Raw genomic sequence first — 45439 nt, 5'->3', positions numbered from 1 at the left:
GAGTACCATCCTATTTCAGCATCAGCATTGCCGCCGCGCAGCAAGGATATCAATATTATATCTATCCTGAAATAAAATAATATGAAAATCCCGCTCAGTGCCAGGGGCAAAGATTTATAAAGAACCCGTTTCCAGAAACCGAAATCAAATTCAAATGAAAATACCGAAATTCTGGCGTAAACAAGGTAAATACCTATTATCAATGTTATCAAATAACAGATTGAAATTACCGATACCAGATATACCAGGCCAAATCCCTTGAACAGAACAACCAGCCCAAACACGCTTATTAGCAACTTATTAATAATTTTTATCAATGATTCATATCCCATCTTTTCAAAAGCAATTAACATAGATATAATACAGCCAGAGAATATGTGTATCACTTCAGCCCCGTTTGCTATACTTAGAGCAACAACAAGCATTCTGTCTACCGATGCAAGCGCAATGAAGCAACATCGCAATAGTTTTGATTTTATTCTCAACACTATTCCAGCTGCACACGATCTTGTGCCCTACCTTGATTTACTTACGCTGGATGGCACCATGTGCTTAGTCGGCATTCCTCCACAACCACATCCAGCATTTCATGCTCATAGCTTGATTGCTGGGCGTAAAAGCTTGGCAGGATCATTAATTGGTGGTATTGAACAAACGCAGGAGATGCTTAATTTTTGCGCAGAACATGGCATAACCGCTGATGTAGAAGTGGTGCCCCCACACATGGTGAATGATGCTTTTGAAAAAGTAGTTAATAAAGATGTGCGCTATCGCTTTGTTCTTGATATGAAAAAAATTTAAAGTATTGTGTATCTGATTCAAAACAAACTAAACTCAACAATAAAGAGTTATGTACCAATAATAAATGGAGAAATACTATGCAAAACATAAACCACGTCTCGTTAGCACAATTAAAGAAAAACTGGGCCTGGTATTTTGCACTCGGCGTCACACTCAACATCATAGGAACCTTAGCCATTATTTTTGCGTTTGTGAGTACTATATTTTCGGTAATCTATTTGGGAACCAGTCTTGTAATATTAGGCTTTTTTGAAGGCATTCAATCGGTTAAACTACACCAGCTCAGCAGATTCTTTCTCCATTTAATGTTGAGCATACTCTGCATCACCGTGGGACTGTATGTTATTTTTTACCCGGCTGCCAATGCGATTAGCCTTACCCTATTATTAGCAATATTCTTTATAATCTCTGGAATTTTAAAAATCGTGTTTCCACTCGCAACCAAAGTGCCCCATGCTGGCTGGCTTGCGCTCAACGGTGCTTTTACCTTATTGCTTGGCATATTAATCTTCCAACAATGGCCAGAATCAGGCTTATGGGTACTTGGTATGTTTGTAGGTATTGATATGCTCTTTACTGGATGGAATTGGATTATACTTTCGCTTGCCGCAAAAAACCTAAAAATCGAAAACGTACACTAAACAATCATTGCGGAGAAATAATGAAAACAAAACAGTTCCTTTTTTCATGTGCCATGGGCATAGGTTTGCTCATATCTCAAAACACTCTTGGCACAACTCCCAATACCATAACAGGAATAGTTTCAGATCCTGACAACGTAATAGCAAGTCCCACGGGTCTTGCTATTACGTCAGATGGTTTAACGGCCTATGTAATAAGTTACTGCAGTAGCCGCATTAGCATTATTGATATCTCAACAAATACGGTGACGGGTATTGTTTCAGATCCTGGAACAACATTATCCAGACCGCATGCAATTGCTATAACGCCCAACAATGCAACTGCTTATGTGGTCAATTCAGGAAATAATACCGTGAGCATTCTTGATATTGCAACCAATACCATCACCGGCACTGTTATAGATGGGACGTTTTGTAATCCGATAGATGTAGCAATTACCCCTGATGGCACAACAGCCTATGTCGTTAATAACACCAATAACAGCGTCAGTAAAATTAACGTTGCAACCAATCTCGTTACGCAAACAATAACATCTGAGCATCTTAACCTACCCATCGATGTGGCAATCTCTCCCGATGGCACCTACGCATATATCGCTAATAATGGAAGCTCTACCGTTGCTATTCTTGATATTGCAAGCGATACCATAACAGGACTCATTTCTAATATATATGGATCTGAAATCATTAAGGATGTTATCTTCACGCATAATGGAGCCCAAGCCTACGTCTCTATCAACAGTATCAATAGTGTTTATGTTGTTCTAGAAAACACAGCCGTCACAGGCATGTCTATCACACAGCCTATCGATATGACTCTCACACCAGATAATAGCACCGCATACGTTATACAAAGCGGCAATGTTATCAGTGTTGTTGATGCTACAATAAATGCCGTCACTGGCATTGTTGCTGATCCACTCAACACGCTGAATAGACCTCAGGCTCTTGCTATTACTCCTGATGGTTCGATAGGCTATATCGCCAATGAATGTGGCAACACCGTGAGCATAATGTTTATTAAAGATCCACCAGTTACCATACACCCGCCGATTGCTATCAAAGGCTGCAAAACAAAAAATGTTTTCCTTACTCAAACAGATACTATTAACATGCTGACATGGCGCGCACCAACACAAGGTGCAGCACCAATTGTCTACACTATATATCGCAATGCTGGACTCACCAACTTCGTTGCAAGCGTTCCTGCAACGGGACCCTTGCACTATGCTGATCACAATCGAAACCCTGCCATAACCTACAGTTATTACCTTGTGTCTGTCGATCAACATAACAATGTTTCAAGCCCTAGCAGTGTTACCGTAACCTCATCATGCAAATAAAAAATTGGTTATCGATTTAATTAAAAATCAACTCTCCATGATGACCATACGGTAACGCTACGCTTATTGCCAACAACTTTTGGCCGTGTATCAAAACCGTAAGACAAAGCAGTAGTGATTGAATGAGTCATTTCATTGATGTTAAAACTACATCGATAAAGACCGTAGAAACTGTTGCGGATATAGTTTGCTTTCTCCTTGGCACCAAGAAGAAATGGGCAAACATGCGCATCAAAAAAGAATGAAGGGTTATAACCAACTTCCATGTTATGACGGGTTCGTGTGGCATGAAAAGCAAAAAACAAATCAACCAAATTTCCAAGACCATAGTTAAAACTTTCTAGACAATTGACTGGCGCTTGCCTAGGAAAAAAATGTACACAACGGGCGGCACAACGCACAGTGTTACCTCTATTACTTGAATAAATAAATGAACCATCTATTTGGCCACCCAGTCCATAATGCCCAAACCCAAACTGAACATGTTCTAAACTCGTATCTTTATGTGTCGGAAATCCTACGAGTCCTGAAAACGTAAGGCGCACGTTGTCTGATATCCTTGGACTATAGCCACCAGAAAAAAGAAGATCATCTGTTTGTGTACGACCAAAATGTACGCCAGCATTATTTGAAGCAACACGACCTACTGCTGCATCTACCCGTAGAAAAAAAGTTTCAGGCGCATAAACAAGGGTGAACAAGCCACCGCCAGCCCTATGTTTGTCGCCGTTGTATTTTTCGCGAAATATACCAAATAACGTTGCAGTAGCTAGTGAAGGCTCAGAAATAGTGCCGGCAACAATTCGTCTTGATGTTTGCGCTACACGCAAGTTATAGACAATAGATATGCTGCCGTGTGCGGGTAAAGCTACCAAAAAACCAATAAGATATTTACGCATATTTTTGCCATTCACTTATTATTATTTCTAATTTTTTTATGAAGAGTAATACGTTCCAGAACTTAAAAGCAAGAACTTTAACCTGCTGGTTACAGCTTGATCGTACCAAATTTGCACTCGTATAATTTTTGGATATGCTCTGCAAAGAACATATCCAAAAAATATTAATCTCAGGAAAATTGATGAAGCTGAAAAATCTTACAATCATCGCGTGTATCGTATCATCACTCTTCTTCATAGAAATTTTCCCGACACGCCTACAACGCCACGAACCAAATCAAATTAAAAAGGGACACCTCGCGTTACCAAGTTCACAACAAACAGGCCCTCTCTTTGCCTTTGGCCAAAACATCATTGATAAAGGTGACCTTCAGGGTTTTATATCAGCTAATTCTACAATAGGAAACTCAAAAAATTTCACCACGGTAAGCCCAAGTTTATTGTACGGTATTACCAATCAGTTATCGTTATTATTTGAACTGCCAATAGCTGCCAGATTCAAACTGTGCAATAACAAGTCATCTGGATTAGGCGATATGTTTCTCCAACTAGAATATGCTGTTTACGATGCCGACACCATAACCTACTCAAATCAAATTACTCTTGTTACTGCTATAACATTGCCAACCGGAAAGGCTTTCGCATCACCGCCAACGGGCGTTGGATCGCCAAGTTTTTTTATTGGTGCAACCGCAAGTCATATGGGTACTGATTGGTACGTATTTACTTCCCAGGGTGGCATCATAACCACTGAGCGCAACAACGCGAAGTTTGGCAATTCTTTCCTCTATCAATTTGGTATCTCCAAAACTATTGGCGATAAATCAGGTTGGATTTTTGCAGCAATGTTGGAATGGTTTGGCACGTATTCACAGCGTGCCAAAATTAAAGAGAGAATCGATCGTAATTCAGGTGGCAATATATTTTCTGTGGGCCCATCACTCTGGGCATCATCTGAACGATTTGTTGCGCAAGCAGGTATTGCCTTTGTCTCCACCCAAAATCTATTTGGCCGCCAACCCGCAAACCGCTTGATCCCGGCTATAAACATTGGCTGGAAGTTCTGATTCTAGGAAACCATTATTCAGATTTTTTTTCTTCTAATGCACCAGGCTCATGTTGCGCCGGTGCATACACCGTAAACAATTTGAGTTCGTCAGACCCAACATTTTTAAAATTATGTTCAGCACCTGCAGGAACAAAAACCAAATGCCCTGCGTATACATCAGACGATTCACCGTTAATTATTGATTGCCCATGCCCTTTAATAAATACCAAAGTTTGATCAACCTTATGACGCTCCATCCCAATTTCGCCATCTACAGGAACACTCATGAGAACAACCTGGCTGTGCTTGCCAGTGACAAGCTCTCTTCTAAAAAAAGTATTTTGTTGTGCTAGCTCAAAAATATTTTTATTAAATGTCATCGCACTATCCTCTCCAAAATTTTTATGGGCATCATGACGTAAACGTAGCAGATGCATTCCAATACATATTACTAACCCGCAAGCTAATACCAAACTCAAAATCGTAGTAATTTTCATCGTGGCCTCAAAAGTTATTTTCTGGTAAATATTCCTTATTGTGTATAACGCTATCATAAGGGCTTGGTCAAATTCAACTTTTGTACTTTTTGTGTATTAGCAAGCAGAAGCACCCAGGAATTTTAAGCCCATTATGCCAAGCACTATCAATAAAATAGAAATAATTCTCAGCACACTTACTGGTTCAGAAAAACAAATAACACCAAAAATAACGGTGCCGAGTATGCCAATGCCAGTCCACACTGCATAAGCAGTGCCCAAAGGAATTGTCCTGAGAGCCAAACCTAAAAGCCAAACACTCAATAAAGCGCCGACAATAGTCACGACAGAAGGAACAAGTTTGGTAAAACCTTCGGAATATTTTAATCCAACCGCCCAAACAACTTCCATTATTCCTGCCAAGAGAAGATATAGCCATGCCATGATTAAAGTACTTTCATTATGAGTGCATTAAAAATTTTATAAAAGAGTAACAGAGCAACGTAATCATCTCAACAAAAAAGGGCAAGCCCGTGCTCACCCTTTTTATTTTTTGAATCTGACTTCAGCCTCTTAATAACGAGCTCTGTCAGGCATCTTAGCAAATTCTTTCCAAACCTCTACGGCTTCATCACGCAACGCTTCTGTTGCCTTAATTTTACGTTGTTCAGATGGCAAACTAACTTCTTTGTAGATATCGACATCTTGAAAATCACCGTATTCCAATGCATCCTCAACACGAGCAGCATAAAAAATATGGTCAAGGTGTGCCCAATATGCTGCTGACAAACACATAGGGCATGATTCTGCACTGGTATACAATACATAACCTTTTAAATGAGGCGAACCAACTTTTCTGCATGCTTCTCTTATTGCTTGCATTTCAGCATGCCAGGTAGGATCGTTATTCTTTATAACTTGGTTATATCCTTCGCCGACTATTTCATCATCCTTGGTAACAACTGCTCCAAAAACACCGCCCGTTTTTTTTATAATCGAAGCTTCTTTACTTAACTCAATCGCTCGTCGCATAAACACTGGATTATAAGCATTAAACATTTTAAAATCCTTTCAAATAGTGACACACTTTTTATTAACATATTACACAGATTAGAAGATTACTTTGGGTAGTTATCAACACGTAATGATTGAACTTTAACCATAATCATAGACATACCAATAAACGGTAGTATGTCTTATTTTTAAAAGAATGTCCGGGGTACCTCTTTAGTTCCCCCGGGTTCTATATGCACGGTTTCTTTGTCGGATGTAATTACAATGATGCGGTGATTAATCTTATTAGTTAGATTCTAAAAGCAAAGCTCTAATGGCTGGGTCTTTAGCCACATCGAGCGCTGAATGACCTTCTTTAGTTCTTAAGCTACGGTCAATCCCTGGCTGCTGCAATAAAAGTTCTACAATATCTTTATGCCCATACTCAGCAGCATTAATAAGTGCTGATTCACCATATTTATTGATTGCATTAATATAGGAGCCTGCTTTAAGCAAGGCGCGAACAGCAACGCTATCACCCTTGTATGATGCCTTAATCAACGATGGGCACTGATAGCTATCCACTGCATTAGGATTAGATCCAAGTTCAAGGAGTACCTCAACAACGTTGCCATGAGCATTAAGCACCGCCAACATCATTGGTATACGCTCATGCTCGTCACGCGCATCAACATCAGCCCCCGCTTTAATTGCTGCTTTGACCGCAGCCACATCGCCCTTTGAAGCCGCATCAAAAAGCTGAGCATTAAGAGTTACCTTATCAACCTTAATTACGTGATTTTTTTTCTCACTTTGTACAGAAACTGCATACACAAAAGCTATACTTACTATTGCTACTGAAAATGTTATATAAACAATTTTTTTCATATACACCCTTTCTCAAGATTGCTCTAAAACTCTTCCTGAAAAATTGTATATGACTATGGGTCACCATCGCAATGAAAATGAAATGTCATTAAAAATACTACAATCCCTCAAAGCTTGAGCGAAGTAGAAAATCATGGATTAGCGCAGACTACAAAAAAATAATAACTAAATTACCGTAACACCTTGAGCCGTAATCCTAATACGAGTACCATCTAATTTGGTGAATTCAAACCTAGTAAAGCCACTTTTTTTGCGGGAGCAAAGATTTTGCAAATAACCAATTGCCACTTCCTCACCTAACAAGTTGCCATCATGCCCATCCGCACGATAATGAATACCTGTCCAATTACGGCCGAAGCTAATATTGACAACCAGCTTATCCAACTCCGACCCGATGGTCATATCATCGGCACCTTCGTCTTTGTTTAAGAGCACCAACGCCACTGGGTCTTGAGAGTCAGCCTTAACCGGCTTAATAACAGTATTGATTTTTTTTTGATCATTAAACAGAGCCTTAACTACTGTAGTACATGCTCCCGACACTATCGCATGCCCAGAAGGATATGAAGGATGCGCTGGCGCTCCGCCAGGATATACTTGACCAAGCAAATAGGTTTGCGCTTGTTCTAGCGATAACGAATTTTGCGGTAATGTTGCCTGTAAAGCATTGTGTTCTTTGACCCACTCAAGCAATAATCCATCAAAAAGTAAACCATCTAAGTGGTACGGATTAGTATCAGTAATTTTTGCTTGATGCACTAAGCCAGCCATTGCTTCGGGACGTAAACGCAACTCCTTCCATTTATATATCCATACTGTTTTTTGTGCTTGCATAGCAACTTCATCTATCAAGGATTTCATTGTATCGAACACTTTTTTCTGCCGCTTCATTGATTGAGCTAATGGCGCCTTATGATGCAACAAACACGTCACTGCTTTTTGAAAAAAACCACCTACATCATGCGTACGAACAATAATACCCAGATCTCTACCATTAATAGGATAACGCAGTGTAGTATTATCAACATCATGAGCAGCGTATTGTTGCGGAATTAAACCATTTTGAATAGCCACAAAATCATCCCAGCTTACCCCAAATTCACGAGTGCTTGCAGTAGGAATATGTTGCTTTTTGCCGATCTTATCCTGAGGAGATTCATACGTATCTAACAACAAAAATTGTGAAACATAAGGTCCAACTAAATTACCAGGAAATACATCACGAAATAACACTGATGGTGTCACCTTACCATCATCGCGCGGTCCACGATACGCGTTACCTATATTTTGTAATATGCCTGCAGCTTTTTTGGTAACAGAATTTCCCTTACCATCATCATCAGTTTTTACTCCAGAACCGTAATCATCAAAAGACACATCGCGGCACAATGCCATCAAATACACTTCTATTAATTCTGCTGCTGCTTGAGGACTAGCAATAAGCGGGGATTGCCATAGTCCAAACTTTTTCGTATCAACATCTTGCGCGAATGCCCCTTGTGGATTCATAAAACCATCTTCAACACCCGGTGCATATTCAATAGCTTTCAAAGCTTTCTTGTCACGTTTTTTTAAAGCTTCCAAAAATTTTTGATAAGAATTTCTTCCACGAGGTACCAAAAGTCCGGTACGAACATCATGCCCAAGAGTCTTTGTGAACAAAACGGCATAATCAGGCATACTTTCAACTTGAGACGCATCAACAGGCTCAATTTGCACTACATATAAAACAACTACCAAAAAAATACTTATTTTTTTTAAACTCATCGTAATCTCCATAATTAAACAAACAACTAATCTGTTAAAAAAATCTACATAATATCAACATTCGCCATCAACAATAATTAAATACCCTTAGACTTGAATTGATCAGGCCTATTTAGACAAGATTGCTCGCATTGAAGAAAACAGATACCAAGTACGCGGAGAACATCAATTTAATTTTAGAACTAGAAAAAAAGCCTTTGCACTCTTTGATAAACAAAATTTTGAGGAGCAAAAACGTATAATGGTTAATCTTGTAGTCTCGAACGGCTCATATGAAAATGAAACACTCGATTTACAAGCAAAACTGATATTAAAGGTAAAAAACTAACCTAAAAAATAATATCATTCAGATTAGACGATATACATCATAACGAACTAACCAAGAGTAATACTCAATGAAGCACTTATTTGCCCAAAAAAGTTAATCGTCCTAACTGCGTACGTAGCCGTTTTTTTATTATACGCGCAATCCACATACTTAAGTTTTTCAGATGATGAAACAAACGCTATTTGCTTACCATTACGATACACATAATAACCCGTCACGCACAATCCAGGACTTGCCGTCCATGAGATTTTATGCACATAATTGGTTTGCGTAAGATATTTATCGCACACCAAACAACCAGCAATACTTGCTGGTGGCAATGCCATCGGAGTAAGAACAAAATTTAACGTTGTCGTTTGATTTGATATAACATCAACCGTAGCACTTTGAGTCACAAAGTTCCTCTTAGCCGCCATGACGGTATAAGTACCGGGCGCAAGAGTTGCAACAGTATAAACTCCATTACTATCGGTTACATCAAACCCAACAATAACTTGGCCGTCAAGCACCAATACAAGCGCTCCACTAACAGGATTACCTGCACATGCATCAGTTATTATTCCGGTGACAGTGCCTGGAGAAGAATTAAGAGCAAAATTTGCAGTTGTTTGTTGTTGCATCTGTTACAGTACCAGATAATGATCCTGGATTAGACGCGAGAGCAAAATTGACAACCGTTGTGGTATTAGAATTTACCGTTGCTGTCTTGGTTTGAATCTGATAATTGCTTGCTGTTGCAATGACGGTATAATCTCCTGGCGTGAGATCATCAACCTGGTAATTACCGTTTGCATCGGTGATAACCGACACAAGAAACTCTGGGCCATCAAAAATACCTATCGTTACTCCTGCAATTGGGTCTGTTGTAGTAGCATCTGTTACCGTGCCAGAGATTGAGCCAAAAACACCAGATAGTACAAAATCAACTACAGTACTGTTGTTAGCAGTAACGGTAGCTCCAGTTGATGCAGTGCCAAAATTTGTTGCGCCAGCAACAACAATATAATCACCTGCTGCAAGACCAGTAATTGAATAATTACCATTCTCATCTGTTAAAGCTGATGCAATAAAAGTGTGATTCTGGAAAACTTCAACGACAGATCCGGCAATTCCTGCGCCATTTGCTGCGTTGGTCACCAATCCTGTAATTGAGCCAGGGTTAGAATTTAAAGCAATGTCTACCGTTGTTGTTGCACTCGCTACAACAATTGCTCCTACCGCTTTTGATTGATAATCCGCTGCACTTGCAACCACTGTATAGCTTCCTGGTGCAAGATCAGCAAATGTATAGTTACCACTACCATCAGTATCGGCAAAATTCACAAGAATGGTGCCATCAAAAACTTGGACAACTGCTCCGACTATAGGATTAGTAGATACTGAATCTGTTATAGTACCTGCGATAGATCCTGGTGTTGTTGCTAATGCAAAGTCTACCACCGTGATTGCGCTTACTTGTACATTGGCCCCCTCAACGTGCGACTCAAAGCCTGCAGCCGTAGCGAGCACTACATAATTACCGGGAGCTAAGTTTGGTACTGAATAGCCACCGCTGCCATTTGTGGTTGCTTGTCCAATGAGCGTATTATCCTGAAAAACCTCAATCGTAGCGCCTGCAATAGGCAACGTTGTTATAGCATTTGTCACGGTACCAGAAATTGTACCTCCATTGGGCACTAATGCAATATCAACGATGGTTACTTGACCATTTCTTGGGTTAACCCCTACTGATTGAGTTTGATAGCCTGGCGCACTTATTATTAATGTATAAACGCTTGGCTCTATACCCGATAAAGAGTAAGTCCCATCACCAATTGTTGTAGTGGAATATCGAACTTGATTTCCCCTAAAGGCTTCAACAAGAGCTCCTGAGATTGGCAAACCTGTGACAGAATCTGTGACAGTGCCAGCTATTATTGCTGCAGCACTTGCATAGTGAGGCGCCAAGCAAACACAAAAAAATAACATGATATAATAAAAAATCTTTTTCATATTTTTATCCTAGACAACAGAACCTAAAATGTTACACCTAGTGCACCACCAAGCAAAAAACCACCAGCGCCAACTTTTTGATTATATGTTGAATGTTTTGCTACAAATTTTTGCAACTGATAATCACCAAAAAGTGAAACCCTTAAACATCTATAATGTTTTGATGCGCCAAGCTTAACAACGCCGCCAATATGACTCGTGTTGTTTGACCGATGACAATTGATTGTTTCTTTGAGCCAGGTATAGCATAACCCCGCTCCAGTATATACCTCCCAATCATTGTCTAGATGATAAAGAAACTTTAAACCTATGCTTAAAGGCACGATATCAAGTTTAGCTTTATTTTTTAGAGGAATAGACTTGCCTGATGCATGCACATAAGAAAGATTGGACCATGCCGCAAGACAATCTTTTATAGCGCACGATGCTTCAATTTGACATGATGGGCTTGCTGTACCATAGATCTGACGAAACAACTTGGCGTGAGGAAATAGAGCGGCAGCTCGCACATCAAACTCGACACATTCAATTCTTAAGACACACAATAAAAAAATAAAAATAATACATTTTCTTGTTAACAACAGCTACTCCTTCATTTTTAAATATAGTGACATTCAGATCTCACCATAACTAGATTTGCTGAGTCAAGAAAAATAGTGTCGCACATTTGTGTATAACGTTGCTGCTCTCTTAATCATTGATTCACTACAAAAAGATAATCCTTCTAAAAAAGAGGCTATAGAACCTAAACAAATATCTTTTTATAGACAAGCATTGACCCATAAGCATAAGATAATTTTTGTTGTAATAATTTTTGTGATGATTCCTTTTTAGTGAGGAGAGAGAATGAGTATTGTATCTTTGATGGCCTTGATTTCATGCTGTTGCTGGGCTCAGTTGAGTCTTAGTTTTGAACACATTGAACAAAAAATGGCTACACCTCAAGCGAATAATCAAGAAAATGAAAATAGTATTGATATAACTACATTGATCCCAATTTTTAAAACCATTGTACTCATATCCGATCAAATAGATTTGCAAGAGCATCTTACCGATTTGTGTAAGCGCGCTCAGTCTTCAAATGAAAAAATTTCTTATAATCATCTCGCTGATTGCATTGAGCAAGCATGCATAGCACTTGAAAACAATCGTGAAAAAATAGGCGACACTCAATACGCACATTTATCAGCCGAACTTGAAGACGCTGTAAACGGTCTTTCCATTGACGAACACATGAGAAGTCGTGATACAAAAAAACTGAAAAAACTTATTGTTCAATGCAAGTTAAAGGTTCTGGGTAATGCCACGTTTGCCAAAGATGTAACCATTGATGGAACGTTAACTACCGGTAATGTAACGGTTGGTAATTGCGCTTCAAAAACAGGCGACCTTACCGTTGGTAACAATATCGATGTATGCGGTTGCATCACGAGCAATGCTAACAATAATCTTTGTATTGACGCTAATGAAATAGTGTATGGAGATTTAACCATTACTGGTTCTCTTACGGTAGCTTCTGGTGGCGGCGGCTTTGTAACGAGTAATGCAACATCATGTATTAATCCTGAAGGATATAATGCCTTAGCGCGATTTGATGGAGCATCTACCACGGCTCTTACAAAATCGGCATTGAGAGGAGACAATGTGAGTGGCATTCAATCAACCTCTCCATTACTAGCTCAAGATTGCACTATAACCAATCTTAATTTGGCATTAATACCTAAAGGAACTGGTGCTTTAGTTGCATCGATTCCAGATGGGTCCTCGGGAGGCAATGGTCGAGGCGTTAAATCAGTCGATTTGCAAATGTCTCGCGTTGGAAACGTCGATGTTGCATCTGGCGATTATGCTGTAATAAGCGGCGGCCAAGACAATATGGCCACTGGCACCCAATCAACAGTAAGCGGCGGCTGGTCTAATATAACCTACGGTGATTTATCAGTAATTGGCGGCGGCAAAAGCAATATCGCTGGGCTCGCTGCTCCCTATTTTCATCAAGCTGCGACGGTTAGTGGCGGCGAAGCAAATTTTGCGTCTGGTGATTATTCAACAATTGGTGGTGGAAAAAGTAATAGTGCCGGCGATGCTTATGCAACCGTTGGCGGCGGCGAATCTAATAATGCCCATGTTCACCACGCAACAATTGGAGGTGGCAAATCAAATAATGCTGGCCATTTTTATGCAACGGTTGGTGGCGGCATCTCAAATAGCGCAGTGGACCCTTATGCAACCATAGGTGGCGGTATCTCTAATACAGCTGCCCAAACTGGTGTAACCATTGGTGGTGGCGAGTCAAATTCCGCTAGCGGTGCCGATGCAACGATTGGTGGAGGACATAATAATCAAGCTACTGGAGATTTCTCAACGGTTGCTGGCGGCGGTAGCAGTACACCAGCATTGGGCAATTGGTCTTCAGGCTCACGCGCAGCAATTGGTGGCGGCCAAGGGAATCTTGCATCTGGTGATTCTGCCGTAATAAGTGGCGGAGATTCTAATAATGCTTTGAATGATTATTCGGTAATTGCTGGAGGTCAAAATAATAGAACTACAGCCCACCATTCAACGATTGGGGGCGGTTCGGGAAATATAGCTCAAGGCGTAAATTCAACAGTTGCTGGTGGTGCAAGTAATAACATATCGGGAGTAGGTGAATCTGCCGTGATAAGTGGCGGACTCTCCAATAGCGTTACCGCTACGGTTTCAGTAGTAAGCGGAGGCAGCTCAAATACCATTCATGCTCATCACGCAGCAATAGGTGGCGGAGAACTAAATATCTCTTTTGGCCATTGGTCTACCATACCTGGCGGAATCAACAATAGAGCGGACGGCGATCAAAGTTTTGCAGCTGGTAGTAATGCAGAAGCACGTCATCAAGGTGCATTTGTTTGGGCTGATTCTACAGGAGGCACCCTTACAAGTGATAATGCTGATCAACTTAAGGTTCGCGCTTCAGGCGGCACTATAATATATTCGGACGCTATCCTATCAGCAGGTGTAACATTAGCTGCAGGTGCAAGTGCTTGGGCGGCAGTGAGTGATCGCAACCGTAAAGAAAATTTTGTGGAAGTTGATGGCGTAGATATTTTGAACAAACTTATGACTATTCCTATAGAAAGTTGGAACTATAAAGCACAAGATGCTTCAATCCATCACATAGGACCTATGGCTCAAGATTTTAATCCTACCTTTGGCTTTACTGAAACCCCACTCGCTATTTCTACTCTTGATATGAATGGCGTTGCCCTTGCTGCTATTCAGGGATTATATAAAAAAGTAAGTGAATACGGAGAAAGAATTAATCAACTAGAAGAGATTATTCGAGACCTAAGAGCCAACATGACCGCTACGAACTAAACAAAAAAAATATCATAGTGCAGTGATTCATATTCACTGCACTATGATCTATCGAATCGAAATAACTATTTCAGAACTTCTTCTTTCTAAAATATAAAACTAATTAACGTAACAAGAATATTATTTGCCTAGATTGACTCTATTTTTCTGTTAAAATTATAAAAAATGAAACCAGAATATAGGGATTAACTCACTATGAAATCTCATAACGCTATTCACCCTGACCTTATTGCAGCCCAAGAACTCGTCTACGAGTCATGTGGATTTATTTGTAAGAACATAGTGCAAAAAACAGAAAGCCAAGAGTATGGCGCCTGCACTTTTGAAATGAACAACAACATCATCAAATTCCGTGTGGCAAAAATCACCCCAACAAAAATTGGACAGTTTGTTACCTTGTGGAAGCGCATTGGAACGGGCCCGATCATGCCTTATGATATGGCAGACTCCGTAGACCTATTTGTAGTGAGTGTGCGCAACGCTGAGCATTTTGGTCAATTTGTTTTTCCAAAATCTGTGTTGTGGCAAAAAGGATTTGTATCAAAAGATGAAATAGGTGGCAAACGGGCCATGCGCGTTTATCCGCCATGGGATATAACCGACAGCCCACAAGCTAAAAAGACTCAATCGTGGCAGCTCTTATATTTTGTTGAGATTCAACCAAGCATGGATATAGAAAAAATTAGAAAGCTATTCAGCTAAAGACGGCGAAGCCAGACGTAGCTAGCTCTACGAGTAATACGACCGCGTCCGACATAGCGAGAAAAATCTAGCAAAGACTTGCAAAGCCAGCCGTAGTTTGCCGAGGCTGAAGCCCCGGATAAACGTAGACTGGTGTGCCTTAATGGAATATCAATTCCATTCATGATACTATTAAAATCATACATATTTGCGATTTATAAAGAATAGACTTAACGATAATTATTAGGAGAAATGAAATAATGATTAATTTACCAAAGTGTCCAAAATGTAGTTCAGAGTATACTTATGAAGATGATGAGATGTTGATTTGTCCAGAATGTGCTCATGAGTGGAGCGTAGAAGTAGAAAGTGACAACGCTGAAGATAAAAAGATTGTCAAAGATGCGAATGGAAATATCTTGAATGATGGTGACTCTGTAGCGCTCATCAAAGATCTTAAAATAAAAGGGAGTTCATCGGTCGTAAAAGCTGGTACAAAAGTAAAAAACAAACGGTTGGTCGATGAAGATCATAATATTGATTGCAAAATTGATGGATTTGGGAAGATGGGTTTGAAATCTGAGTTTGTCAAAAAGATATAGTAGAGGGTTGTTTTTTAAAATGAAGAATGTTTTTTAATTGGCCTGCTAGTCCAGCCTACGCTTATCCGTCTTCGCTTTTAGCTACGTCGAAACTCTGGGCTACGACTGACGCAGTCGGAGTATTGGTGCACTTTATGTGCACTATTTTGGTAACTTCTTCATAGAAGATATCAGTTTATTTGCCATCAAACAAATGCTATTTGTTTAAACTACACTAAAAGTGACCCGATGACTATCACTCCAGGCGGGGTTTTTCACACTGAAACAATTAGAAGCATTCTTCAAATTATCAAGCCAAAACTTAAATATCACCCGATTCGCATTAAAATTATCAACTTGTCACTTACTAACAGAGGGCTGTTGCGGAGCAGAAATAAGCCTTTATACTTAGTAGTAGATTTGATTATTTTTATAACTATTTTCATTTTGGAGGTCAAATATGACTATCAAGAAAACAACTCTAGGTTTTATGGCTGCCGCACTTCTTATTGGTGCAAACGTATACCAAGCATCAGACATTACTGTAAGGCCATATAATAAAATAACTGATGAAAAAGCTGTAAGAACCCTTATAGAAAAGAATATTAACATACTCTTGGATAACATATCCAAAACTGCTTCAAATAATGATGTATTAACAGAAATCAATATTATGAAACTAAAAAGTGACATATTCTCTGAACTAAAGAGAGTACTCGCTCAATATCAAATGTATATATATAGCCAGGCCTTAGTACTTGAATCAGACATGGGCATTCAAGGATTTCTAAATCTTTGTACCGTAAAACAATACAGAGACATGACACACCATGAAACATCTCTTTGGCTAATTGCCCTTGAAGGGAAATACATGAATCATGCATCATTTCAAGAGATCTTCGATAAAGTTATGCTATTTAAAAAAGATATGATTGAATTACAGGGTAACGAAAAACTCGTTTTAACCCATATGGCACTGACGCATGAAGAAGAATGTAACGCTATGCTTGAACAGATGAATTTTAACTTTATCTCATCTACGACAAGCACTTATACTGACTTTTTTAGAAACAATCAATATGAGCTCATTTTACAATAATTAAGAAGCAATAATAGAATAGGAAAAAGCGGCTGGAGAAATTCAGCCGCTTTTTTTAATAAAATTTATATAAATAGAATGCATTAAAAGAGATGGCGAAGCCAGACGAAGCTAGCTCTACGAGCAAAGCGAGAAGAACCTAGCGAAGACTGGTGTGCCCTGTCGGACTATTTCGGTAACTTCTGTATAGAGGATATCAGTTTATTTGCCATCAAACAAATGTTCTTTGCTTGCTAATTAACCCATCACTGAACCGGTGCACAATAATACTTTATTTTGGGTTACCATATGCATGCTTATACTTACCATATGCATAGCAGCCGGCCACCAAGACGCTATAAGATGTCGCACTTACAGGGCCAGCAAAATACGCCGAAGAAGTTAATCCTCCCAAAATACCTCCCGCTCGATAGACATAGCCCCTGAAATGGTCAGACTCATCATCATCACCACCAATACTTTTAGCCAAGGGAGCACCAATCAAATCACATGCTAGGTATGTACCTATTGGTCCCATTGTTATCCCTACTACTCCATCAACTAGCTTATTACCGGTAGAGCTGAACGTTGGACGACCATTAAAAGAAAACTTTTTCGTTACAGAAGAATTATTGGCCATATTACGCAATGCGGCCTTGCATTGCAAAGCTGTCTGAGTAAATTTGTTCATTGCTTGAATAGTATGCATGGATCCCAAAAAGACTAGGATTATTAAGAATTGTTTTTTCATAAATTTTCTCTATTGATAATAGCACACTGTTTGCAATAAATAATTTATTGTATGCTTAGGTTTAAAATAGCTATATGATTGAGGGCACGCTTTTTATATCATGTGAATGTAGTCCCATTGGCTTCTTTAATAAATGAAAAAAACGTATGGTTATAATTTCATACGCTTTTTCTTTCGATTTGTATCGCCACTTAAGGATATTCTACAGCTTTGCTTTAAGATTCTTTTGTTCTTCAAGTTCTTTAGCTATAGCTTTTGCCAACGTAGCAGCTTCTTCAATTACTATCTTATCGCATGTTAACGAATCTAAAGAGTTTAGTTTTTTTGCATATTCCTCTTCAGTCACTTTCTGCATTTCATTTGCATAAGATTGCTCAAATGACTGCAAAGACGTTGTATAAGATTTCAAGATGCGTCTTACACGATGAGCCATAAGCTCATTACTAGCATCAACGAATTCCCAATAAAATTTTGCTCCTGTATTTCGATTAACATGATTCATTAAAAAGGGCTTTACCCAAGAAGGATTGAGTTTTTTAAAAGCTTTTGGAATGTCTAAAGTTCCATTCTTCAGTTTTGATTCATTCGAACTCATTTCATCCAAAAATTTTTTATAATCATCAGGCAATCCCTGCTTAAGGCTAAGGGTTGCAATTACAACTTTGTGCGCCTTTACTCTATAAGCCGATGAACTTAACTTACTGTCTTCTTGCTGTTCTTTCACAGAAGGTTGTGCTGCAAAAGAAGCATTTGTAATGAATAGAATTGCCGACAATAAAATCATTTTTTTCATAAATACTCCAATAATTTTAAAAATTGTGAACAGCTAAAATGTATCTTTGGCCTATTTCGGTGAACTTTCAGATTAATAGTAACACTATTTTCGCTCTTAGTCAGCTGGTTTTTGTTTAATTCGAGATAGGTTACGCTAATTAAAACATTAACTCACCAAATTTAGCGCACAAGGTAGCTCCATATGCCAGGCAATCAATTTACGCCCGAAGAAATTAAAAGATTAGCTGATTTTATATTGCTACTTTCTAAAGTTGACAAAAGAAACAAGGAATTGAAAAAATTAAGGATGAAAGTCGTATACCTGCTTCAAAAATTCCTCAAATCACAACCATGCTTTAAATCAATAAACATGCTAAAATAAAGGGAAAAAGTAATTTCTTTTAAAGAAGTGATGAAAAATGAACGACCCACAATTGCTCAGCGAACTATCAAGCATTGTTAACCAAATAAAACGTGAACATGATGAAGCGGCTTTTGAGTTTCAAGTAGATACTTTATTAGAAAAATATGAAATATGCCCTCCTTTACAGCGTGCTTGTCAGTCCCTTGCGCTCACTAAAGATGCTGATAAACGAATGCTCTCTGGCCTTGAGGAAAAAGCACAGAATGAAATTCGCCAGATATACGAATCAATTCTGCATCACTGCAATTACAATGATATACCCTTAAGTAAAAGATTGATAGAAGACTACGAGAGAAAAATAACAGTTAATGGTATTGAGCATGCCTTACCAATCGCGAGAAATCTTACGTTACATTGCTTCCTAAGCGTAAGAGATATAATACAATTTTTACTGCAAAAAAACGTCTTATTGATGCTTATACAAAAGGGAGCTGCAAAACAACATATTGAATTTATCAGTCACCTGGCAAAGTTGAATGATAAGGGCGATATAATTGAATGTAACTTTTCACCATCTTACGATCAATGGATACAAAAAAAAGAGGACATCAGAGAAAATGTTGCATGGTATTGCCATGATCAATTGATGTACTTAAAAAAAACAAAAAGAAAGCTTAACCCTGAATTTCCCTTTAACAATAGTAAAAATTCTACGCTCTTAACCATGCAAAATACCATGTTAAGTGTTGGGCAATCAGTTGATCTATCAGAGTACAGACCTTTAGTAGTTCGTCTTTATGAATATACCAAACAAGACCTTCTAAATCCTCTACGGGATCAGTTTGAAACTCTTGATATTTATTATGATGGCGATACGGGGATAATGACACTCAATACATATCCATTGGAGTTTGATCCTGAAAGCATTGAGGGGAAATTACTTTATGCGCTTACTCCTGGAGGTATTCTATGTAATGGGCCAATGCCTCTTGACGAAATTGGTGCCGAGATATTTGATAACCCAAAAATGATAAAGCGCGACAAAGATAAAATTTATAAAGCTCAAGGGCGTATCAATACTAAAATAGAAGAGATAACTAATAAGAAAAGCGTTGTATTCAGTGACTCAAAAGGCAATATGCTCAGAAATCCTGAGTACAATTATCAAAATTGAACCTTCAATCGTTCTGACTTTTTCCAACCTCTATCGTTCCTTACGCCCGGCGTACGCCGTGAGCTTTGCTACTCATACCTTTCGTTAGACTTTGTTCTGTAATGATAAAAACAATAACGAAAAGAGAAAGTATGCAGAACAAAGTAACTGAAATTCAAATAATTCCCGTTAAGCCAAAAGATGGCCTGGTTGGCTTTGCAAGTTTTGTGTTTGATCGTTCATTTTATTGCGCATCTATTGGCATATATACGCGGCCGCAAGGAGGATTCAGACTCACCTACCCCACTCGCAAGACATTAAATGGCGCCATGCCCATTTTCCATCCTATCAACAAAGATGTCGCTAACCTTATCGAACAAGCAATCATTAGACAATTTGAGCGATTACATGACAACGAATAATAAGCTTAAAACTGTAATCACCTTTGATAGTGAAACGAATAACAAAATAGAATCAATGAACAATCAAGCATTGCAAGCTGATCATCAGCCTCTTGTTGCCCTGTTTGCATTATTGCTCGAGTGGGATATTAAAGATGTACAAGAAAAAGAACGAAAAAGTAAAAGCCTTTCGACGCCATCACAATACGCGAATCATTAAACATAAACGTCCATATTCTACAGAAGAAATATCTGAACTATTAGGCGTCCATTCTCAAACAGTAGGCACCTGGTACAAGTCCGGCCTCAAGAAAATGGATCTCAAGCAACCATATGAAGTTTGGGGGCAAGATTTAATCGATTTTCTCAACGATAAAAACAAGAAACGAAAACATACATGTGCACCTAATGAACTGTTTTGCTGTAAGTGCCAGCAACCTCGCAAATCAAAAAACAATATCGCCTGTATTAAGGCTGATAATTGCCGGGTAAATATAGTTGGCAAATGCGAGCTATGTGGCACCAAAATTAATAAGACAATATCGCCGCAGAAAATAGACGAATACAAAAAAATCTTCACTATACAAGCGGTGCATGACAAAGATTTATTAGAGTGTGACAACACCTGCGCTATCACTAATACTAACGGGGAGACTGAACGTGGTTAAATTTAATGCTGAAAATGAACGAACAAAACGATGCTATTTTGAATGGGAAAAAGAGGCTAATGGAAAGAGCATATCTACCATTGATAACATGCGCAATGCCATATACCTCTTTGAAAAGTTTACGAAATTCAAAAGCTTCAAACAGATCACCAAAGAGGATATTATCGCATTCAAAAAGCATCTCACCCAAAAACTCAATCTGAGGACTCAAGAACCAATAAGCAAAACCTACTTGCTTCATACTTCAAATTATCTCATCAACTTGTTCAAATGGCTTTATGGGCAAAAAGGATATAAGCAAAAGATTAACATTGCCGATATCGCATATTTTAATCTATCAGATAAAGACATACAGACCGCCCGCTCTCCCATATCCAAAAGATATCCCACACTTGAGCAATTGGAACATGTGATCAAAAATATGCCAGCCGAGACAGATGTTCAAAAGCGAAATCGTGCCGTGATAGCTCTTTTAACTTTAACTGGTGCCAGAGTCACAGCAGTGGCATCACTGAAGATCAAGCATGTAAATTTGGAAGCTGAACGTATCGATCAACACCCACAAGAAGTTAAAACGAAGTACAGCAAAAAAATTATCACCTTCTTTTTCCCTGTTGGAGATATTTTTAAAACCATTTTCATTGAGTGGGTACATTTTTTGAAACATGAAAAGTTATCTGGCAACAACGCTTCCTTATTCCCTAGCACCAAATTGTCGCTTGATGAAAACAGTCAATTTAGCAGACAAAAGCTTGACGCTGTTGCATGGCAAACAACTGCCTGTATCAGAACCATTGTTAAAGAAGCATTTGAAGCAGCAGGACTTGATTATTACAACCCTCACTCATTTCGAAATACCATTGTGAACCTTGGATATCAAGTTTGTAAAACAGCCGAAGACTCAAAAGCCTGGAGCCAGAACTTAGGGCATAGCAGCCTATTAACAACATTTACGAGCTATGGTCATATCGAAGAGTACAGTCAAGGTGCAATCATCAAAAGACTCGGAAAAAGTGATGACGATAAGCCAATTACAATGAGGGATATGCAAAAATTACTTGCACAAAACAATACCAACATAACCAGATAAAAACTGAAAAAAGCCTTTATTTGTGCTAAAATATTAGAGTTAGATAAAATCTCATATCATCATAATTAAAGAATCGTACATCCAATGAATAATGCCATTATCTACGCCCGAGTATCATCAAAAGACCAAGAATCTGAAGGGTTCTCCATCCCAGCCCAGTTAAAACTATTACATGAGTATGCGTCTAAGAATAATTATCGAGTTGTGGCAGAATTTATAGACCTAGAAACTGCAAAGAAAATGGGGCGTACACATTTCAACCAAATGTTAAACCTCATTAAGAATGATCAATCCATAAAACACATTCTTGTCGAAAAAACTGATCGGCTTACACGCAACATGGCTGACCATGCTTTGATTGACCAACTCATCACCCAAACAGACATCACCTTTCACCTTGTAAAAGAGAATACAACACTCAGCCGTGACTCTCGATCAAATGAAAAATTCATCTTTGACATCAAAGCATTAATGGCTAAAAACTATGTTGACAACCTTTCAGAAGAAGTAAAAAAGGGCATGACCGAAAAAGCTGCTCAAGGGATCTATCCATCAACTGCACCCTACGGTTATCTTAATGTGCGTGAGAATGGAAAAAGCATAATCAAAATTGACCCACAGACAGTTCCTTTTGTTAAGAGGATGTTTGAACTATATGCTACTGGATCATATTCATTATTGAAGCTTAAAAGACAACTGCTGGCGGATGGAATGGTCTATAGAAATGGCAAGAATTTTTATACCAGCAATGTAGAAACAATACTCAAGAATGAGTTTTATACGGGAGTGTTTTTCTGGAAAAAAAAGAAGTATGAAAATGCATCACATGAGCCACTAATAAGCCGGGAGTTATTTCAGCGCGTTCAAGATGTTCTTATTAACCCATTCAAGAGCAAATGTAGAAAAGGCATGTTTCATTATACCAATCTCATCAAATGTGGCATATGTGGATGTGCATTAACGGCCGAATTAAAAAAAGGAAAGTACATCTACTATCACTGCACAGGATTCAAAGGCAACTGTAAACAAGCTTATATCCGCCAAGAAGAGATAGAAAACACTTTTCACGAGCTATTGGAAAATATTTATGTGCCAGAGGATGTCCAACAGATCATATTAAGTGGCGTGCGTGAAAGCTTTAAGGATAAGATTGAATATCACAACAATCTCGTGCTCCAACTAGAAAAACAGATTAAGGTGCTACAAAACCGGATCGATCAAGCTTATTTGGATAAATTAGATCAGAAGATAGGTGAAGAGTTTTGGCGCAGTAACACTAATCAATGGATCAACGAAAAGGAACAACTCTTTATTAAACTGTTGGCAACCCAAAAAGCTGACTCCCATTATCTGGAAAATGCCAATCTTATTCTAGAACTGGCCAAAAATGCGGCTGAGATGTTTAAAAAGCAAAATGGGGAACAAAAGCGTCGGATGATTAATCTTCTAGTATCGAACTGCTCATACAAGGATGAAACACTCGATCTACAGCTAAAACCGGTATTTGCGAAGATAGTAGAAACTAAGAAAAGTGGAAACTGGTGTGCCCGGAAGGATTCGAACCTTCGACCTACGGATTAGAAATCCGTTGCTCTATCCAACTGAGCTACGGGCACAAAAAATTTATATTTCAAGAAAAGTAATTATAGTATAACGTACTAACCCCGTAAGCTCAATGCTTTTTGCAAAAATACCCTTTTTCTAGAGGTTTTTGTCTTCTGGAGCTATAAAAAGCTTACTAAATTCAGTCGCAATCACCACAAGCTGAGCTCGAATGTCATCGGATAAGTCTGCGGTACTCAAAATTGTGCCGTATACTTCCTGATACACTGACTTTACATAGCTCACAAACTGCATCACAAAAACATGCACATCTTTCATAGCAAGCTTATCTAAAAATCCTTCTTTAAACACAAACAAAATCAGTGTCTGATCGACAAATGACAAGGTGACTGATTGTGGCTGCTTGAGGATTTCTACTGCCAAACCACCACGAATAAGGCGCTTTTGTGACAATTCATCAAGTTCGGTGCCAAACTGAGCAAAATCAAGCAACTCATGATATTGCGCCAATTCCAAGCGCAAAGCCTTGGTCATCTTTTTAATAGCATTTGTTTGAGCAGCACCACCAACACGAGATACAGAAAGCTCAACGTTAACCGCTGGGCGCTTGCCCTGATTGAAGAGCTTGGTGTCTAAAAATATTTGGCCATCGGTGATGGAAATAAGGTTGGTAGGAATATAGGCAGTGATGTCGTCACTCTGAATTTGTACAATGGGTAATGCGGTTATTGAACCACCGTTCATTAACTTGCCTGCACGTTCGAGTAAACGAGAATGTAAATAGAAAACATCACCCGGATAAGCCTCACGGCCAGGAGCTCTACGCATTAACAATGACATTTCTCGGAAAGCGATAGCATGATTACTCAAATCGTCATAAACAATTAACGCATGATGTCCTTGATCGCGGAAATATTCAGCGATGGTGCAACCAACATAAGGTGCCAAATATTGATTAAGTACTGCTTCACCCGCATCAGCAGTCACAATGACGGTATACGAAAGCGCATCATTCTCTTGTAGCAAACGCACGATGCGTGCCAAATTTGCTTGACGTTGCCCTATGGCAACATAAATACAGAAAACATTCTTGCCTTTTTGATGCAAAATAGTGTCGATGATCACAGATGTTTTACCGGTACTTCTGTTACCAATAATCAACTCACGCTGACCCTTACCGATTGGTACCAAGGCATCAATGGCCATAATACCTGTTTCGAGTGATTCATTAATGGGGCTTCGTTCAATGATGCCAGGAATGCTCGCTTCAATAGCACGATATTCCGTTGCATGAATTTCTCCCAAGCCATCAAGTGGTTTTCCTGTCGCGCTCATCACGCGGCCAAGCAAGCCCATTCCTGTTGCTGTTTTGAATACACCCCCGGTTCTGCGAGCTGTTTCCAACTCTGCTACCGGAATAGTGGCATGCAAAAGAAAAATAGAAACGGCGTCTTCATCAAGATTAAAAATGATTCCTTGATTACCACCCTCAAAGTCTATGAGCTCACCATACACAGCATTGTCTAGTCCATGGACCTTACAAATACCATCGCCCACTTGAACAACAATACCAATTTCTTGTAATTTTTCTTGCGGCAAATCGCTCAATGTTTTTTCAAACAACGCGACAAGATCTATACTTTTAATATCCATAGTAATCCTAACGAATAAGCGGCAACTTCATATGTGCAAGATGTTTACGAATCGAATATTCCCACAATACCGTGTCACTTTGCAGACGAATACCGGCTATCAAATTTTTATCAATCTTATACGTATATATAATACTCTGCCCCGTAATGTTGACAAGAAACTCTTGCAGGGCTTTCAGGTCTTGTTCACGCAATGTATTTGAACTCGTAATAGCTACATCCATAATGCGGTTTCGTTGCTTGTAAAGCGCACACAATGCTTTTAATGTTGCATGAATAAGATAGGTTCTTTTATGTGTCGCTAGAAGATCGATCAAACGATCAAAAGGCTTACCTAATGAAAACTTTTGTAATGCTTCATTGAGAGCCCGAACTTTTAGCCCCGTATCAATCACTGGCCATGTCAAAAAAAATAATAGATTCTTATGCTGATAAAAAAATTCTGACGCAGCGCACACATTCTGCATATCGGCATACGAAATTGAATCGCCAAAGACATTCAAAAAAGCAGTTGCGTATCTTTTTGATACGGTATATTCTGCGGCTTTTATCATCGACGCTCCACGTGCTTGATAATCTGTGCAACAAACAGTTCACCTTTTTCTGGGGCAGCAAATTCCTTGATCATTACAAGACGAGCATCTGATAGAGCCTGAGGCAACACGAGTCGCTTTACTTGCCGTGCAACCATATATTGATTTTGCACGACACTCACGTGTTGTAATGCACGGTTCAATGCCAAAGTTTGCTTCTCCGATTCGCGAGCAACAGCGGCAACCTGTTGATGCCATTGCTCTACTTTCTTTCCCAGTTCTTGGTAGGCAACCTGTTGATCAACAAGTTCTTGTTCACAACGAAGCTCTTGCCTTTTGAGTAAAACTATTTCCTGCTTGGTGTCGTCAATTTTTTGTTGCCGTTCTATAATCAGATTTTGAATAGCTCCTACAGCATAACGCTTAAAGAGATAGACGCCTGCAACAATAAGAATGATAAAATTAAGAAGTCTAAAAAAAATACTGATTAAGTCAGATCCTAACATGCTCTACCCTTTTGATTATGGCGGCACTTAATTCTTTTTCTAACTCTTGAACTCTAGCATCATCAAGTACGATCACTTTAAGTTCAGGAGCTGCCCCTTTAACCTCGGCACATTCAATTTGATCAATCGTTGGCATAGTACGAGCACATGCTTGTACAAAATTGTGCCATGCAAGCGCTTTTTCTTGATGACGATCTACAATCAAAGATTGCATAGCCCTGACTTGCGCATATAAATCTTCCTGATATGAACGATCTTCCTTAATAATCGCAACGACTGGATTCAGCAGGAATCTGCGGAGCAATACATATACGCAGAGAAAGTTAAAGAGTTGAAGGATAAGAGTAAAATTAAGATTCATAAGGCATTATTACCAGGCAATGACATCCAAAAATAGTTGCGCCGTTATATTAAAATTTAAAAATAAGTAAAAGGGCAATCAACAATGCATAAATAGCCGATGTTTCTACAAGGCCCATTGCAATCATCATAGTCTGACTGATTTTGCCAGAACTTTCTGGATATTTACCGATATTTTCACATGCCTTCATGCCAATAAGACCTTGTCCTAATGCAGGCCCAATAGAACCAATACCCATAACTAAAGCTGCACCCATATACGCTGCTACTTTAGCATAAACCTGATCTTCCATGTGCAACCTTTCTATGACAAGAATTAATCTATCTGATTTAACCGTACAATGACTTTAATGCCTTATATTCCCACTCTATTCTAGAGTGTTATTTTAGTATCGTAACTACTTTGATTAATTTTTACAAGAAGTTTGAAAGTAAACCCTTTCTTAGGTCCAAAAAGCCCTTAAAACCTCAAATTTTGTCATATGTAATAAAATCCGCTAGAATGACTAAGAATATAAAAAAAGAGATATCGACACTACAAGTTCTACCATGATTTTTAACTACTACCTTAATTGATTAATGAAGTAACATATAAACTTTGTAAAAGAAAGATGCCAACCCATTATGAAACAGATACGCTATTACGCATTGTATGCCTTACTCAGCATTATTATACCTCAGTACACCCATGCCGACACACAGAACATTGATAGCTTTGATTTTGATTTTGATGATATGGATGTCGATGGCTCATTGGATCAAGTAGTAATCGACAGTAGCGTAACACGAGCCACGCCGCATGAAATTATTGATGCACTAGAAACATTTGGTGGTATTGAGCTCTTGAAAGAGAACATCTATCTACACACCAATCCACTCAACAAACGCAGTCTTTTAGATTACGCCATGATGGGACCACAACAAGCATATTGCAATAATAAATGGACCGTTGGCATATATCTTTTTTATAATCAGACAACCAGAACATATTTCACCAGCGGAAGCGATGCCTTCTGCTCATACCTTGCTATTACCAGCCCAACTCTCATCGAAAAAATCACCAATTCGATTAACCTCATTAAGCCATTATTCCCCCACTTTGCTGTAGATCCTCTGAAAATTTTACCACTCTTTAAAAACAGCACCGCGCAGGAACGCCGCATAGGTTTTATGGTGCATGGCATGCGTCAGTATGAATCTATGTATGTACGATTCATGACACCACTCTACTATGATGAACACAACTACTTTTTGACCGATGGAGAGCGCCAAGACATAGAAACAGAGTTAGGTGCGCTGACTGCAAACGAACAACAAAAATTTCAAAAACACCACTTAATTAGTGATAAGCTCGGTTTTGGCGACACAAGAATCGAGGTTGATTTTAAGCTCTTAGACCGCCACTGCCACACTCTTCATTGTGCCGCGCAATTCACCCTACCAACCGCCGTTGCCATGGTGAAGGGCATTCAAGGAACAGAATTTGATAAATGTGCACCGCGTCCTAACTTTGACTTTAAAAAGCTTTTTGAGCTCAGCCAGAATGCTTCACTCACACCCCAAGACATTAAAGATCAAGCAACAAAACTTCTCCAAGATTTTTCTATAGGAGCCCTTGACCAATTGGGAGCTTGCGTATTAGAAACCGGCCTTGGCAATGGAGGACATATTGGCTTGGGGGGATCGTTCACGCTGGAAAATAAACTCAGCAGTATTATTCACAAATCATCATGGGCCGAAAGCTTCTACCTCTACAACAAAGCCTCTGTTGAATATCTTTGCCCTGCACATGAACGCCGATTCTTTATACAAGAAGTAAACCTGGCAGCATTCAATGCAAGAGACTTTAATAGCACTGATCCAAAGACCTCTTTTGAAAATCTTGAATTCTTAAACACACAATTTGTGAATAGATTCTATCCATTCTCCTTCAAAACACTGGTTAGTCCAGGATTCATTTTCCACTGGATTAGTTCATTGAATTTTGATAGCGAACATATGGGTTTTGATATTGGCGGCGATGTATGGACACAAGGCCATGAAAAGCTGAGCAACATACACACCTGCGACTATGACTGCAAAGATTTTGGCGTTAACAACGCTGTCCTACCACTTGCCATACAGGCAAAAATTTTGGCATCATTGTTATTCAAAGCAACACGAGAATCACACGAATGGATTGTATCTTTTAATGGTGATTACGCAGTCATAACAAGAGGCATTGGTAAAGATTATACCGCCTCAGTTAATGTAGAAATGAATTTTTAATAACGAACCATATCAATTAAGTTAAGGAGTCTTTTTATGAAAAAGCTAATACTATCACTGACAATCTGTGGATCGCTGTATACCCCATGTGCTCAAGCTACAAAACCTCAAGAGCATCACGAAATAATTCTTGTATCGCCCATTATTGATTTCATTGACGGCTTTTCACTCGGCGTTAACGCTAAAACCATTAAGCTCATGCTCCAAGTTCGTCGAGAAATTAAAAAAATTCAGTTTGGTGAAGTAACCAAAAAGAAAGAATTAAAAGGCCTTTATCTTTTTGATGGCGAATTCCATTCAGTGCGCACCTTAGCGGCATTAGAAAGTGAATATGAAGCAGAATTTTATCAAAAAGAAACAACCTATACAAAAAATAGCGTCAACAATCGCCAAGTATTGGAAGATCTTGAAGCTTCATACAACAGACTTAAAAAAGAATTCGGCGTATGCTTAAAACAAGCAAAAAAAGATTTTGAAGGCAAAGTGTCTCCTTTCACCAAAAATGCACGCGGCGCAAAAGATCAAATGCTTATCCTTATTACTGAATCATGCACCAAACGTAACAGGCAAGATTGTTTGTTGCTCAAATGGGCTGATACAGACGAAAATAATGATATGCAATTTTTTAATGAGCAAATCAACTCATTCAAAACATTCGACCAATTCTGTACCGATTTGACGCACTTCCTTGAAGACCTTATGCGTAGCTGTCCAAAAGCATGGGCACAATTTAAAAAATTGATGGATGAACAACACCTTAATCACGCCCTATAACCTTACAAAGCCTGCGCACCAGTTATGAACCAAAATCCAACAGAGAATATTACCGGCACCGTAGAACGGATTGTGTTTCAAAGCCCAGAAAATGGTTTTGCTGTTTTTGTTGTACAAATCAATAAAAACAATTCAACGCTGGTGCGCGGCTACTTAAATTCCATCCAACCAGGCGAGCAAGTCAACATGCAGGGCGCATGGGTCATGCACCCCAAGTTTGGTAAACAATTTGAAGCAAGCTCCTGCACAACCTCTGCACCAACTAATGTTGTTGGTCTAAAAAAATACCTTGGCTCAGGGATGATTAAAGGCATTGGCCCAAGCTATGCAGAAAAACTGGTCAATTACTTTGGCACAGAAGTTCTTGATGTTATCGACAAACATCCACAACGTTTGCGCGAAGTTGATGGCATTGGCGAAAAACGACTTGATGTTATTACCAAGGCATGGCAGGACCAAAAAGAAATCTCCACCGTCATGGTTTTCTTGCAAGACAAAGGCATCTCGCCAGCGTATGCAGTGAAAATTTATAAAAAATATGGCCAAGGATCCATTGCGATTCTAAACGAAAATCCCTACCGATTGGCTGAAGATATTTGGGGTATAGGCTTTAAAATCGCTGATCAGATAGCGCAAAACATGGGCTTTGAACCCCATTCAATCAAGCGTATCAAAGCTGGCATTCTTTTTGCTATCACGACAACACTCAACAATGGCCACTTGTATCTTGAACTCAACAAACTCAAAGATATCACCTGCGAGTTACTCGAACTACAATTAGAAGAAACAGCCCACACTATTAAGAATGCGCTCCACGAACTGTACAATAGCGATAAGATAAAACTGATATCATATGAAGATGAACATTTTGTAACGCTCACTCAATACTATTTTTCTGAAAAAGGTGTAGCACAAAAATTACAAAAGCTCTGTGACTATCCGAGCAACCATCCCTTCGACCTTGATGCTATTTATGCTTCGTTGCGCATGCCAAGCCATGAGCGCGACCTCGCCCTCAATGAAGATCAACAACGTGGTATTTTGGCTTGCTTGCAAAACAAAGTGACCGTGATCACTGGTGGACCCGGAACCGGAAAAACAACTATTATTAAAAAATTACTCCACGTGCTGGACAGTGCACAATTGACCTATCGTCTTGCTGCACCAACAGGACGTGCTGCAAAGCGTATTACCGAAAGCACCCACCGCAAGGCAACAACCTTGCATCGTCTTCTTGAGTTTGATTTTGCTACCATGGGCTTTTTGAAAAACGAACAAAATGCGTTAGCGCTCGATTATTTGATTATCGATGAAGCGTCGATGATTGATATATTTTTAGCCTATGCAGTACTCAAGGCAATCCCTCTCAATGCACATTTGGTATTGATTGGTGACGTGGACCAACTACCTTCCGTTGGTGCCGGGAACTTCTTGAATGATTGCATAGCAAGCGGTAAAATCACCAGCATACGTCTCAAAGAAATTTTCCGCCAAGCGCAAGACAGTTTAATTATTGTCAACGCCCACCGTATCAATACGGGTGAATTTCCGGTAACATCATTGCCCGATGCAAAGCGCGACTTCTTTTTTATTAAGGAAGATCTGCCCGAAAAGGTAGCGGAACATTTAGATGTTATCTTTACACAAAAATTAGCCCAATTTGGCATTCATCCTAATGACGCAATGGTGCTGGTACCCATGAACCGCGGCGTTGTTGGCACACAAAATCTGAACCATCATTTGCAAGCTGTGCTGAATAAAACAACCAGCGAAAAACAAGTCATGAATCATGGCACTACTTTTAAAATTGGTGACCGCGTCATGCAACTGCGTAACAACTACGACAAACATGTTTTTAATGGTGACATTGGCTTTATCGATGACATTAATACCGAAGACCGTATGCTCTTGGTCAAATATGATGAAACCATTGTTGATTATGAATTTTCTGAATTAGATGAACTCGTACTTGCCTACGCTATCTCGATTCACAAAAGCCAAGGGTCTGAATATGCTGTTGCTATTATCCCTATATTCATGCAACACTTCACGCTATTACAACGAAACTTAATTTATACCGCCATAACTCGTGCTAAAAAAATCTGCATCTTTATTGGCCAAACACGAGCTATTGCCATGGCTATTAAAAATAATAAAGGCACTGTCCGTCAAACATTCCTACAACAATTTTTAACTACTGATTTACAATGTCGCTAACTAAAAAATATCGCATCTTACTCGGCGCTATACTTGCAATCACAAGTACGCCCATGTTCCCCTTCTTCTTCTCATCACCCGTGAAGCCAAAACGCGTGGTCACCATTATGCTTGACCCAGCTGGCGACGCACAACAAACAGGCAGAACTATTGACGATGCGCTAGAACGCACGTTGACGTTGCAGTACGCAGAAAAATTAAAACAAGTAGTGGAAGAACAAAACACCAATGTGCGTGTTGTCCTCAGCCGCGATCCTGGTCAAACAGTGCAGCCATTACAAAATGCGCACTTTGCCAACCGTCTTAATGTTGACCTCTATTTAAGCATTCACTTTTATGCCGAACACGCAACACAACCAACGATCTATCTCTATAACTTCTCCTATAACGATGACTTTATTACCAAGAAATTTGATACAGCTTTTTGCAGTTACGATCAAGCCCATTTGTTTAACTATGGCCTCACGCGCACGCATGGCACCATCATCCAACAAACATTACATGCAGAAGAATATAAGCGACAATTTACATGTGCAGGAATGTACAAGCTGCCCTGCAAACCACTCATTGGCATTAAAGCGCCTGCCATTATGTTTGAAGCTGGCCTGAAAGATAAAGATACCTGGACAACCTATGTCGACCCTATTGCAGAAAGTCTCAAGAAAATTATTACGATGGTACAAGCATGAAAAAAAATTCACTCATTGCTCTATCATTAATCTGTGCTGTTGTAGGCGCACTGCTTTATGCACTGCACCAAGAATGGATTATTATTCGTTCTACACCAACGGCCGACCACGTAGCACTCCAAGAGCAAGCCCAAACGGCCATTGCCAAGAAAAAGGTCACCCTTTATTTTTGGCGTAATGCTGCATGGCATCATGAAACCATTGAACTTATCTGGTCTGACAACAAGGCAGAAAACCTGCAGTATTTAATCAATAGTTGGCTGACGTTACTAAATGAAGAAGCACTGATGACTAAAAAGGTGTCGCTACAAGCAGTGCTCCTTGGCAGCCAGGATATGGCTTATGTGTCGTTTGATCGCTATCCATTCTCCAAAGAAGCAACCCTACACAACAAATGGCTATTGATTGAAGGGTTACTCAAAACAATTCGCGAAAATGGCATCAAAATCACGGGCGTCCACTTTTTGGTGAACCATAAGCCACTGATTGACCCCCATCTTGATTTCTCCAAAGAATGGCCTTTAAGTGGCTTTTCGGACCAATAATCCTAAATGCCGCCCCAACTCCATTCCAATCAACTCATTGGCTATGCTTTTGCAAAACAATGTGGATAGTGCACACTGGTAATGAGATAAGAACAAGCGCTTTAAACAAGCCTTATCCTATTAGTAACAATTTTCAACCATAATGGAGAAACTCATGAAAAGTTCAAAAGCCCTTTCAATTTTTCTTATGTTGAGCTTAACTGCCACAGCATTGACTATAAAAAAAGAAGAAACACATCAACAAACCTTTAATGATTTAGTTCAACGGTCACAAACATTTGCACAAAATGGCAATTTTCTTGGTGGCAAGTTTCCCACTAACAACAATAGAATTGCTGTCATCGCAGGCAACGACCAAACCAAACAGGCAAAAATAGCTGAATATGCACGCAATACCTACCCAATAATGCATGGTTCAGTTTTGCAGCTTATCAATGAGTTCATGCTCCACAAAAAAACCCAGGGAAGTCCTGCCGAACAAGCGCTGTATAAAGATATGACGCAACTAGAATTTATCGATCGACTTTTGACCCAACGACCATTAATGTTTATGACGTCAAGCGATAGTTATCTCCTCAGAGATGGCAAAACACAAGGCTCTGGCGCATTTGAAACTATTGGCACAGCCAGAGAAAAATCACCATTAATTCTCAAAAATTATATTTCATATGACGAAATGCAAATCGCTTCTCTAATCGGCGTTTCTGTGCCAACCTACTTTATCAATAATGGAGATCGCAACAACAAATCGGTACGAGACAAAGCTGGAACTTATCAAGAAGAAGGTGTCTATGTTGGACTCGTTGGAGCACGATTTGAAAAACCCGGCTTAATGGAATATCAGCACATGCTTATAACACAAGAGCAAAATACCACGGCAAAAGGTTATGGATCAGGCAACAACAACAATCCATTACTTTCTCTATGGGCAGATTTCTATGGTGTAGATTTTCCCACCTTTAACCAAGCACGCAATGATGCAACCGGACGATACAGTAACATTGGTTCTAACCGTTACCTCAACAACGAAGTATATAAAAAGCGCATGCGCTTAGTCATCGAACCATTTTTACGTGATGCACACAAACGCGGAACAGAACAAAACAAAAAAACATATGTGCATAACGTTGGGCTCGGCATTGGTGTATGGGCAGTCAACCAAGAGATACAAGCACAACTGATGCTTGAAGTATATGCTGAGATCATAGATCAAAACGACTTATCTTCTATTGCAGACATTGATTTTAGTTGGTTTCCCGCCACGACACAGACTTGCGGAGGCGCTAAAGATGGTCAAAAATATAAAAACATTACGCTGCATTTTTCCAAGAGAAATCCAGCCGACCCTTTAATTGGCAAAAATAAGGACAAGTTACTCATTGCTAACTATGCGTGGGATGGCAACTCATATCCCGGCAATGAATATTGGGCAGGAATGCTCAATGCCTCGGGAGATCCAGCTGCAGCTTGTTGTTCTACTATTTCAGAACTGCAAAACCCACTCATTAACACGCATCTTTCGGCACAATTTCTGAGTGTTGCATAGAACACCATTTACAAACTCTAGACAAAAGTTGCACTACCTCTTTAATCTGGAATGGATAATAATCTATAACCCATCCATGCTTATAAAAAAGCATAATAATAAAGGAGATTGTAATGTTCAATTTATTTAACGGCTTATCTGACAGAAACAAAGGTATTCTATTAGTAGCAACAGGTATCGTATTACTCTTGAACACCTTGGGTGTACTTGAAAAATACCTCCACGTTCTTGTTATCATTGGCGCAATTTATATGATTGTTGTCGGCTTAATTAAATTAGAAGTGCACACAAGAGTCATGGAACTGATGAATAAACAAGATAATAATAATAATAATAATAATACACCAAAGAAATAGCTTTAAACTAAATCAGGGCAACATGTTGTATGTTGCCCTGATTTTTTGCCTTATTTTCTACTTATCCCAATAGTTCTTTTTCTTTTGATCCATTACGAATAGGCGTCACGATTACCGGCATTGGAACCGCAATCTCAATATTATTTTCTCGCAATATTTTCACGATACTCAAACGCACATCACTGGCAATTTCCCATTGCTGCATCGTATAATCTGAACTCAAATAGCCACGCACTAAAAATTCAAAACCGTTGTCGCGGAAGTTTTCAAGACGAATCACCGGCTTTGGATTTTTCAAGATATTAGGATGCGCATCAATGGCCGCTAACAACAGATCCTTAACTTTTGAAGGATCTTCATTGTAGCTGACAATGAGCATGATATCGTTAAAAGCCGTAAAGTTACGAGAATAGTTCCAGTTAACAATTGCTTTATTGATAATCTGCGCATTAGGCACCACAATAGTCGTGCTATTTTTTTTACGTAGGGTCACTGATTTTGGCGTAATTTTTCGTACTACGCCCATCACATTTTCGTCAATCTGAATGTAATCACCAATTTTAATCGGCCGCTGCATCAAGATGATGAAGTACGCAACTAAATCGTTTAATGGATTTTGAATCAAATACCCTATACCCAAAATGAGCACATACATGTACGTAATAAGCCCGCCGTATCCTGTGCTTTGCAGCCCAAGCAAAATCGCAACGGCAACAAAAAGATAGCGTGTTAGATTCGTAATAGCACTCTGCACACCTGAATCGACAAGCATCAAATCAAAGATCTTTTCAAGAACAAATCGATTAAAAACAAATGATAAAACAAAACCCGCAACAATAAACAACATAATAGTCGCCAGCGTGATTAAGGTGAGCGGATTAGAACCACCCTTGCCAATACCAAGCAATGGTTGATTAAACCAGCGCATAACATCACTCACCGTGATAGGCAAGCCCCAAATTTTGGCACCCACTAAAATGCCAATCAACATAAAGAATAAAAACGAGCAAATAATGACAACGCCAAACCATGTTTTTGCATAAGCAAAACGCTCACGCACCACGTCATCTTGTGTGATAAAAAAAGTAGACGAAGCTACCTGTTTTATCATTGAATGACTCCAATGTAAAACCTTGATCAATACCAATGAATATAATAAACCCAAGGTGATGTACATTACCAAGCGACCATACCCTATATAGGGATTACTCATGATAATGATTCCTGCGATTGCCAGCGCAAGAATATAATAATGCCTATCTATCAACTTATAAATACGTTCGCCCATATCTGTATATGTTGGTATCAAGCTCAGTACTTGCTCTTTGGTTATCAGACAGAGCAATGAGATTTGGAATAAAATAACATTGATAGCAAGTAATATAGTTGGCAACTCAGACTTTGAAAATTGTGCCAACATAAAAGCTTGTCTAAAACACATCAAGACAATGGTTACGTTAACCAAGAACGCAAGCACCATCGTAAAGCGCCATGCAGAATCACGGTTCATTAAGCAATAGCCATAACGCTCATTAAAGACCGGCAGATAACTAAAGAATCTGAAAGAAAGATACAAGAGATAAGCAATAGAAAGAAGATAAAACAAGATACCAAGGTAAGGGTCGGAGACCGTATGATGACCAATAAATATAAAACCAACTATCCAAACAGCCATACCGATAGCATGTTGCGAAACAAATCCAAGCCCAAGAGCAACCACCTGGAGTACACAACGCACAAACCAATGACAACGCTCACTCAAATGATGCAACAATACCACTATAAAAATACCATAACGACGCACCAGTAATAAACCACTGAATATTGCTGCTATCAAACATAATGACAAAAGTAATGCTAAGGGCTTTTTAAATAAGTCTTTGAACTGCACAACAAAATATTTAACATCGAAATGCACAAAATAATTCTTAACATCAATCAAGAACATTTTAATATCGGCACCTATGTTGGCAATCCCCTTCCAGGTGATTGCATATTCTGGGCGATACCAAATAGTAATCGATTCTAATTCAGAGAAAATAAACTTACTGTGACCAATGATTTTATCCAGAACATTAACAATCTCACCATAGGTCTTGCCGATACTTCCTATCACATCCATCTGCAAGGTGAGGTCTTCTTCGGCTTTATCTAGATAACTCAAACAAGCTGCATAATGGCTCATGCGCCCTTTGAATAAATCATCCTTTTGCTGTTGAATATCAGCTTTTCTTTTTTTAAGGTTCTCAAGCACTTCATTTTGAATTTTGGCGAGCGCACCTTCAAGCTCTTCTTTCTTTGCCTTATAACTTTTGAGCAAAGCTTCGTTTGCCGTTCGTCGCTCAAGATATTTTTTAATTTCTTGGTCGATAACATCTTCCGATGCAAACTTACGCAACGCTATTTTATGGTAAGTCTCCTTGACCATTGCCATGTCTTCAACATAGTTAATCTTCTCTTGTTCCAAGGCAATCAGTGCAACAAAATAGGTTTCACGCTCGTTGAGAAGCTGAACATGAGTATTGAGTGCCGCAACTTCGGTAAATCCTCGATAAAGATCAACCGTCTTTTTAGGTTCTAAGCTGAAGGTATTCAGTTCATTGCCAAGCGGAATACTGTAACGCTCGCTCAGAGTCTTAAGCCTCTCGCTTTCTTCTTCGCGTATCTTGCGAATTTTAGTAATCTCATCATTATATTTTGCTTTAAGCGATGAGAATGCTTGCTTCTTTTTTTCTAGTTCCTGTGATGCCGCGTCTATTTGCTCACACGTCACCACAATGGATGATTTTATGCCACACTGCTGTTCTTGTAACACTTCCAAATGTACTGACTCAACAAACACTTCGTCATCCGTAAGCGAAACTTCTTGTTGCTTGTCTTTAAGCTGTAAATCGGCCAAATCTTTTCTGTACTTTAATAAAGCACTTTTTAAGGTAATAAGCTCTATCCGTTGCGGTACCGTAAAACCAAAAGGAACAGCCGCTGCTGTTGCATCTGCAGATGTTTTACCAAATTCATCCTGTTGAGCTTTTTTATCTTTATACTCTTCAGCTGCTTTTTCAGCTATTTGTGCAAAATTCTTTTGTTCTTTAAGCGCGCTCTCTTTGCGCTTTTTCAGCTGCTCAACAAACTTTTGTTGATTGGTCATTTTTTGATGAATATCTTCAAGATCTTCAAAAAAATAAAATTTTGTGATCAGCTACTATTTTCAAAAGACCATTCCATACGCGCTCAAGGTCGCGCAAGGTGTCATTTGTCTCGGTTAACAATGATAATTTTTTGAGCAAAAACTCATCTTGAGTGTCTTTCTCTAAGGCTTGTTCTACAGCAGTACGTTTATTTTTATTTTCTTCAAGCGCTACTGCTATATTTTTAAATGCTACATCTTTTTGTGCTTCAAGCGCCGCTTGTTCCTGCGTCAACTTGGTGAGTTGCTCAGCTTTTCTTCTGCAACACTTTTGAATATCGCACTGGCATTTGGTATTTTTTGACTGGCTGCATCAATAATGCTTGCCCCATTCAATGAACCTATCAACCATACGCTACTGAGGATTAGTTTTATAAAAAATTTCATACTGCCCTATTATTGTGTAAAAAACTGACGGTTTTAAAATTATTAATACATGGATGAAGCGATATACAGTGCAATAGCCAAAAATCCAATTCTTGTTCGACCTTTAAATCTATGGTCAGACCAATGAGATTGTCAATAGATGTTGATGCTAAAATATGAAAATACGGTGTTTGAAATCTTTGACCTTCTGGGTAAAAGCCTAATGTTGTAAAAAATTTAAATAAAAAAAGTTTTTTAACAACACTATCTTCAAACACATGTCGTGATTCATACAGCAATATGAGTAAGTTGAATAATGGCGAAACACTGCTTTGCGCTGGAATAAAATAGTAACATAATTCAAGAATATGATGAACAAATAAAATATCATCTTTGCCCAAACACAAAGGGCTATCGATCAACTCAATATCATAGATAAAAGAGCAATTATGCTGCTCTCGAATTGAATACATAATGCATGCGCCGTAGCTAATGTCTTGGCGATTAGGCACCACGACAATTTTGCCTATTTCATTATCAAGCACAACGATCTTGCACTTTTGGGGCAAATAGGTTTTGAGGACAATGCCTTTGTTTTTTTCCATTGCACATCAATATATCTTGAGGGTTATTTATTTTATTAGTTAGCGTAGGGTCACTGAAAAAAATAAGCTAGTTTTGTTTGTAAAAATCAAAGGTATTTGATCCCTGTCCCAAACCATTGCTTTACTTCCCGTATATTTATTACGTTTGTCATAATAAAAAACATCTTAAATCATGGAGTTACAAATGACACACACAAATCACTTTTTTTTTAATCGCATCACCCTTCTTCTGCTATTAACTGTCAGCGCCCCGGCATTATGCATAGAAAAACCACATGCCACCATTGTCTTTGTTATCGATCAATTTGCTTATCATTACCTCTATAAATTAAAACCATTCCTCACTGGCGGCATCAGATTCTTGCTCGACAATGGCGTTGTATACGAAAACGCCCACCATCCGCATGCAATGCCTGAAACAGCAGTTGGCCACACCGCATTAAACACGGGCGTGTTGCCAAAAGATCACGGCATTATTGCCAATTCTTGGTTTGATGTCTCAGGCAAAGAAATAGCGCCTGATGATGACGATGCAACAACAGCCGCTGTATTTAAATCAGAAACCGAAATGCACAATTACGGCAAAGGACCCAAACTCATTATGGTCGATGGGCTAAGCGACCAATTTGTATTACAATCACAGCCTAACACGCCTCACGTGGCATTTAGCTTATCCATCAAAAGTCGTGCTGCTATCACCACGGCAACCAAGCTTGGCAAAGCAATCTGGTTTGACAATGAAACCGGGCTTTTTACCTCCAGCAAAGCTTACTTCAATCAACTACCTTCATGGGTTGTAGAATTTAATAAACGAAAAAAGGTTAATGAACTGACAACAACACAATGGAATTTAATGTACGAGCAAAACAGTAAATATTATGATTTTGCACAAACACATAACTATGCCTATGCAGCTCACAACGAGAGTGTCATTGGCAAAACACGTACCATCAACCACGACCCTAGCAATAAAGATCCGTTTACATCCGTTTATAAATCACCCATGGGCAACGACCTTCTCCTCGAATTAGCACAAGATTGTATCGACAAAAATTTAACTAAAAACAATGAGCTCTTGTTGTGGATATCGCTCAGCAGCTTAGACTTAATCGCCCATCAATACGGCCCCGATTCTCTTGAAGCGATCGATATGGTCTATCATGTTGATGCAGCATTAAAGAAATTCATTCAATACGCACAAAAAAAGATCGGTAAAAACAAAGTGCTTTTCGTGCTCACGGCCGACCATGGCGTCGTGCCAATGCAGGGCATCCTTAAAGAGAAAGGCATTAAGACTGCCTACAAATTATCGGTCCAAGATCTTATTAAAGAGATGAATGAAGTCGTTCTCAAAAAACATCAAATAGGCAGCTTGGTCACTCACTTTCAAATGCCTCATTTTTACTTTGATGGAAAATTGCTCAAAGAACTTAACACGGCAGCAATGGCTGATATCACCAAAGAACTCAAAGCATTTTTGATGCTCAAAGATGGCGTCAAAAATGTCTGGACCTATTCTGAGCTCGACATGTTGCCATTCGACCCTGTGCATCAAGAACTAGAAAACAACTTCAAAATGCAACGCTACCCTGGTAGAAGCGGCCAGCTGTTTGTGCAACTGCAACCTTATGCATTACTCACCAAATACACCACCGGTACTTCACATGAATCGCCATATAATTATGACACCCATGTGCCATTAGTCATCTATAAAAAAGGTGAGATCGAAAAGAAAAAAGTAGTTCAAAAAGTGTATAGTACACAATTGGCTAACACCTTGGCACAAATCACCAATGTGCAAAAACCATCAGCCTCAACAGCACAAGTGCTACCTGGCATCTACGAACTTTGCCCTCAAGAACAGGAAAAGGAAGATGCTGCTAAGAAGCATTCGGAGCAAACTGAAACCATTGAAAAACAGCAAGCGGAAATAGAGCATAAATAAAAATCTTATTTCTCGCGCTATGCATTGAATAAAAATAAGAAAGGGTTTATCGTACACGGTAAACCCTTTCTTACATATAAAGGAACTTGAATGAAGCTATTTGCATACTGCCTATTCATCACCACTACGCTTTGTGTTGCCAACGACATTACCAATCACCCTGTTGATTTTCAAACCGCTATGGGTAAAAATCATCCACTCTACAGCCATTACTACATCAAGGGAACGCAGACTGCTGCCGCACAAAATATGCTCACACACTTTCAAGCACTGTACAACAAAAATATATCAACCAATAGTGCACCGCAGGCAACGCCAAAGATTCCCAAAATAATTCACCAAATATGGCTGGGCTCACCATTGCCAGAAAAATTTAAAAATCTTGCAGCCACCTGGCAACAGCACCACCCAGATTGGGAGTATAAACTATGGACCGATGCCGACATTGCCGCTCTGGGCCTAGAAAATCAAGCAGCCTATGACACGGCCATAAACTATGCCGAACGTTCCGACATTGCCCGCTACGAAATTCTGTATCGTTTTGGAGGACTCTATGTCGACACCGATTTTGAGTGCGTACAACCTTTTGATGTTTTGCACTACTCGTATGATTTTTATACTGGCCTTGAGTTACCTGGCATGGCTATGTTTCTGGCCCCCATTATTATTCCCAATGGCTTGATTGGCTCAATTTCTGGCCATCCAATAGTACGCACCTGCATCGATGGCATAAAAAATGACAAAAGTGCCGAACAAAACATTGTGATAAAAACAGGACCCATGCTTTTTACCCAAGCAGTGTTAGATCTTGCAAGCACCGGGACAACCACCGACATCGTGTTCCCGGCAAGTTTTTTTTATCCCATTGATAAAGAAACCAAAGATCGATCAACTATAGAAAACATAATCAAACCGGAAACATTCGCGCTTCACCATTGGGCGGGCAGTTGGATTTTAAAAGAAGAAGCCTTTGTGCCGGGCATTAAAATTCGCAGCCGTATAGAAGGTAATATCATCAAATTCACTATTATTGACGAACGAATGAAAGAGTAGTTAGCTTCATATGAACTCTTAATTATAAAAAAAGGAATCTTATGAAATTCAGAAACATAGTATTCTTATTCATACTAGCACAAGCATGTACTATGATTATTAATGCTGCACAAACTCCAGAAGCACCTACGGCTACAGATAACCCAGAAATAGAACAATCATCGAAAATCTCTACATTTCCTTTAACCGAGCAAGAACTAGCAGATCTAAACAAACAATTATTAAAAAAACCAACACCAGTTAAAATAATAAAAAAAAATGAAGAAGAAACAAAAAATAACACAGAAAAAAATATCACAAGAAACCCCCATCTCCACGACGTTATTATCCTTCTCAATACAACAGAAAACAACGCAGAAGAGGCAATATCCATAGGTTTTACGCTCGCACTATGTGAAAAACAATACCCTGTTATAACCACAAGCCACATCTTTAATCTTTTTTTAACAGCCACTGAAGAAACAATAAAAAAAATAAAAAATAAATTCCTACAAGAGTGCGCTACAGACTGGACCATATACAAAACTAATGATAAAAGTTTTTATCTCTTTATTCCCAAAACCTATGACTCACAAAAGGATAGAGAGGATCTCGGATTTAACCTTAAAAATCTTGAAGAATTCACTCCTTCTGACCAAGCAATAGACGTCAGAAAAACTATTGATCTTACAAGTCTCCAAAGCATGTTTACCTATAAGACTGCATACAAGAATATGGAAGATGCTGGCATGTGGAACATTTACTTAATTGGCCATGGCATGTATTCAAAAACCTTAGAAACGGCAATTAATAAAGGTTTATTGCCCAATCAAATTAATACCCTAAGCCCTGAGGGGCACAGCGATTCAACAATAGCAGGCCTTGGATTATCTAGATTCGGTATTTTACTGAGATTTTTTATTCAAGCAATCAATACTAATTTTTTGCATTATATAAGCTGTTATGCGGGAGGCTATAATACACTACTAGCTAACATGGCCACCATCGTTAATAACCAAGGAGTCACCCTCTCTAATACAACACCAGATTTTTTTATCAGCATGGGCTCTATAGGCGAAGATCTGGTAACATTTCACACAAAAAAGTTACTGAACAACTGCCTCTCTTGTAAAACGCCACAGTGTCTAGCCGATGCCGCAAAAACTGAAAAATCAGTGTACTTAGCGGGATTCTTTGATGCGCTGCATAAATATTCTCACAAAGACGGCACCCAGAAAGCACGATTTAACGATCAACAATTAAAAGAAATTTTACGTCCCATTACCGATGTGCCTTCAATTATGATAGGTAAAAATAAAGCTCTGGCAATTGCTGGACTGCCGCAAGTGATGTTTCCTGGTACCACTGTGTTTAGAGCAGTTGCTATCAATGATGACATAAAAGTAATCACGCACGTATTAGCCCGTCAAAATACATTAGATAAAACACCAATTCTTATAAAAAGCACCGAAAAAACAGTATTGATTTATCCAACAACAATAAGTCATATAAAAATGGATGCTTATTCGCCTAATGCATTTATATCTGCAACCCCCACGGTAAATCTTCATAAAATTACTCTTCTTGAAACCGCCTCTTCATTTGATCTTCTATTGCAAGCAATGCGAAATGTCCAATACACATTCCCCAAATACTTTTATATAAAAACCTTAGAAGATTCCAGCAAAAAAACAAAACGGCAGGTCCTTATCAAGGTACACCGCAATCAACTTGACGTTGTATATACTGATGAATCGAATACCATACAACATAGAAGTTTATTCTATCACAATGACACCATAAAAGCAGTCGGCAAACTCAACAACCTAGTGTCCAATAACACCTTCCTCAATGCCCTTGCCAACTATTTTATAAATCCATCATTAAAAAAAGACTTTTCATATGACATATTACTCTCAAAATTATTAACTGACGATGAAACAAAAACTATAGCCGATGCTATAAAAAAATTCATGGCAACATCGGTAAAAAAAATTAAGAAAAAATAAAAAAAATCAGCCTCAGCAGATAACTTCTATCCGCTGAGGCTGATGCATACTTATTAATGAACAACTCAATTTAAAAGTTCTTAAATAACACTCGTCTTGGTTACAGAAAGCTCCTGAACTTCATCCAATCCTAGATCTTTCAAGAACGCTTCTTGGTTTGGCTCTCTGCCCAAGAAAGCTTCAAGCAAAACCATAGGCTCATCGCTACCACCACGGCCAATAACATCGTGCACGTATTTTTTGCCAATCTCAGGGTTGAGTAATCCATGCTTTTTAATTTCTGCAAAAAGATCGAGCGCAAAAACCTTTGACCACAAATAACCATAATATTTAGCACCATAGCCAGTCAAGTGGCCAAAGGCAGCATACATATGTTTTTCATCAGAGAAGGCTGAATGTTTTAATATCTTTGTCGATAAATCTTTATAAATTTGGAAAGTATCTTTTTGAGCGCCTTCTTTAAAATAATCAAGAGAGAGTGATGCATAAAATAACTGGGTTTGCACAAAACGCGCAGGGTTAAAGTTCTTCAAAGCAAGAATACGCTCAATGAGATCATCAGGCAGAGGGGCACCTGTTTGATAGTGTCCGCTTACTTGCTTTAAAATCGCTGAATCCCACAACCACTCTTCTAACATTTGCGATGGCATCTCTACAAAATCACGCTTCACGCTGGTACCAGAAAGTGAGGCAATCTGTGTTCTGCCAAGCAGCGCATGCAATGCATGGCCAAATTCATGAAAGAACGTAGTAACGTCTTTGCGTTTCAATAGCGATGGTTTTGTTGCCGTTGATTGCGGAAAGTTTGCAATGACTAATGATAACGCGGGAAGTAATTCGTTATTCGCACCATAGATTGAAGGAACAATGCTCACATGACATGCATGGGAATATTTATTATCACGTGGGTACAAATCCAACAGGAAATAACCCAAAAGTTTGTCTGATGCGGCATCGTACACCTCGAGCAGTCTTACACCCTCATGCCATACGTGTGGAATTGATGCTTCATTAAATCGCAGCCCAAAAAATTGTTCGTAAATATCAAGCAATCCTTTAATGGTTTTTTCCATCGGGAAGTAGTTTGCGATCTCAGTTTCGTCGATATTAAAATGCTTCTTTTTATAATAGTTGGTTGCGTAGGCAGCATCCCACGGCAACATTTTGCCATCAGCCGTCAGCGTTACTCCTGCAGGAAGATCGGATGCTAATTGC

The 45439-nt window shown here is 39.0% G+C and carries 45 protein-coding genes and 1 tRNA gene; 23 read left to right on the top strand and 23 right to left on the bottom strand.

The window, feature by feature from the left end:
* Window positions 1–386 (bottom strand): oligosaccharide flippase family protein (locus NTX86_05470; GenBank protein ID MCX5922744.1); only part of this gene is annotated, 386 nt, incomplete at its 3' end.
* On the opposite strand from NTX86_05470, the gene NTX86_05465 reads away from it, so the two are divergent.
* The 3 genes from NTX86_05465 (at window position 376) to NTX86_05455 (ending at window position 2785) form a co-directional block, all read left to right on the top strand.
* Complete coding sequence (locus tag NTX86_05465; protein ID MCX5922743.1) at window positions 376–801, top strand: hypothetical protein; 426 nt, start codon at window positions 376–378, stop codon at window positions 799–801. The genes NTX86_05470 and NTX86_05465 overlap by 11 nt on opposite strands.
* Window positions 802–878: 77 nt before the next feature.
* Entirely contained in the window at window positions 879–1442 is a 564-nt protein-coding gene (locus NTX86_05460) for an HdeD family acid-resistance protein (protein MCX5922742.1), read from the top strand.
* Window positions 1443–1462: 20 nt separating this feature from the next.
* Window positions 1463–2785: a YncE family protein gene (locus NTX86_05455; protein MCX5922741.1), complete on the top strand. Its 1323-nt coding sequence runs from the start codon at window positions 1463–1465 to the stop codon at window positions 2783–2785.
* A gap of 20 nt (window positions 2786–2805) precedes the next feature.
* Here the strand turns inward: NTX86_05455 and NTX86_05450 are convergent, their stop codons facing one another.
* A complete protein-coding gene (locus NTX86_05450; GenBank protein MCX5922740.1) occupies window positions 2806–3684 on the bottom strand; it encodes a hypothetical protein in 879 nt (292 codons plus the stop codon).
* Between the two features lie 182 nt (window positions 3685–3866).
* On the opposite strand from NTX86_05450, the gene NTX86_05445 reads away from it, so the two are divergent.
* On the top strand, window positions 3867–4751 hold the full coding sequence (locus NTX86_05445; protein ID MCX5922739.1) for a hypothetical protein: 885 nt from the start codon (window positions 3867–3869) through the stop codon (window positions 4749–4751).
* A 13-nt stretch (window positions 4752–4764) separates the two neighbouring features.
* On the opposite strand, the gene NTX86_05440 is transcribed toward NTX86_05445, so the two are convergent.
* The 8 genes from NTX86_05440 to NTX86_05405 all read right to left on the bottom strand — a co-directional run bounded on the left by NTX86_05440 (window position 4765) and on the right by NTX86_05405 (window position 11757).
* On the bottom strand, window positions 4765–5112 hold the full coding sequence (locus tag NTX86_05440) for a cupin domain-containing protein (GenBank protein ID MCX5922738.1): 348 nt from the start codon (window positions 5110–5112) through the stop codon (window positions 4765–4767).
* A 213-nt stretch (window positions 5113–5325) separates the two neighbouring features.
* On the bottom strand, window positions 5326–5652 hold the full coding sequence (locus tag NTX86_05435) for a multidrug efflux SMR transporter (GenBank protein MCX5922737.1): 327 nt from the start codon (window positions 5650–5652) through the stop codon (window positions 5326–5328).
* Window positions 5653–5781: 129 nt separating this feature from the next.
* Window positions 5782–6267, bottom strand: coding sequence for a nucleoside deaminase (locus NTX86_05430; protein ID MCX5922736.1), 486 nt, complete (start codon window positions 6265–6267; stop codon window positions 5782–5784).
* Between the two features lie 240 nt (window positions 6268–6507).
* Entirely contained in the window at window positions 6508–7089 is a 582-nt protein-coding gene (locus tag NTX86_05425) for an ankyrin repeat domain-containing protein (protein MCX5922735.1), read from the bottom strand.
* A gap of 165 nt (window positions 7090–7254) precedes the next feature.
* Window positions 7255–8856 carry a hypothetical protein gene (locus tag NTX86_05420; protein MCX5922734.1) on the bottom strand — a complete coding sequence of 534 codons (1602 nt, stop codon included), beginning with the start codon at window positions 8854–8856 and terminating at the stop codon, window positions 7255–7257.
* A 375-nt stretch (window positions 8857–9231) separates the two neighbouring features.
* Window positions 9232–9804, bottom strand: a complete 573-nt coding sequence (locus NTX86_05415; GenBank protein MCX5922733.1) for a carboxypeptidase-like regulatory domain-containing protein — start codon at window positions 9802–9804, stop codon at window positions 9232–9234.
* Window positions 9770–11176: a carboxypeptidase regulatory-like domain-containing protein gene (locus tag NTX86_05410; protein ID MCX5922732.1), complete on the bottom strand. Its 1407-nt coding sequence runs from the start codon at window positions 11174–11176 to the stop codon at window positions 9770–9772. Before NTX86_05410 ends, NTX86_05415 begins: the two co-directional genes overlap by 35 nt.
* Window positions 11177–11199: 23 nt before the next feature.
* Window positions 11200–11757: a hypothetical protein gene (locus NTX86_05405; GenBank protein ID MCX5922731.1), complete on the bottom strand. Its 558-nt coding sequence runs from the start codon at window positions 11755–11757 to the stop codon at window positions 11200–11202.
* Between the two features lie 265 nt (window positions 11758–12022).
* On the opposite strand from NTX86_05405, the gene NTX86_05400 reads away from it, so the two are divergent.
* The 4 genes from NTX86_05400 to NTX86_05385 all read left to right on the top strand — a co-directional run bounded on the left by NTX86_05400 (window position 12023) and on the right by NTX86_05385 (window position 16891).
* Complete coding sequence (locus tag NTX86_05400) at window positions 12023–14530, top strand: tail fiber domain-containing protein (GenBank protein ID MCX5922730.1); 2508 nt, start codon at window positions 12023–12025, stop codon at window positions 14528–14530.
* Between the two features lie 195 nt (window positions 14531–14725).
* Window positions 14726–15232 (top strand): MepB family protein, encoded by a 507-nt coding sequence (locus NTX86_05395; protein ID MCX5922729.1) that lies wholly within the window; start codon window positions 14726–14728, stop codon window positions 15230–15232.
* 239 nt (window positions 15233–15471) lie between these two features.
* A complete protein-coding gene (locus NTX86_05390) occupies window positions 15472–15813 on the top strand; it encodes a zinc ribbon domain-containing protein YjdM (GenBank protein ID MCX5922728.1) in 342 nt (113 codons plus the stop codon).
* 439 nt (window positions 15814–16252) lie between these two features.
* Window positions 16253–16891 (top strand): hypothetical protein, encoded by a 639-nt coding sequence (locus NTX86_05385; protein ID MCX5922727.1) that lies wholly within the window; start codon window positions 16253–16255, stop codon window positions 16889–16891.
* A gap of 271 nt (window positions 16892–17162) precedes the next feature.
* On the opposite strand, the gene NTX86_05380 is transcribed toward NTX86_05385, so the two are convergent.
* Both NTX86_05380 and NTX86_05375 read right to left on the bottom strand, forming a co-directional pair.
* Complete coding sequence (locus NTX86_05380; GenBank protein MCX5922726.1) at window positions 17163–17621, bottom strand: hypothetical protein; 459 nt, start codon at window positions 17619–17621, stop codon at window positions 17163–17165.
* 202 nt (window positions 17622–17823) lie between these two features.
* Window positions 17824–18414, bottom strand: coding sequence for a hypothetical protein (locus NTX86_05375; protein MCX5922725.1), 591 nt, complete (start codon window positions 18412–18414; stop codon window positions 17824–17826).
* A gap of 400 nt (window positions 18415–18814) precedes the next feature.
* Between NTX86_05375 and NTX86_05370 the strand changes: the two genes are divergently transcribed.
* The 5 genes from NTX86_05370 (at window position 18815) to NTX86_05350 (ending at window position 22071) form a co-directional block, all read left to right on the top strand.
* Window positions 18815–19933, top strand: coding sequence for a hypothetical protein (locus NTX86_05370; GenBank protein MCX5922724.1), 1119 nt, complete (start codon window positions 18815–18817; stop codon window positions 19931–19933).
* 131 nt (window positions 19934–20064) lie between these two features.
* Window positions 20065–20334, top strand: a complete 270-nt coding sequence (locus tag NTX86_05365) for a septation protein SpoVG family protein (protein MCX5922723.1) — start codon at window positions 20065–20067, stop codon at window positions 20332–20334.
* Window positions 20321–20533, top strand: coding sequence for a hypothetical protein (locus NTX86_05360; protein MCX5922722.1), 213 nt, complete (start codon window positions 20321–20323; stop codon window positions 20531–20533). The genes NTX86_05365 and NTX86_05360 overlap by 14 nt, the downstream gene beginning before the upstream one ends.
* Window positions 20469–20981, top strand: a complete 513-nt coding sequence (locus NTX86_05355) for a hypothetical protein (GenBank protein MCX5922721.1) — start codon at window positions 20469–20471, stop codon at window positions 20979–20981. The genes NTX86_05360 and NTX86_05355 overlap by 65 nt, the downstream gene beginning before the upstream one ends.
* A complete protein-coding gene (locus NTX86_05350) occupies window positions 20974–22071 on the top strand; it encodes a tyrosine-type recombinase/integrase (protein MCX5922720.1) in 1098 nt (365 codons plus the stop codon). The genes NTX86_05355 and NTX86_05350 overlap by 8 nt, the downstream gene beginning before the upstream one ends.
* A 1539-nt stretch (window positions 22072–23610) precedes the next feature.
* On the opposite strand, the gene NTX86_05345 is transcribed toward NTX86_05350, so the two are convergent.
* From NTX86_05345 to atpE, 6 genes are all read right to left on the bottom strand, one after another.
* Window positions 23611–23687, bottom strand: a tRNA-Arg gene (locus NTX86_05345).
* 85 nt (window positions 23688–23772) lie between these two features.
* Window positions 23773–25287: a F0F1 ATP synthase subunit alpha gene (gene atpA, locus NTX86_05340; protein MCX5922719.1), complete on the bottom strand. Its 1515-nt coding sequence runs from the start codon at window positions 25285–25287 to the stop codon at window positions 23773–23775.
* Window positions 25288–25294: 7 nt separating this feature from the next.
* Complete coding sequence (gene atpH, locus NTX86_05335) at window positions 25295–25840, bottom strand: ATP synthase F1 subunit delta (protein ID MCX5922718.1); 546 nt, start codon at window positions 25838–25840, stop codon at window positions 25295–25297.
* The gene (locus tag NTX86_05330) at window positions 25837–26325 is read right to left on the bottom strand and encodes a hypothetical protein (protein ID MCX5922717.1); all 489 of its coding nucleotides are present in this window, start codon (window positions 26323–26325) and stop codon (window positions 25837–25839) included. Before NTX86_05330 ends, atpH begins: the two co-directional genes overlap by 4 nt.
* Complete coding sequence (locus NTX86_05325; protein ID MCX5922716.1) at window positions 26312–26686, bottom strand: hypothetical protein; 375 nt, start codon at window positions 26684–26686, stop codon at window positions 26312–26314. Before NTX86_05325 ends, NTX86_05330 begins: the two co-directional genes overlap by 14 nt.
* A 49-nt stretch (window positions 26687–26735) precedes the next feature.
* Entirely contained in the window at window positions 26736–26978 is a 243-nt protein-coding gene (gene atpE / locus NTX86_05320) for an ATP synthase F0 subunit C (GenBank protein MCX5922715.1), read from the bottom strand.
* Window positions 26979–27309: 331 nt separating this feature from the next.
* Between atpE and NTX86_05315 the strand changes: the two genes are divergently transcribed.
* The 7 genes from NTX86_05315 to NTX86_05285 all read left to right on the top strand — a co-directional run bounded on the left by NTX86_05315 (window position 27310) and on the right by NTX86_05285 (window position 35080).
* A complete protein-coding gene (locus NTX86_05315; protein MCX5922714.1) occupies window positions 27310–28953 on the top strand; it encodes a hypothetical protein in 1644 nt (547 codons plus the stop codon).
* A 36-nt stretch (window positions 28954–28989) separates the two neighbouring features.
* Window positions 28990–29727: a hypothetical protein gene (locus NTX86_05310; protein MCX5922713.1), complete on the top strand. Its 738-nt coding sequence runs from the start codon at window positions 28990–28992 to the stop codon at window positions 29725–29727.
* Window positions 29728–29751: 24 nt separating this feature from the next.
* Window positions 29752–31944: an ATP-dependent RecD-like DNA helicase gene (locus NTX86_05305; protein ID MCX5922712.1), complete on the top strand. Its 2193-nt coding sequence runs from the start codon at window positions 29752–29754 to the stop codon at window positions 31942–31944.
* Complete coding sequence (locus NTX86_05300; protein MCX5922711.1) at window positions 31935–32633, top strand: N-acetylmuramoyl-L-alanine amidase; 699 nt, start codon at window positions 31935–31937, stop codon at window positions 32631–32633. Before NTX86_05305 ends, NTX86_05300 begins: the two co-directional genes overlap by 10 nt.
* On the top strand, window positions 32630–33178 hold the full coding sequence (locus NTX86_05295; GenBank protein MCX5922710.1) for a hypothetical protein: 549 nt from the start codon (window positions 32630–32632) through the stop codon (window positions 33176–33178). The genes NTX86_05300 and NTX86_05295 overlap by 4 nt, the downstream gene beginning before the upstream one ends.
* A gap of 154 nt (window positions 33179–33332) precedes the next feature.
* Complete coding sequence (locus NTX86_05290) at window positions 33333–34724, top strand: DUF4804 domain-containing protein (GenBank protein MCX5922709.1); 1392 nt, start codon at window positions 33333–33335, stop codon at window positions 34722–34724.
* Between the two features lie 113 nt (window positions 34725–34837).
* Window positions 34838–35080: a hypothetical protein gene (locus NTX86_05285; GenBank protein MCX5922708.1), complete on the top strand. Its 243-nt coding sequence runs from the start codon at window positions 34838–34840 to the stop codon at window positions 35078–35080.
* A 61-nt stretch (window positions 35081–35141) separates the two neighbouring features.
* Here NTX86_05285 and NTX86_05280 read toward each other — a convergent pair whose 3' ends face one another.
* The 4 genes from NTX86_05280 to NTX86_05265 are packed head-to-tail and all read right to left on the bottom strand — an operon-like array spanning window position 35142 to window position 39238.
* The gene (locus tag NTX86_05280; protein ID MCX5922707.1) at window positions 35142–38228 is read right to left on the bottom strand and encodes a mechanosensitive ion channel; all 3087 of its coding nucleotides are present in this window, start codon (window positions 38226–38228) and stop codon (window positions 35142–35144) included.
* Between the two features lie 25 nt (window positions 38229–38253).
* Window positions 38254–38502 (bottom strand): hypothetical protein, encoded by a 249-nt coding sequence (locus NTX86_05275; protein ID MCX5922706.1) that lies wholly within the window; start codon window positions 38500–38502, stop codon window positions 38254–38256.
* Complete coding sequence (locus NTX86_05270) at window positions 38499–38654, bottom strand: hypothetical protein (protein ID MCX5922705.1); 156 nt, start codon at window positions 38652–38654, stop codon at window positions 38499–38501. The genes NTX86_05275 and NTX86_05270 overlap by 4 nt, the downstream gene beginning before the upstream one ends.
* A complete protein-coding gene (locus tag NTX86_05265; protein MCX5922704.1) occupies window positions 38651–39238 on the bottom strand; it encodes a hypothetical protein in 588 nt (195 codons plus the stop codon). Before NTX86_05265 ends, NTX86_05270 begins: the two co-directional genes overlap by 4 nt.
* Before the next feature lie 184 nt (window positions 39239–39422).
* Between NTX86_05265 and NTX86_05260 the strand changes: the two genes are divergently transcribed.
* The 3 genes from NTX86_05260 (at window position 39423) to NTX86_05250 (ending at window position 44224) form a co-directional block, all read left to right on the top strand.
* Window positions 39423–41183, top strand: coding sequence for an alkaline phosphatase family protein (locus tag NTX86_05260; GenBank protein MCX5922703.1), 1761 nt, complete (start codon window positions 39423–39425; stop codon window positions 41181–41183).
* A gap of 90 nt (window positions 41184–41273) precedes the next feature.
* Window positions 41274–42236: a glycosyltransferase gene (locus tag NTX86_05255; GenBank protein ID MCX5922702.1), complete on the top strand. Its 963-nt coding sequence runs from the start codon at window positions 41274–41276 to the stop codon at window positions 42234–42236.
* A gap of 41 nt (window positions 42237–42277) precedes the next feature.
* Window positions 42278–44224, top strand: coding sequence for a hypothetical protein (locus tag NTX86_05250; GenBank protein ID MCX5922701.1), 1947 nt, complete (start codon window positions 42278–42280; stop codon window positions 44222–44224).
* Window positions 44225–44304: 80 nt separating this feature from the next.
* Here NTX86_05250 and NTX86_05245 read toward each other — a convergent pair.
* Window positions 44305–45439, bottom strand: a 1135-nt coding sequence (locus tag NTX86_05245; protein ID MCX5922700.1) for a M3 family metallopeptidase, incomplete at its 5' end; no start/stop codon positions are given.

This window comes from Candidatus Dependentiae bacterium (assembly GCA_026389015.1).
Lineage (GTDB): Bacteria > Babelota > Babeliae > Babelales > Vermiphilaceae > JAPLIR01.
Note: the sequence above shows the minus strand (reverse complement) of the source record. Positions and strands in the feature narration are given on the sequence as shown.

Bases quoted from the DNA above. Each gene is read 5' to 3' on its own strand.
- NTX86_05255 (MCX5922702.1), top strand. From the start codon at position 41,274: ATGAAGCTATTTGCATACTGCCTATTCATCACCACTACGCTTTGTGTT.
- atpA (MCX5922719.1), bottom strand. From the start codon at position 25,287: ATGGATATTAAAAGTATAGATCTTGTCGCGTTGTTTGAAAAAACATTG.
- NTX86_05325 (MCX5922716.1), bottom strand. From the start codon at position 26,686: ATGAATCTTAATTTTACTCTTATCCTTCAACTCTTTAACTTTCTCTGC.
- NTX86_05420 (MCX5922734.1), bottom strand. From the start codon at position 8,856: ATGAGTTTAAAAAAAATAAGTATTTTTTTGGTAGTTGTTTTATATGTA.
- NTX86_05300 (MCX5922711.1), top strand. From the start codon at position 31,935: ATGTCGCTAACTAAAAAATATCGCATCTTACTCGGCGCTATACTTGCA.
- NTX86_05370 (MCX5922724.1), top strand. From the start codon at position 18,815: ATGAACGACCCACAATTGCTCAGCGAACTATCAAGCATTGTTAACCAA.
- NTX86_05280 (MCX5922707.1), bottom strand. From the start codon at position 38,228: ATGACCAATCAACAAAAGTTTGTTGAGCAGCTGAAAAAGCGCAAAGAG.
- NTX86_05415 (MCX5922733.1), bottom strand. From the start codon at position 9,804: ATGCAACAACAAACAACTGCAAATTTTGCTCTTAATTCTTCTCCAGGC.
- NTX86_05380 (MCX5922726.1), bottom strand. From the start codon at position 17,621: ATGAAAAAACAATTCTTAATAATCCTAGTCTTTTTGGGATCCATGCAT.
- NTX86_05460 (MCX5922742.1), top strand. From the start codon at position 879: ATGCAAAACATAAACCACGTCTCGTTAGCACAATTAAAGAAAAACTGG.
- NTX86_05390 (MCX5922728.1), top strand. From the start codon at position 15,472: ATGATTAATTTACCAAAGTGTCCAAAATGTAGTTCAGAGTATACTTAT.
- NTX86_05455 (MCX5922741.1), top strand. From the start codon at position 1,463: ATGAAAACAAAACAGTTCCTTTTTTCATGTGCCATGGGCATAGGTTTG.
- NTX86_05395 (MCX5922729.1), top strand. From the start codon at position 14,726: ATGAAATCTCATAACGCTATTCACCCTGACCTTATTGCAGCCCAAGAA.
- NTX86_05285 (MCX5922708.1), top strand. From the start codon at position 34,838: ATGTTCAATTTATTTAACGGCTTATCTGACAGAAACAAAGGTATTCTA.
- NTX86_05305 (MCX5922712.1), top strand. From the start codon at position 29,752: ATGAACCAAAATCCAACAGAGAATATTACCGGCACCGTAGAACGGATT.
- atpH (MCX5922718.1), bottom strand. From the start codon at position 25,840: ATGATAAAAGCCGCAGAATATACCGTATCAAAAAGATACGCAACTGCT.
- NTX86_05355 (MCX5922721.1), top strand. From the start codon at position 20,469: ATGTACAAGAAAAAGAACGAAAAAGTAAAAGCCTTTCGACGCCATCAC.
- NTX86_05445 (MCX5922739.1), top strand. From the start codon at position 3,867: ATGAAGCTGAAAAATCTTACAATCATCGCGTGTATCGTATCATCACTC.
- NTX86_05330 (MCX5922717.1), bottom strand. From the start codon at position 26,325: ATGTTAGGATCTGACTTAATCAGTATTTTTTTTAGACTTCTTAATTTT.
- NTX86_05315 (MCX5922714.1), top strand. From the start codon at position 27,310: ATGAAACAGATACGCTATTACGCATTGTATGCCTTACTCAGCATTATT.
- NTX86_05385 (MCX5922727.1), top strand. From the start codon at position 16,253: ATGACTATCAAGAAAACAACTCTAGGTTTTATGGCTGCCGCACTTCTT.
- NTX86_05430 (MCX5922736.1), bottom strand. From the start codon at position 6,267: ATGTTTAATGCTTATAATCCAGTGTTTATGCGACGAGCGATTGAGTTA.
- NTX86_05440 (MCX5922738.1), bottom strand. From the start codon at position 5,112: ATGACATTTAATAAAAATATTTTTGAGCTAGCACAACAAAATACTTTT.
- NTX86_05290 (MCX5922709.1), top strand. From the start codon at position 33,333: ATGAAAAGTTCAAAAGCCCTTTCAATTTTTCTTATGTTGAGCTTAACT.
- atpE (MCX5922715.1), bottom strand. From the start codon at position 26,978: ATGGAAGATCAGGTTTATGCTAAAGTAGCAGCGTATATGGGTGCAGCT.
- NTX86_05360 (MCX5922722.1), top strand. From the start codon at position 20,321: ATGACAACGAATAATAAGCTTAAAACTGTAATCACCTTTGATAGTGAA.
- NTX86_05295 (MCX5922710.1), top strand. From the start codon at position 32,630: ATGAAAAAAAATTCACTCATTGCTCTATCATTAATCTGTGCTGTTGTA.
- NTX86_05250 (MCX5922701.1), top strand. From the start codon at position 42,278: ATGAAATTCAGAAACATAGTATTCTTATTCATACTAGCACAAGCATGT.
- NTX86_05365 (MCX5922723.1), top strand. From the start codon at position 20,065: ATGCAGAACAAAGTAACTGAAATTCAAATAATTCCCGTTAAGCCAAAA.
- NTX86_05375 (MCX5922725.1), bottom strand. From the start codon at position 18,414: ATGAAAAAAATGATTTTATTGTCGGCAATTCTATTCATTACAAATGCT.
- NTX86_05450 (MCX5922740.1), bottom strand. From the start codon at position 3,684: ATGCGTAAATATCTTATTGGTTTTTTGGTAGCTTTACCCGCACACGGC.
- NTX86_05425 (MCX5922735.1), bottom strand. From the start codon at position 7,089: ATGAAAAAAATTGTTTATATAACATTTTCAGTAGCAATAGTAAGTATA.
- NTX86_05270 (MCX5922705.1), bottom strand. From the start codon at position 38,654: ATGAAATTTTTTATAAAACTAATCCTCAGTAGCGTATGGTTGATAGGT.
- NTX86_05410 (MCX5922732.1), bottom strand. From the start codon at position 11,176: ATGAAAAAGATTTTTTATTATATCATGTTATTTTTTTGTGTTTGCTTG.
- NTX86_05465 (MCX5922743.1), top strand. From the start codon at position 376: ATGTGTATCACTTCAGCCCCGTTTGCTATACTTAGAGCAACAACAAGC.
- NTX86_05435 (MCX5922737.1), bottom strand. From the start codon at position 5,652: ATGGCATGGCTATATCTTCTCTTGGCAGGAATAATGGAAGTTGTTTGG.
- NTX86_05400 (MCX5922730.1), top strand. From the start codon at position 12,023: ATGAGTATTGTATCTTTGATGGCCTTGATTTCATGCTGTTGCTGGGCT.
- NTX86_05310 (MCX5922713.1), top strand. From the start codon at position 28,990: ATGAAAAAGCTAATACTATCACTGACAATCTGTGGATCGCTGTATACC.
- NTX86_05265 (MCX5922704.1), bottom strand. From the start codon at position 39,238: ATGGAAAAAAACAAAGGCATTGTCCTCAAAACCTATTTGCCCCAAAAG.
- NTX86_05260 (MCX5922703.1), top strand. From the start codon at position 39,423: ATGACACACACAAATCACTTTTTTTTTAATCGCATCACCCTTCTTCTG.